Source organism: Streptomyces speibonae (assembly GCF_984686075.1).
Map to the genome: position 1 here is coordinate 5,271,564 of NZ_OZ480260.1, position 57,138 is coordinate 5,328,701.

At 70.7% G+C, this 57,138-nt stretch carries 49 protein-coding genes, 1 tRNA gene and 3 pseudogenes (1 of these 53 cut by a window edge); 26 read left to right on the plus strand and 27 right to left on the minus strand.

Features of this window, described 5'->3' with window-relative positions; all coding sequences use genetic code 11:
• Nucleotides 1-68: 68 nt before the first annotated feature.
• The 5 genes from AC5L3C_RS23800 to ehuB all read right to left on the minus strand — a co-directional run bounded on the left by AC5L3C_RS23800 (nt 69) and on the right by ehuB (nt 4,054).
• Nucleotides 69-827 (minus strand): IclR family transcriptional regulator, encoded by a 759-nt coding sequence (locus tag AC5L3C_RS23800; RefSeq protein WP_493650742.1) that lies wholly within the window; start codon nt 825-827, stop codon nt 69-71.
• A 195-nt stretch (nt 828-1,022) separates the two neighbouring features.
• Complete coding sequence (gene ehuA / locus AC5L3C_RS23805) at nt 1,023-1,817, minus strand: ectoine/hydroxyectoine ABC transporter ATP-binding protein EhuA (protein WP_411573082.1); 795 nt, start codon at nt 1,815-1,817, stop codon at nt 1,023-1,025.
• On the minus strand, nt 1,807-2,457 hold the full coding sequence (ehuD, locus tag AC5L3C_RS23810) for an ectoine/hydroxyectoine ABC transporter permease subunit EhuD (protein WP_493650743.1): 651 nt from the start codon (nt 2,455-2,457) through the stop codon (nt 1,807-1,809). Before ehuD ends, ehuA begins: the two co-directional genes overlap by 11 nt.
• Nucleotides 2,454-3,158: an ectoine/hydroxyectoine ABC transporter permease subunit EhuC gene (ehuC, locus tag AC5L3C_RS23815; protein ID WP_493650744.1), complete on the minus strand. Its 705-nt coding sequence runs from the start codon at nt 3,156-3,158 to the stop codon at nt 2,454-2,456. Before ehuC ends, ehuD begins: the two co-directional genes overlap by 4 nt.
• Nucleotides 3,155-4,054, minus strand: coding sequence for an ectoine/hydroxyectoine ABC transporter substrate-binding protein EhuB (gene ehuB, locus AC5L3C_RS23820; RefSeq protein WP_493650745.1), 900 nt, complete (start codon nt 4,052-4,054; stop codon nt 3,155-3,157). Before ehuB ends, ehuC begins: the two co-directional genes overlap by 4 nt.
• 118 nt (nt 4,055-4,172) lie before the next feature.
• Here ehuB and AC5L3C_RS23825 point away from each other — a divergent pair, with 118 nt between their 5' ends.
• On the plus strand, nt 4,173-4,667 hold the full coding sequence (locus AC5L3C_RS23825) for a DUF3830 family protein (RefSeq protein WP_493650746.1): 495 nt from the start codon (nt 4,173-4,175) through the stop codon (nt 4,665-4,667).
• Here the strand turns inward: AC5L3C_RS23825 and AC5L3C_RS23830 are convergent.
• Complete coding sequence (locus AC5L3C_RS23830; protein ID WP_493650747.1) at nt 4,648-6,039, minus strand: amidase; 1,392 nt, start codon at nt 6,037-6,039, stop codon at nt 4,648-4,650. The genes AC5L3C_RS23825 and AC5L3C_RS23830 overlap by 20 nt on opposite strands.
• Before the next feature lie 17 nt (nt 6,040-6,056).
• Complete coding sequence (locus AC5L3C_RS23835) at nt 6,057-7,004, minus strand: D-2-hydroxyacid dehydrogenase (protein ID WP_493650748.1); 948 nt, start codon at nt 7,002-7,004, stop codon at nt 6,057-6,059.
• A gap of 160 nt (nt 7,005-7,164) precedes the next feature.
• On the opposite strand from AC5L3C_RS23835, the gene AC5L3C_RS23840 reads away from it, so the two are divergent.
• From AC5L3C_RS23840 to AC5L3C_RS23860, 5 genes are all read left to right on the plus strand, one after another.
• On the plus strand, nt 7,165-7,998 hold the full coding sequence (locus AC5L3C_RS23840) for a maleate cis-trans isomerase family protein (RefSeq protein WP_493650749.1): 834 nt from the start codon (nt 7,165-7,167) through the stop codon (nt 7,996-7,998).
• Complete coding sequence (locus tag AC5L3C_RS23845; RefSeq protein WP_493650750.1) at nt 7,995-8,726, plus strand: maleate cis-trans isomerase family protein; 732 nt, start codon at nt 7,995-7,997, stop codon at nt 8,724-8,726. The genes AC5L3C_RS23840 and AC5L3C_RS23845 overlap by 4 nt, the downstream gene beginning before the upstream one ends.
• A gap of 248 nt (nt 8,727-8,974) precedes the next feature.
• On the plus strand, nt 8,975-9,340 hold the full coding sequence (locus tag AC5L3C_RS23850) for a DUF8844 domain-containing protein (RefSeq protein WP_493650751.1): 366 nt from the start codon (nt 8,975-8,977) through the stop codon (nt 9,338-9,340).
• A gap of 125 nt (nt 9,341-9,465) precedes the next feature.
• Nucleotides 9,466-10,071: a bifunctional DNA primase/polymerase gene (locus AC5L3C_RS23855; RefSeq protein WP_493650752.1), complete on the plus strand. Its 606-nt coding sequence runs from the start codon at nt 9,466-9,468 to the stop codon at nt 10,069-10,071.
• A tRNA-Lys gene (locus tag AC5L3C_RS23860) sits at nt 10,062-10,135 on the plus strand. The genes AC5L3C_RS23855 and AC5L3C_RS23860 overlap by 10 nt, the downstream gene beginning before the upstream one ends.
• A gap of 69 nt (nt 10,136-10,204) precedes the next feature.
• Here AC5L3C_RS23860 and AC5L3C_RS23865 read toward each other — a convergent pair.
• On the minus strand, nt 10,205-11,425 hold the full coding sequence (locus tag AC5L3C_RS23865) for a M6 family metalloprotease domain-containing protein (protein WP_493653992.1): 1,221 nt from the start codon (nt 11,423-11,425) through the stop codon (nt 10,205-10,207).
• A gap of 452 nt (nt 11,426-11,877) precedes the next feature.
• Between AC5L3C_RS23865 and AC5L3C_RS23870 the strand changes: the two genes are divergently transcribed.
• Nucleotides 11,878-13,725, plus strand: coding sequence for a putative bifunctional diguanylate cyclase/phosphodiesterase (locus tag AC5L3C_RS23870; protein ID WP_493650753.1), 1,848 nt, complete (start codon nt 11,878-11,880; stop codon nt 13,723-13,725).
• On the opposite strand, the gene AC5L3C_RS23875 is transcribed toward AC5L3C_RS23870, so the two are convergent.
• From AC5L3C_RS23875 to AC5L3C_RS23895, 5 genes are all read right to left on the minus strand, one after another.
• On the minus strand, nt 13,701-14,792 hold the full coding sequence (locus tag AC5L3C_RS23875; RefSeq protein ID WP_493650754.1) for an LLM class flavin-dependent oxidoreductase: 1,092 nt from the start codon (nt 14,790-14,792) through the stop codon (nt 13,701-13,703). The two genes, AC5L3C_RS23870 and AC5L3C_RS23875, sit on opposite strands and share 25 nt — an antisense overlap.
• Nucleotides 14,793-14,903: 111 nt before the next feature.
• Nucleotides 14,904-16,715: an ABC transporter ATP-binding protein gene (locus tag AC5L3C_RS23880; RefSeq protein WP_493650755.1), complete on the minus strand. Its 1,812-nt coding sequence runs from the start codon at nt 16,713-16,715 to the stop codon at nt 14,904-14,906.
• Nucleotides 16,716-16,764: 49 nt separating this feature from the next.
• Nucleotides 16,765-17,052, minus strand: a complete 288-nt coding sequence (locus AC5L3C_RS23885) for a hypothetical protein (RefSeq protein WP_493650756.1) — start codon at nt 17,050-17,052, stop codon at nt 16,765-16,767.
• Complete coding sequence (locus AC5L3C_RS23890) at nt 17,049-17,351, minus strand: hypothetical protein (RefSeq protein ID WP_493650757.1); 303 nt, start codon at nt 17,349-17,351, stop codon at nt 17,049-17,051. Before AC5L3C_RS23890 ends, AC5L3C_RS23885 begins: the two co-directional genes overlap by 4 nt.
• Before the next feature lie 145 nt (nt 17,352-17,496).
• Nucleotides 17,497-18,192, minus strand: coding sequence for a response regulator (locus AC5L3C_RS23895; protein ID WP_493650758.1), 696 nt, complete (start codon nt 18,190-18,192; stop codon nt 17,497-17,499).
• Nucleotides 18,193-18,370: 178 nt separating this feature from the next.
• Here AC5L3C_RS23895 and AC5L3C_RS23900 point away from each other — a divergent pair, with 178 nt between their 5' ends.
• The 5 genes and pseudogenes from AC5L3C_RS23900 to AC5L3C_RS23920 all read left to right on the plus strand — a co-directional run.
• Nucleotides 18,371-19,033, plus strand: coding sequence for a GNAT family N-acetyltransferase (locus tag AC5L3C_RS23900; RefSeq protein ID WP_493650759.1), 663 nt, complete (start codon nt 18,371-18,373; stop codon nt 19,031-19,033).
• A gap of 306 nt (nt 19,034-19,339) precedes the next feature.
• Nucleotides 19,340-19,744, plus strand: a complete 405-nt coding sequence (locus AC5L3C_RS23905; protein WP_493650760.1) for a hypothetical protein — start codon at nt 19,340-19,342, stop codon at nt 19,742-19,744.
• Nucleotides 19,745-19,826: 82 nt separating this feature from the next.
• Nucleotides 19,827-26,717 (plus strand): polymorphic toxin-type HINT domain-containing protein, encoded by a 6,891-nt coding sequence (locus AC5L3C_RS23910; RefSeq protein WP_493650761.1) that lies wholly within the window; start codon nt 19,827-19,829, stop codon nt 26,715-26,717.
• A 12-nt stretch (nt 26,718-26,729) separates the two neighbouring features.
• A complete protein-coding gene (locus AC5L3C_RS23915) occupies nt 26,730-27,236 on the plus strand; it encodes a hypothetical protein (RefSeq protein ID WP_493650762.1) in 507 nt (168 codons plus the stop codon).
• Nucleotides 27,237-27,572: 336 nt separating this feature from the next.
• A pseudogene (locus AC5L3C_RS23920) lies at nt 27,573-27,689 on the plus strand (transposase family protein); the annotation flags it as partial.
• Between the two features lie 968 nt (nt 27,690-28,657).
• Here AC5L3C_RS23920 and AC5L3C_RS23925 read toward each other — a convergent pair.
• Nucleotides 28,658-28,903, minus strand: a complete 246-nt coding sequence (locus tag AC5L3C_RS23925) for a hypothetical protein (protein ID WP_493654206.1) — start codon at nt 28,901-28,903, stop codon at nt 28,658-28,660.
• On the opposite strand from AC5L3C_RS23925, the gene AC5L3C_RS23930 reads away from it, so the two are divergent.
• Nucleotides 28,805-29,113 (plus strand): transposase, encoded by a 309-nt coding sequence (locus AC5L3C_RS23930; RefSeq protein ID WP_493653994.1) that lies wholly within the window; start codon nt 28,805-28,807, stop codon nt 29,111-29,113. The two genes, AC5L3C_RS23925 and AC5L3C_RS23930, sit on opposite strands and share 99 nt — an antisense overlap.
• Before the next feature lie 290 nt (nt 29,114-29,403).
• Here the strand turns inward: AC5L3C_RS23930 and AC5L3C_RS23935 are convergent.
• The 3 genes and pseudogenes from AC5L3C_RS23935 to AC5L3C_RS23945 form a co-directional block, all read right to left on the minus strand.
• Nucleotides 29,404-29,558 (minus strand): annotated as a pseudogene (locus AC5L3C_RS23935) (DUF7848 domain-containing protein); the annotation flags it as partial.
• Between the two features lie 174 nt (nt 29,559-29,732).
• A complete protein-coding gene (locus AC5L3C_RS23940) occupies nt 29,733-30,275 on the minus strand; it encodes a RidA family protein (RefSeq protein ID WP_493653995.1) in 543 nt (180 codons plus the stop codon).
• 9 nt (nt 30,276-30,284) lie between these two features.
• Nucleotides 30,285-30,698 (minus strand): annotated as a pseudogene (locus AC5L3C_RS23945) (VOC family protein); the annotation flags it as partial.
• A gap of 87 nt (nt 30,699-30,785) precedes the next feature.
• On the opposite strand from AC5L3C_RS23945, the gene AC5L3C_RS23950 reads away from it, so the two are divergent.
• On the plus strand, nt 30,786-32,204 hold the full coding sequence (locus AC5L3C_RS23950; protein ID WP_493650763.1) for an amidase: 1,419 nt from the start codon (nt 30,786-30,788) through the stop codon (nt 32,202-32,204).
• 72 nt (nt 32,205-32,276) lie between these two features.
• Here the strand turns inward: AC5L3C_RS23950 and AC5L3C_RS23955 are convergent, their stop codons facing one another.
• Entirely contained in the window at nt 32,277-33,443 is a 1,167-nt protein-coding gene (locus AC5L3C_RS23955; protein ID WP_493650764.1) for an acyl-CoA dehydrogenase family protein, read from the minus strand.
• A 28-nt stretch (nt 33,444-33,471) separates the two neighbouring features.
• Nucleotides 33,472-34,671, minus strand: coding sequence for a CaiB/BaiF CoA transferase family protein (locus AC5L3C_RS23960; protein WP_493650765.1), 1,200 nt, complete (start codon nt 34,669-34,671; stop codon nt 33,472-33,474).
• A 146-nt stretch (nt 34,672-34,817) separates the two neighbouring features.
• On the opposite strand from AC5L3C_RS23960, the gene AC5L3C_RS23965 reads away from it, so the two are divergent.
• The 3 genes from AC5L3C_RS23965 to AC5L3C_RS23975 all read left to right on the plus strand — a co-directional run bounded on the left by AC5L3C_RS23965 (nt 34,818) and on the right by AC5L3C_RS23975 (nt 37,638).
• On the plus strand, nt 34,818-35,759 hold the full coding sequence (locus tag AC5L3C_RS23965) for a LysR family transcriptional regulator (protein ID WP_493650766.1): 942 nt from the start codon (nt 34,818-34,820) through the stop codon (nt 35,757-35,759).
• A gap of 134 nt (nt 35,760-35,893) precedes the next feature.
• Nucleotides 35,894-36,757 carry an HTD2 family dehydratase gene (locus AC5L3C_RS23970; protein ID WP_493650767.1) on the plus strand — a complete coding sequence of 288 codons (864 nt, stop codon included), beginning with the start codon at nt 35,894-35,896 and terminating at the stop codon, nt 36,755-36,757.
• Nucleotides 36,754-37,638 (plus strand): HpcH/HpaI aldolase/citrate lyase family protein, encoded by an 885-nt coding sequence (locus tag AC5L3C_RS23975; protein WP_493650768.1) that lies wholly within the window; start codon nt 36,754-36,756, stop codon nt 37,636-37,638. Before AC5L3C_RS23970 ends, AC5L3C_RS23975 begins: the two co-directional genes overlap by 4 nt.
• 64 nt (nt 37,639-37,702) lie before the next feature.
• Here AC5L3C_RS23975 and AC5L3C_RS23980 read toward each other — a convergent pair whose 3' ends face one another.
• The 3 genes from AC5L3C_RS23980 to AC5L3C_RS23990 all read right to left on the minus strand — a co-directional run bounded on the left by AC5L3C_RS23980 (nt 37,703) and on the right by AC5L3C_RS23990 (nt 42,210).
• The gene (locus AC5L3C_RS23980; protein WP_493650769.1) at nt 37,703-39,946 is read right to left on the minus strand and encodes an ATP-binding SpoIIE family protein phosphatase; all 2,244 of its coding nucleotides are present in this window, start codon (nt 39,944-39,946) and stop codon (nt 37,703-37,705) included.
• A 313-nt stretch (nt 39,947-40,259) separates the two neighbouring features.
• The gene (locus AC5L3C_RS23985; protein ID WP_493650770.1) at nt 40,260-41,060 is read right to left on the minus strand and encodes an alpha/beta fold hydrolase; all 801 of its coding nucleotides are present in this window, start codon (nt 41,058-41,060) and stop codon (nt 40,260-40,262) included.
• A 61-nt stretch (nt 41,061-41,121) separates the two neighbouring features.
• Complete coding sequence (locus AC5L3C_RS23990; RefSeq protein WP_493650771.1) at nt 41,122-42,210, minus strand: NADH:flavin oxidoreductase/NADH oxidase; 1,089 nt, start codon at nt 42,208-42,210, stop codon at nt 41,122-41,124.
• Nucleotides 42,211-42,327: 117 nt separating this feature from the next.
• On the opposite strand from AC5L3C_RS23990, the gene AC5L3C_RS23995 reads away from it, so the two are divergent.
• Nucleotides 42,328-43,653 (plus strand): MFS transporter, encoded by a 1,326-nt coding sequence (locus AC5L3C_RS23995; RefSeq protein ID WP_493650772.1) that lies wholly within the window; start codon nt 42,328-42,330, stop codon nt 43,651-43,653.
• Complete coding sequence (locus AC5L3C_RS24000) at nt 43,653-44,573, plus strand: polysaccharide deacetylase family protein (protein WP_493650773.1); 921 nt, start codon at nt 43,653-43,655, stop codon at nt 44,571-44,573. The genes AC5L3C_RS23995 and AC5L3C_RS24000 overlap by 1 nt, the downstream gene beginning before the upstream one ends.
• Nucleotides 44,574-44,594: 21 nt before the next feature.
• Here AC5L3C_RS24000 and AC5L3C_RS24005 read toward each other — a convergent pair whose 3' ends face one another.
• Entirely contained in the window at nt 44,595-45,407 is an 813-nt protein-coding gene (locus tag AC5L3C_RS24005; RefSeq protein ID WP_493650774.1) for an IclR family transcriptional regulator, read from the minus strand.
• Between the two features lie 123 nt (nt 45,408-45,530).
• Between AC5L3C_RS24005 and AC5L3C_RS24010 the strand changes: the two genes are divergently transcribed.
• From AC5L3C_RS24010 to AC5L3C_RS24035, 6 genes are all read left to right on the plus strand, one after another.
• Nucleotides 45,531-46,667 (plus strand): CapA family protein, encoded by a 1,137-nt coding sequence (locus tag AC5L3C_RS24010; protein ID WP_493650775.1) that lies wholly within the window; start codon nt 45,531-45,533, stop codon nt 46,665-46,667.
• Nucleotides 46,668-46,755: 88 nt separating this feature from the next.
• On the plus strand, nt 46,756-47,964 hold the full coding sequence (locus tag AC5L3C_RS24015; protein ID WP_493650776.1) for a dipeptidase: 1,209 nt from the start codon (nt 46,756-46,758) through the stop codon (nt 47,962-47,964).
• Nucleotides 47,961-49,115 carry a M20 family metallopeptidase gene (locus tag AC5L3C_RS24020; protein WP_493650777.1) on the plus strand — a complete coding sequence of 385 codons (1,155 nt, stop codon included), beginning with the start codon at nt 47,961-47,963 and terminating at the stop codon, nt 49,113-49,115. Before AC5L3C_RS24015 ends, AC5L3C_RS24020 begins: the two co-directional genes overlap by 4 nt.
• 107 nt (nt 49,116-49,222) lie before the next feature.
• Nucleotides 49,223-49,645, plus strand: coding sequence for a carboxymuconolactone decarboxylase family protein (locus AC5L3C_RS24025; protein ID WP_493650778.1), 423 nt, complete (start codon nt 49,223-49,225; stop codon nt 49,643-49,645).
• Between the two features lie 122 nt (nt 49,646-49,767).
• Nucleotides 49,768-50,673, plus strand: coding sequence for an NAD(P)-dependent oxidoreductase (locus AC5L3C_RS24030; RefSeq protein ID WP_493650779.1), 906 nt, complete (start codon nt 49,768-49,770; stop codon nt 50,671-50,673).
• Nucleotides 50,674-50,756: 83 nt separating this feature from the next.
• Nucleotides 50,757-51,455 carry a GntR family transcriptional regulator gene (locus AC5L3C_RS24035; protein ID WP_493650780.1) on the plus strand — a complete coding sequence of 233 codons (699 nt, stop codon included), beginning with the start codon at nt 50,757-50,759 and terminating at the stop codon, nt 51,453-51,455.
• 11 nt (nt 51,456-51,466) lie between these two features.
• Here the strand turns inward: AC5L3C_RS24035 and AC5L3C_RS24040 are convergent, their stop codons facing one another.
• From AC5L3C_RS24040 to AC5L3C_RS24055, 4 genes are read right to left on the minus strand one after another with little or no spacing between them, the layout of a single operon-like run.
• Nucleotides 51,467-52,816, minus strand: a complete 1,350-nt coding sequence (locus AC5L3C_RS24040; RefSeq protein ID WP_493650781.1) for an AAA domain-containing protein — start codon at nt 52,814-52,816, stop codon at nt 51,467-51,469.
• Complete coding sequence (locus AC5L3C_RS24045; RefSeq protein WP_493650782.1) at nt 52,813-54,414, minus strand: hypothetical protein; 1,602 nt, start codon at nt 54,412-54,414, stop codon at nt 52,813-52,815. Before AC5L3C_RS24045 ends, AC5L3C_RS24040 begins: the two co-directional genes overlap by 4 nt.
• Nucleotides 54,405-55,547, minus strand: a complete 1,143-nt coding sequence (locus AC5L3C_RS24050; RefSeq protein ID WP_493653996.1) for a hypothetical protein — start codon at nt 55,545-55,547, stop codon at nt 54,405-54,407. The genes AC5L3C_RS24045 and AC5L3C_RS24050 overlap by 10 nt, the downstream gene beginning before the upstream one ends.
• Nucleotides 55,498-56,457 carry a phosphatase PAP2 family protein gene (locus tag AC5L3C_RS24055; protein WP_493650783.1) on the minus strand — a complete coding sequence of 320 codons (960 nt, stop codon included), beginning with the start codon at nt 56,455-56,457 and terminating at the stop codon, nt 55,498-55,500. The genes AC5L3C_RS24050 and AC5L3C_RS24055 overlap by 50 nt, the downstream gene beginning before the upstream one ends.
• A gap of 183 nt (nt 56,458-56,640) precedes the next feature.
• On the opposite strand from AC5L3C_RS24055, the gene AC5L3C_RS24060 reads away from it, so the two are divergent.
• A protein-coding gene (locus tag AC5L3C_RS24060) for a histidine phosphatase family protein (protein ID WP_493650784.1) crosses the window boundary here: on the plus strand, nt 56,641-57,138 show its 5' portion. Its footprint extends 99 nt past the window's final position; only the first 498 of its 597 coding nucleotides appear in the window; the start codon lies at nt 56,641-56,643; its stop codon lies beyond the right edge, outside the window.

The window sequence follows — 57,138 nt, forward strand, 5'->3', positions numbered from 1 at the left end:
CCGGCCGGCACGCCGAGAGCACGCACCGGACGCCGCTCCTTGACGGGCAAACGTTGCCTGCCGCGGCACTAGATCGTCAGCGAGAGCAGCACCGGGGCCGCGTTGCGGTTCAGGGTGTCCGCGGCCTGGCGCAGCCGGTGCGCGTGCCGGACGGGGAGGGACAGCGCCAGACAGCCCACCGAGGATCCGGCCGTGATCGGAACGGCCGCGCAGACCGTGCCGACCGCGTACTCCTGGAGGTCCAGGACCGGCACCGTGGGTGGCTGCGACGCCAGCCGGGACAGCAGCAGCCGGTCGCTGGTGATGGTGCGCGAGGTGAGCCGGGCCATCTTGTGCCGGGCCAGGTGGTCGCGCCGGCCGTCGTGGTCGAGCTGGGTGAGCAGGCTCTTGCCCACCGCCGTGGCATGCGCCGAGAAGCGGAAGTCCACCCACTCGTTGACCCTCGGGGCGGCCGGGCTGTCGGCGTACTGGGTGACCTTGACCTCGCCGTCCACGTACCGGCTGAGATAGACGGCGGCGCCCACGGAGTCGCGCAGCCGGTCCAGGGTGTGCTGGAGCTTGTCGCGCAGCGCATGGTCGCGTCCCTCGGCGGAACCGAGGCGGGTGAAGGCCGCTCCGGTGACATACGCGCCGTCGGCGATCTGCTCGACGTAGGCCTCGCGGCGCAGCATCCGCAGGAGGGTGGTCAGCCGCTCCGTGCCGAGGCCGCTCTCGCGGGCGAGTTCGATGTCGGTGACTCCTGTGGTGTGCCGCGCCACCGTCTCCAGGACGCGCAGCGCGTCCTGGACCGAGTGGTACGACGCGGTCGGCTCGTGCCTCAGCGCCACGGTTTCCCCCTGCGCTCGCTCTTGGGGCCGCAATCCGGTCAGCGAATCCCCTCCACGATAGCCGTCAAACGGCCTGGCGGAAGCGGGTGTTGACAAGATTGCGGCCCTCTCAACTGCGGCGCCGACCCCCTGGCATATGCCAGGGGGATGCCACAAGGCGTGGACCTCGGGCGTTCGCCCGGGCACCGGCCGTGCTCAGAGAACCGCGCTCAGGAATTCCCGGGTGCGGTCGTGCTCCGGCTCGCTGAAGATCTTCTCCGGCGAGCCGCTCTCGATGACCCGGCCGGAGTCGAACATCAGCACCGTGTCCGAGATGTCCCGGGCGAAGTTCATCTCGTGGGTCACGCAGAGCATGGTGATGTCCGTGCTGCGGGCGATGTCCCGCAGCAGGTCCAGGACGCCCGCGACCAGCTCCGGGTCGAGGGCCGAGGTCACCTCGTCGAGGAGCAGCACCTTGGGCTGCATCGCCAGCGCGCGGGCGATCGCCACACGCTGCTGCTGGCCGCCGGAGAGCTGGGCCGGGTGCGCGTCGCACTTGTCGGCCAGGCCCACCATGTCCAGCAGCCCCTTGGCCCGCTCCACCGCCTCGTCCTTGGACATGCCGAGGACGGTGACCGGCGCCTCGGTGATGTTCCGCAGCACCGTCATGTTCGGGAACAGGTTGAACTGCTGGAAGACCATGCCGATCTTTTTGCGGACCTCCCTGACCTCCTTGTCGGAGGCCGGGAACAGCTTCTGCCCGTCGACCGTGATCGTGCCCTCGTCGGGCTTGAGCAGGGTCATCAGCAGCCGCAGGATCGTCGTCTTGCCCGATCCGGACGGCCCGATCAGCGTGACGTGCTTCCCGGCGTCCACCGAGAAGTCGAGGTGGTCGAGGACGGTGTTGCTGCCGAACCGCTTGGTGACCTGTTCCAGCCGGATCAGCTCCGCGCCGCCGGCCGTGGTCTTCTTCTCGGGGTTGGGCAGGGTCTCGGGAGTGTCAGTGGACAAGGCGTCGCTCCAGGGCTCGCAAGGCAAGGGAGGCCAGGTAGGAAATGACGATGAAGGCCACGCCGATCACCGTCAGGGGCTCGGTGAACTGGAAGGTCTCGCGGGCGAAGAGCTGCGCCTCGCCGAGCATCTCCAGCACCGTGATCGCCATCAGGATCGGGGTGTCCTTGAGCATGGCGATGACGTAGTTGCCGAGGGCCGGGACCACACGGCGGATCGCCTGCGGCAGGATCACCGCGCTCCAGGTCCGGCGCACAGGCAGGTTGAGCGCCGTGGCGGCCTCCCACTGCCCCACCGGAACGGCCTCGATACCCGCCCGGTACACCTGCATGGTGTACGTCGAGTAGTGCAGGCCGATACCGAGCACGCCGGTGGTGAGGGCGGACATCGTCAGTCCCCACTCGGGCATCACGTAGAACAGGAAGAACAGCTGCACCAGCAGCGGTGTGTTCCGGACGAACTCGGTGATCGTGCCGACGGGCCAGGTGACCCAGCGCGAGGGCACCCGCATCAGCAGCGCCCACACCAGGCCCAGCACGAAGGAGATCACCGAGCCGAGGGCCAGGATCTGCAGGGTGACCAGCAGTCCGTCCCAGAAGTGCGGCATGAAGTCGGCCACCGCGCCCCAGTCCCACTTCACGAGACACCTCCCACACCCGTGACCTCGGGCTCTCGCACGGCTCCGGCCCGGGGTTCCTTGCCGACGCCCGCCTTCAGCTTCTTCTCGAGCCCCCGCATGCCCCGGGTGAGCACGAAGGCGATCACGAAGTAGATCAACAGGATGTACGTGTAGATCTCCGCGCTCTCCTGCAGCGCCAGGCGCACCAGGTTGCCGCTGAACGCCAGGTCGCCCATGCCCATGAGGGACACCAGCGCGGTGCCCTTGAGCAGCTCGATCAGCAGGTTGGAGAACGGCGGGATCATCTCCGGCACCGCCTGCGGCAGCAGGATCAGCCGCATTCGCTGCCACGGGGTGAAGCTGAGGGCGATGCCGCCCTCGCGCTGGGCCGGATCGACGGCCGCGATCGCGCCGCGCACGATCTCCGCGCCGTACGCCCCGTAGGTGAGGCCGAGGGCGAGCGTGCCCGCCCACATCGGCACCAGCTGCCAGCCGAAGCTCAGCGGCAGCACGAAGTAGATCCAGAAGATCATGATCAGCGCGGAGGTCCCGCGGAACACCGTCGTGTACAGGGCCGCGAGGAAGCGGACCACGCGTGACTGGTGGGTGCGGGCCACGCCGACGACGAACGCGACCGCGGCGCCCAGCAGGGCGCTGAAGACGAGCAGCTGGACGGTGGTCCAGATGCCTTGGAGGACCAGTTCCCAGAGTCCGGAAGTCATCCGCAGAGCTCCTTCGCGGTCATGTCCGTCATCTCGTTCTCGGTGAACCCGAAGGGCTTGAGAATCCGGAGCAGCTCGCCGCTGTCCTTGAGCTTGTGCAGTTCCCGGTTGAAGGCGTCACGCAGATTGCTCTCGCTCGGCCGGAAGGCGAAGGCGCCGCCGTCCACGTGCGGCTCGCCGCCGACGATCGGCTTGAACGGCTCGGTGACCTCGGCCTTGGTGGACTTCTTCACCACTTCCCGGGTGGTCAGCGCCGTACCGGCGAAGACGTCGGCGCGCCCGGTCTCGACGGCGTTCAGCCCGGCCACCTGGTCCGGCACGATCAGGATGTCGCCCCGGTCGTAACCGGCCTCCTCGGCGTACGCGATCTCCGCGTAGCCGGTGCCGGTCGCGAACTTGGCCTTCTTCTCGACGACGTCCGCGTAGTCGCGCAGGCCCAGCGGGTTGCCCTTGCGCACGATGAACGAGTCGAGCATCTGGTAGTCGGGGTCCGAGAAGATGACCTGCTCGCACCGCTCGGGGTTGATGTACATCCCCGCGGCCACGATGTCGAACTGCTGGCTGTTCAGGCCGGGGATCAGCGAGCCGAACTCGGTGGGCACCGGCTGGACCCGGTCCACACCCAGCCGCTTGAAGATGACCTTCGCCAGCTCCGGCGCCTCGCCGGTCAGCTCGCCGTTCTTGTCGATGTAGCCGAAGGGGATCTCGCCGGCGATGCCGAGCCGCGCGACGCCCTGCGCGCGCAGCCGCTCCAGCAGCTCACCCCCTTCGGTGTCCGAGGCGGTGGCCACGCGGGAGCACCCCGTCGCCGCGAGCGCGCCGAGCGCCGCGACCCCCGCGAGCAGCGACCGGCGGGAGGGCCCGGATATACGATCACGCCCGACTGCGGGCGGCATTCTGTCTGGTGGTGAAGCCATGGCGGCGCGGCTACCCGATGCGATGCGAGTTATTCCGGCCAATTCCAGCCCCGTTCGGCGGTCGGGCGGTCTTGACCCACGCGGGACCATGAGGGACATGGCAGACCGATACCTCGAAATCTCCCTGGTCAAACGAGGAGTCACCGGCACGGCCCGGCTGCTCGACGACCGGGCGCCGATCACCTGCGAAGCCGTCTGGAAATCCCTCCCGCTGTCCGGCGACGTCTACCACGCCAAGTACGCACGCAACGAGATCTACGCCCTGTTCCCGCCGTTCGCGGAGGCAGAGCCGCCCCTGGAGAACCCCACGGTCACCCCCATTCCAGGTGATTTGTGCTACTTCTCCTTCGCGGGTGCCGAGTTGGGCACCCAGGCCTACGGCTACGACCGCGAGGTCCGCCCCGGCACCACCGTCGTGGACCTGGCCCTGTTCTACGAGCGCAACAACCTGCTGCTGAACGGGGACGTCGGCTGGGTCCCCGGCATCGTCTGGGGCCAGGTCGTGGACGGCCTGGACGCCCTGGCCGAGGCGTGCAACGACCTGTGGCGCACGGGCGCTGCCGGGGAGACGCTCAGCTTCCGGCGGGCGTGACGCCCGCCTCGTACAGCGTGTGCGCCGCCCGCAGCACCAGATCGTCCCGGTGCCGGGCGGCCACCAGCTGAAGTCCGATGGGCAGCCCGTCGGCGTCGGTGCCGACGGGCACGGACGCCGCGGGCTGCTGGGTCATGTTGAACGGGTAGGTGAACGGGGTCCAGCCCGTCCACCGGCGGTAGCCGGAACCCCGGGGCACCTCCACCCCCGCCTCGAACGCGGTGAGGGGCAGGGTCGGGGTGACCAGCAGGTCGTAGGTGTCGTGGAAGGCGCCCATCCGGCGGCCCAGGTCCATCCGCACGTCCACCGCCGCCAGGTAGTCCAGCGCCGAGTACCGGGCACCGGCCCCGCAGATCTCCCGCAGCCCGGGGTCGAGCAGCGCCCGGTGCTCCCGGGGCAGATGCTGGACCACCCGCGCGGCGCCGGCGAACCACAGGGTGTGGAAGGCCTCCACCGGGTCGGTGAGGTCCGGGTCGGTCTCCTCGACGTACGCGCCGAGCCCGGCCAGCCGCTCCACCGCCCGCCGCACCCCCGCCGCGACCTGCGGATCCACCCGCACCTGCCCGCCCAGCGACGGCGAGTACGCCACCCGCAGCCCGCGCACCCCGCCCGCGAGGCCGTCCGTGAAGGACCCGGACGCCGGTGCGAGCGCCGACCAGTCACGCGAGTCCGGAGCACCGATCGCGTCCAGCATCAGCGCCGCGTCCGCCGCGTCCCGGGTCATCGGACCGACGTGTGCCAGCGTGCCGAACGCGCTCGCCGGATACAGCGGCACCCTGCCGTACGTCGGCTTCAGCGCGAAGATCCCGCAGAACGCCGCCGGGATCCGCACGCTCCCCCCGCCGTCCGTGCCCAGGGCCAGCGGTCCCGCGCCCCGCGCCACGGCCGCCGCCGCGCCCCCGCTGGAGCCGCCCGCCGTGCGGGACGGATCGTGCGGGTTGCGCGTGACGCCGTTCAGCGGGGAGTCCGTCACCCCCTTCCAGCCGAACTCGGGGGTGGTGGTCTTGCCCAGGAACACCGCGCCGTGCTCCCGCAGCCGGGCCACCGACGGCGCGTCCTCGTCCCACGGGCCGTCCGGGCCGATGGTGCGCGAGCCCTTCAGGGTCGGCACCCCGCGCAGCAGCAGGATGTCCTTCACCGTGACCGGCACCCCGTCGAGCAGCCCGCACGGCTCGCCGCGCCGCCACCGCTCCCGCGACGCCGCGGCCTGTTTCAGCGCGTCCTCGGCGAGCAGCCGGACGAACGCGTTCAGCTCCGGCTGGATCCGCTCGGCCCGCTCCAGTGCCGCGCGGGTCACCTCCACGGGATCGATCGTGCCGCTGCGGTACCCCTCGAGGAGCCGTACGGCGGTCAGCTCGGTGAGCTCGGACATCCAGCCTCCTGAAGACGTCAGTGACCGGGTACATACCCGCGCTGCTTGTCGACGACGTTCACCAGCGGCTCACCCGCCGCCCACCGCTCGAACAACTCTACGAACTGCTCCCCGAGTTCGTCCCGCCAGCCGATGGTGTCCCCGCTCATGTGCGGCGACACGATCAGCCCCGGCAGGTCCCACAGCGGGCTGTCCGGGGGAAGCGGCTCGGTCTCGAACACGTCCAGCGCGGCACCGGCGATCGACCGGTCGCGCAGCGCTCCGGCCAGCGCCTCCTCCACGACCAGCTGCCCCCGGCCGATGTTGACGAAGTGCGCGGACGGCTGCATCAGGGCGAACCGGCGGGCGTCGAACATGCCCCGCGTCCCCTCGGTCAGCGGCGCCGCGGCGATCACCCAGTCCGCGCGGGCCAGCAGCCGGTCCAGGTCGTCCGTCCCGTGGACGCCCTCCCGCGGGGAGCGCCCCACCAGCGCCGTCGTCACCCCGAGCGCCTCCAGGGTGCCGGCGATCGCCTTCCCGATCGGCCCGGAGCCGACCACACAGGCCCGGGTCCCGGCGAGCCCGCGCGTCTCGCGGTGCCGCCAGGCCCGCTCCCGCTGGAAGTCCAGCGTCCGCGGCAGGTCCTTGGCGAAGGCCAGCACGAGGGCCGCGACGTACTCGGCGATCGGCCGGTCGAAGACCCCGCGCGCGTTGGTGACGACGGTGTCCGAGGCGATCAGTTCCGGACAGAGCAGATGGTCCACGCCCGCGCTCGCCGTGTGCACCCAGCGGGGCCGGGGACCCTCGCCGGGCCACGCCCGGCGCACCGCGTGCGAGGTGAAGTCCCACACCAGCAGCACATCGGCGGACGGCAGCCGCTCGGCGAGCGTCGATTCGTCCGCGTGCTCGACCCTGACCCGGCCGGCCAGCCTGCCGAGACGAGGGGGCGGTTCGGCGTCCAGCACGAGCAGCGTGGGGGTGGTCATGTGCCGTCGTCTCTCCGGTCAGGCCCGGTCTTCTGTACCGATTGGCAAGAGTCTGACATGCGCGGATTGACCACGCTCGCACCCCGCCCCTACCGTCGTCAACACGGGCGTTCTCGCGATCCGTTGTGTGCTCGTCTCCCAGCGTGAGGCCGGTGCTGACATGGACGTCTCCTTTCTCGGCGGCCCTGGCCCGCAGCGCGGTGTCGGTGTGGTCGCCCCCTTCGACTTCGCGCTGGACCGCGAGCTGTGGCGGTGGATACCGGACGACGTGTCGCTCCATCTCACCCGCACGCCGTACGTGCCGGTCGAGGTGAGCCTCGACCTGGCCCGGCTGGTCAGCGAGCACGAGACCCTCGGCGACGCGGTGCGCACCCTCACCGCGGTCACGCCCGAGGTCGTGGCGTACGCCTGCACCTCGGGCAGCTTCGTCGGCGGGATCGTCGGCGAGCGCGCGATGTGCGAGGCGATGAGCCGGTCCGGCTCGGTCCCGGCGATCACCACCTCCGGCGCGCTGCTCGAGGCGCTGGTGGAGCTCGACGTGCGCCGGGTCGCGCTCGTCACGCCCTACACCGTGTCGGTCACCCGGGCGTTGGAGAGCTACGTCGCCGCGGCGGGCGTCACGGTCACCGGCTGCGCGTACATGGGTCTGACCCGGCACATCTGGAAGGTCACCTACCGCGAGGTGGTGGACATGGCCCGGCGGGCGGCGGTCCGCGGGCGGCTCGGCGCGGCGGACGCGCTCTTCCTGTCCTGCACCAACCTGCCGACCTACGACGTCATCCCCCAACTGGAGGCGGAACTGCGCATCCCGGTGATCTCGGCCAACCAGGTGACCATGTGGGCGGCGCTGCGCCGGCTGGGTACCCGAGCGGTGGGACCGTATCAGGCGCTGATCGACGCGTCCGCGCGCTCCGGGACCGTTCTGCCGGGCCAGACGCCCCGCTCCGTACTGCCCGACGTGCCGGAAGAGAAGCAGCAGGAAGGCTGGACATGACCGCACTGGGATTCCTCTACCCGGGCCACTCCGCAGAGGACGACTTTCCGCGTATCGAGCAGTTGCTGGGCAGCGACATCCGGGTGGACCTGGTGCACACCGACATCGGCGAGGACGCCCACCGGGTCGACGCGCTGATGCGGATGGGCGCGCCCGAGCAGCTGGCGGACGGCCTGGAGCAGCTGCGCCTCTCGGGCGCCGAGGCGGTGGTGTGGGCCTGCACCAGCGGCAGCTTCGTACGCGGCTGGGAAGGAGCCCACGAGCAGGTGCGGGGCCTCGCCCTCGCGGCCGGGATGCCCGCCTCCTCCACGTCCTTCGCCTTCGTCAACGCGCTCCGCGAGATCGAGGCGCGCCGGGTCGCGGTCGGCGCCACGTACCCGGACGACATCGCGGATCTCTTCGCCGCGTTCCTGCGGGCCGGCGGGGCCGAGGTCACCGGCGTGCGCAGCTCCGGGATCATCACCGCCGCGGAGGTCGGCACCTGGGGCGAGAAGGAGCTGTTCGCCCTGGCCCGCGCGGCCGACACCCCCGACGCGGAAGCCCTGCTCCTGCCCGACACCGCCCTGCACACCGTCGCCCACATCCCCGCCCTGGAGAAGGAGCTGGGCAAGCCCGTCCTCACCGCCAACCAGGTCAGCGCCTGGGAGTGCCTGCGCCTGACGGACCGCCGGGTGAACGCACCGGAGCTGGGCGCGCTGTTCACCCGGGAACCGATCGTGCAGGCGTGAGGAGGCACGGATGAGGCGGCGGATGTGAGAAAGGGCGCATCCGGGCGTACGGCGATGCCGCGCGCCCGCGCCGTGCCCCGGTTGCCGTCCTTGTACGCCCCGCCGCCTGGGTAGTCACCGGACGGCACCGACGCGCGCAGGGCCTCCGGCCGGAGAAGTCGGCCGGAGGCCCTCTTGCGTGGGCGCGGGACAATGGACGGTGGCCCGCTTTCCGGGGGGCCGACCGAGACGTACGTGAAGGAGACGTCATGGCGGAGCACACGCCGCGTCGGGACCAGCCGCGGCTACGCCCCGCGCCCCTGCTGTTCGAGCCCGCGGAGGCGGCCGCGGATCCCGAGCACTTCTTCGACCTGGAGTCGATGGAGGATCCGCGCGCGCTGCTGGAGCGGGCGACCGAGCTGACGCTCGCGTTCCGTGCCGCCGCGGACCGGGCGATGGAGTTCCAGGCGATGGCGGCGGCCCAGCTCGCCGACCCCCGGCGCTTCGACCGGCTGACGCCCGCGGACATCGCGGAGCGCGCCGAGTGGACCGAGGACTACGCCAAGAAGATGGTCGAGTTCGGCCGGGGCCTGATGCGGGGCGGGGAAGGTCCGGGGCACGTCGACCCCGTGTGAGCCCAAGCCCCTCGAACACGTGGGGCATATGCCGGGCGGGCACGATACTCGCTCGGCCGCCTCGGTGTCATCGATTCGGACAACTCTGCGGAACCGTTCCCTCACGGCGGGTAGACCTGTCCGTCATGAGCAGCACACGGAATGCCTCCGACGCCCGCGGTGTCACCCCGGACGGCGCCGCCTGGCTCGCCTCGGCAGGAACGTATCCGCGCAGCACGCTCGCGCACTGGGAGGAGGCGCCGGACGCCCCGGTGGTGCTGCCGTGCGGGGTGGTCTTCGACGTGGTGAGCGCCCCCGCGCTCTTCGGGCGCCGGATGCTGGACCGGATGTGGCAGGAGGGTCCCGGCTCGGGCCCGGTCGCGGAGTTCCGCGGCCGGATGCTGCTCTTCGCCGCGCCGGGCACCGCCCAGCGGCTCCCGGCGCTCATGGAGTGGGAGGAGTGGGGCGCCCGCGGCGCGCGCACGGACGGGGTCCCGCCGCTGCTGTGCCATGGCCCCGGCGACGCGGTGACCGTCCCGGCGGCCATCCCCGCGGACGCCTGGGGGCGGGCCGGCGCGTACCCGCCCGCCGTCCGCTGGCTGGTCGCCCCGGACACCCGTCGTCCCTGGCTGCCGGGCCCGGAGGTGCTGCTCTGGGCGGCGGTCCGGGCGGCCCGCGAGGCCGTGCGGATATCGATTTTTCCTCCCGCGGATCGTGATGCTAATGTCTACGACGTCAGCAGGCGCCGCTAGCTCAGTTGGTTAGAGCAGCTGACTCTTAATCAGCGGGTCCGGGGTTCGAGTCCCTGGCGGCGCACGACATGAACAAGGCCCTTCGCTTCGGCGGGGGCCTTCTTCATGTCCCCTCTCACGCCCCTGTCGTGTCTCACGCCCCCGTCGTGATCTTCACCGTCCAGGCCCCCGACGCCGTACGCCCCTCCACCTCGACCCGTACGCCCTCCCCGGGCACCGTGAAGCTCTCGCCCAGGGCGACCGGCGCGTCGGCGAGCGGCGGATAGACGGAGTCCTCCCAGCAGGCCCCGGTGCGCGGATGGGCGTCGATCACCTCGATGGGCCCGCGCCCGGAGCGGGTGTCGCTGCTCACCCGGTAGACCAGCACGCCCTGCCGGCAGGCCGCCGCGTCGTTGCCGACCGGCCCGCGCGCCTCGAAGGCGAGCGCGCTGTCGGGACCGGTGCGCACCACCGCGAGCTTGGTGCCCCGCCCCAGACCGAAGGACGGCGCCCCCGCCGCCCCGGTCACCGGCGTCCCCGGCCCCGCCCCCAGCGGCTCCAGCGTCAGCCGCACCTGCCCCGCCTCCCGCACGCACCGCACCTGCCGGGGCTCCAGCCAGCCCAGCTTCCACTTGTGCCAGCCGAAGAGATCCGGCGCGAGGGCGAACTGGCTGCCCATCAGGTCCCAGTCGCCGACGTGCGTGTCCCAGTCGCCCTTGCCGTCCACGGGCCGGTGGTAGAGGTCGGGCAGGTCGAAGACGTGCCCCGTCTCGTGGGCCAGGACGAGCCGGTCCGGGGGATGGTTCTCGAACACGGTGACGACCCGGCGGATGTCGGTGCCGTCGGCGCGCAGTGGCCGGTCGAGATTGACGACCTTGGTGGCGTCGGAGTCCACGCCCGGCGCGTACGGGTCGGCGACGAAGTACACGACGTCGTAGCGCGAGAAGTCGACGTGCCGGTCGGCCACGGAGAGCGCGTCGCGCAGATAGGCCGCGCGGTGGGCGACGGTCCAGTCCCGCTCTATGGCGTACGCCGTGGAGGGGCGCGGCATGCGGATCCACCGCCGCAGCGGGTGCGCCCGCAGGGTGAACTTGCCGTAGGAGGCCCGCTGGAAGAAGCGGCTGGTCGCCGGGAAGTGGTCGGCGGCGAGCTCGGCGGGCGTGACCAGGGGGCGGGAGTCGGGGAAGGACAGGAACACCATCACCGCCTCCAGCCGGCGGGCGGGGCGGGGGTAGGCGGCGTTCCAGGTGTCCACGCCCTCGGAGTGGTGGGTGTCGGTGCGCGGGAGGGCGCACGGCGCCGCGGAGAACGGCTCGGCGACGGAGGGGACGCTCACCAGCGAGGTCGCCGCGAGCGCCGACATGGTGGCGCACATCGCCGCCGTGCTGCGCATCCGCGGCCGTACACCCGATCGGCTCAACCGGTCCCGCAGTGCCTCACGGCCGAGTCCCCTCGGGGTGAGCTGACGCGGCACGAGGACCTCCTGGAGACGGTTCGCGGGACACCGCACCCCAGACTGTGGTGATTTGTAGTACTACGCCCTGTTCAACTGCACCGGACGGGTGAGAACGGAGGAAAGCCGCGCGGGGCCGGACGGAGTCGACACCCCGTCCACTCACGGAACGTCACAACTGGTCGGAGGCCCGCATAAGCCGTCCACACGCGGGCAGAAACGATCGGGCGGGGATGCGCGACCGTCCTGGAGGCCGGACAGTGGCTGGAAGGCCCCGCCGCGGGCCTCTATGATCGGCACACTTTCCTGGTACTGAGAGACTTTCTCGCACGGACAGCGGCGGACAGCGATCGAGTGCACTGCGGGAGCGAGTGGTGAGCGGAACGTCCGAAGGGCCGGCGCCCGCGACGGAACTCGACCGGCCGACCGTCACGGAGAGTGAGATCATCACGTCTGCCGGTACCGAACCACCTGTGCTGTACTCCCCGTCGCCCCCGTCCTACCGCTCCGTCTTCACGGCCGCGCCGCTCGCCATGGCCGTGGTCGACCGCGAGGGCACGGTGACCGGAGCCAACGCCGCCCTCGCCGCGCTGCTGGGCCGCGACCAGGACACCCTGACCGGGGTCGCCGCCGCCGACCTGGTGGACCTGGCCTCCGACGCCCGCACCTGGCACGCCTACCGGGAGATGCTCCACGGACGGCGCGCCCGGCTGCGCTGCACACGCCGGCTGAAGCACCCCGAGGGCCATGTGCTGTGGGTGCGGGTCACCGTCGCCCCGCTGCCCGCCGAGGACGGGGGAGTGCTGCTGTCGGTCGCCGACATCACCGACCACCGCGAACTGCAGGAGCGCCTGCGGCACCTGCGCATGCACGACCCGGTGACCCGGCTGCCCAACCGCACCCTGTTCTTCGAACGGCTGACCGCCGCCCTGGACGCGGAGTCGTACGAGGAGAGCGGCACCGGCCGCATCGGCCTGTGCTACCTCGACCTGGACGGGTTCAAGGCCGTCAACGACACCCTCGGCCACCGCGTCGGCGACCAGCTCCTCGCCGCCGTCGCGGAACGGCTCAGGCAGTGCGCCGAGAACGCCGCCAGGACCGGCACCCCGCTGGTCGCCCGGCTCGGCGGGGACGAGTTCGCCCTCCTCGTCGAGGACTCCACCGGCACCGAACAGCTGGCCGACCTCGCCGAGTCACTGCTCGACGCGATCCAGGCGCCCTTCGACCTCTCCGGCCGCAGGCTCTCGGTCTCCGCCTCGATCGGCGTGGTCGAGCGGCACGCGGCCGGCACCACGCCCACCGCGCTGATGCAGGCCGCCGACACGACGCTCTACTGGGCGAAGGCCGACGGCAAGTCCCGCTGGACGCTGTTCGACCCCGAGCGCAACGCCCACCGTGTCACCCGCCAGGCCCTCGCCTCCACACTCCGCCCGGCCATCGACCGGGGGGAGTTCGCACTGGAGTACCAGCCGCTGGTGGGCATGGAGGACGACCGCGTGCACGGCGTCGAGGCGCTGATCCGCTGGCACCACCCGCGGTTCGGCACGCTCACGCCGAATCGGTTCATCTCCCTCGCCGAGGAGGACGGCTCCATCGTGCCGCTCGGCCGCTGGGTGCTGCGCACCGCCTGCCGGCAGGCGCGCGACTGGCAGGTGCAGCACCCCGACGGTCCGCCGATCTTCGTCAGCGTGAACGTCGCGGTCCGCCAGGTCTGGGACTCCGACCTGGTCGCGGACGTCGCCGCCACCCTCGAGGAGACCGGCCTGTCCGCGGAACTGCTCCAGCTGGAGCTGACCGAGTCGGCCGTGATGGGCTCCTCCGGCCGCCCCATCCAGGCGCTCAAGGCCCTCAGCGACATGGGCGTACGCATCGCCATCGACGACTTCGGCACCGGCTACTCGAACCTCGCCTACCTCAGCCGCCTCCCGGTGTCCGTGCTCAAACTCGACGGCTCCTTCGTCCGCGGCTTCCAGCTCGAGGACCGCGCCGCCAAGGCGAGCCCCGCGGACGAGGTCATCGTCGAGGCGATGGTCCAGCTCGCCCACCGCCTCGGCCTGACCGTCACCGCCGAGTGCGTGGAAACCTCCGCCCAGGCCACCCGCCTGCGCCGCATCGGCTGCGACACCGGCCAGGGCTGGCTGTACTCCCGCCCGGTCTCCCCCGACCGCATCTCCGAACTGCTGGGAACCCCGGGGGTTCAGGCGGGCGTGGGCAAGCCGTAGACGTCCGCGATGAGTTCGTAGGAGCGCAGGCGTACGTCGCCGCTGTGGGCGTTGGCGGTGATCATCAGCTCGTCGGCGCCGGTGCGCTTGTGCAACTCGTCCAGTCCGGCGCGGACCTCGTCGGCGGTGCCGTGGACGACGTTGGCGTTCCAGGAGTCGATGAACTCCCGCTCCATCGGGCTGAAGTCGTACGCCTCCGCCTCCTCCGGCGTGGGCACCAGGCCCGGGCGGCCGGTGCGCAGCCGCACCATGTTCAGCGCCGCGGCGAGCACCTGGCGGCGGGCCTCCTTCTCGTCGTCCGTCGCGAGCGCGGAGACGCCGATGAGCGCGTACGGCGCGTCGAGGACCTCGCTGGGGCGGAAGGTCTCCCGGTACAAATCGAGCGCCGGGATGGTGTTCTGCGCCGAGAAGTGGTGGGCGAAGGCGAAGGGCAGGCCGAGCATGCCGGCCAGCCGGGCGCTGAAACCGGAGGAGCCGAGCAGCCAGACGGGCGGACGGTGCGGCGACTGCACGCCGCCGGGCGAGGTCGCCTGCACCGGGCCGGGCACGGCGTGGATCCGGCGGTAGGGATGCCCGTCGGGGAAGTCGTCGTCCAGGAAGCGGGTGAGCTCGGCCAGCTGCTGCGGGAAGTCGTCGGCGCCCTCGTTCAGCCGCTCGGTGCGGCGCAGGGCCGCCGCCGTGGCGCCGTCGGTGCCGGGCGCGCGCCCCAGCCCCAGGTCGATCCGCCCCGGCGCCAGGGCCTCCAGCGTGCCGAACTGCTCCGCGATCACCAGCGGCGCGTGGTTGGGCAGCATCACCCCGCCGGAGCCCAGCCGGATGCGCTCGGTGTGCGCGGCCAGGTGCGCCAGGATCACCGCGGGCGAGGAGGAGGCCACGCCCGGCATGGAGTGGTGCTCGGCGACCCAGTGGCGGTGGAAACCGCGGGACTCGGCGAGACGGGCCAGCTCCACGCTGGTGCGCAGGGCGTCGCTCGCGGTCCGGCCCGCACCGACGGTCACGAGATCCAGTACGGAGAGGGGAACGGGTGCGCTGCCGTGGGCGGTGCCCCGTATCTCGTCTGTGGCCACGGTGAGGTGCCTCCTGGTGCTGTGTGACGCTCCGCTTCGGTGGCACAACGGGAGACGGCCTGCGGGTATTCCCTTGGCGGGCTCGCGGGCTCGCGGGCTCGCGGGGGCGGGTCAGCTCGTGCGGGCGTCCTCCTCCCGCGCGGCCGGCAGCAGCTGCGTACGGGCCAGGTGGGCGTAGAGCCCGCCCTCGCCCATCAGCCGGGCGTGGGTGCCGCTCGCGGTGACGCGGCCGCCGTCCAGGACCAGGATCTGGTCGGCGTCCCGGATCGTGGACAGCCGGTGCGCCACCACCAGCACCGTGCAGGTGGCCGCGGCCTCCTTGAGCGTGGCGTTCAGCAGCCGCTCGTTCTCCGCGTCCATCTGCGAGGTGACCTCGTCCAGGAGAAGGATGCGGGGGCGCTTCAGCAGCATGCGGGCGATGGGGATCCGCTGGCGCTGGCCGCCGGAGACGAGGATGCCGCCGTCGCCCACCTCGGTGTCCAGACCGTCCGGGAGCGACTCGGCGAACGCCGTGAGGTTCGTGCGCTCCAGTACGTCCGCGATCTCCGCGTCGGTGGCGTCCGGCCGGGCGTACACCAGGTTCGACCGCAGCGTGCCCGCCAGCACCGGGGACTCCTGCTCGACCTGCCCGATGAGGTCGCGCACCTCCTTCAGCGGCATGTCCGCCACGTCCCGGCCGAGGAGGCGCACCGCACCCCGGTCCGCGTCGTACATCCGGCTGATGAGGGAGAGCACGGTGGACTTCCCTGCCCCGGACGGGCCGACCAGCGCGGTGCGGGAGAACTCGGGGACGGTGAAGGACAGGTCGCGCAGCGCGGGGTGCCCCTCGCGGCCGGGGTAGGCGAAGGTCACGCCGTCGAGGGCCATCGCGGGGGCGGCGGACGAGGTGGTCCCGGTGGCCGCGGGCGCTGTCGCCTCGTTGGTCCGTTCCAGGGGCTCGTCGAGGAGTTCCTGGACCCGGGACAGGGCCGCGCGCCCCGCCTGGAGGTCGGTGACGGAGGAGAACAGCGTGGCCATCGGCACGGCGAGGTAGAGCAGGTAGAGCAGGAAGGCGATCAGCTCGCCCAGCGCCATGGTGCCGTCCGCGACCCTGGCCCCGCCGATGCCGAGCACGAGCATCAGCGCGCCCTGCACGGAGACCGCCGTCACCGGGTGGACCAGCGCCTCCAGCTTCGCCTGCCGCATCCCGGCCCGGTGGGCGGCCCGTACGTCGGCGACCAGGGCCTTCTCCTCGCGGTCCTCGGCGCCGCTGAGCTTGACCGTGCGGATCGCCCGCAGCACCCGTTCCAGCCCGGCCCCGATCCGGCCCACACTGCGCTGGGCCTCCACGGTGGCCGCCATGATCCGCAGGGAGACGGCGAACACCGCGAGGAACGACACCAGCAGACAGCCCAGTGTCAGCCCGAGCATCAGCGGATCGAGCACCAGCATGAGCACGAGCGACCCGGTGAAGGTCAGCACACCGGCGAGCGTCTCGGTCAGGCTGGAGGCCAGCGCCCCGCGCACCGCGGTGGTGTCCGCGCTCACCCGGGAGATGAGGTCACCGGAGCGGTGCCGCGCGTAGGTGGCGGCCGGCCACCGCAGCAGCCGCCCGACCAGCGTCGTGCGCAGGTTCATCACGACGCCCTCGCCGATCCGGCCGAGCAGATAGCTCTGCACCGAGCCCAGCAGCGCCTCCGCCAGGAACAGCCCGACGATCACCAGCACCGTGGCGGTCACCGGCCGGGAGTCCGACAGATCGGTGAACACCTTCTTCACGACCAGCGGCTGCACCAGCGCCACCACGGCCGCCACACAGCTCAGCAGCGAGGCCGTGACCAGGGCCGGCGCCTGCGGCCTGGCGTGGGCGAGCAGCTGACGCAGGGGGACCTTGGCGACCTCCGCCGCGTCCGCCTCCTGGCCCTGCTCCGTGTGTGTCTTCACCGGGTGCCCTCCCCTTGTCGGTGCCTGTGGTTCGTGGGTGTGGTCCGCGTCAGCCGAGCGCGGAGGTGCCCGCCGCGAGGGCGGCGATCGTCAGTACCGGCGCGACGGTTCTCGCGGCGCCCCACCTGCCGTCACGGAGCAGGGAGACGGTCAGTACGGCGTAGAGCACCGCGTTGCTCAAGCTGAGGAACCCGAGCGCGGGAACGTCCGTCCACCGGGCGGGCGACGTCGCCAGGACCACCGGGGCGTCCCCCGTCACCGCCGACTCCACGAGGAGGGAGCCCGCTTCGGCGAGGGCGGAGCACAGCAGCGCGGCGGACACCGCGGCCAGGGTCACCGGCCCCAGGGGGCACCGACCAGCCCCAGCTCGTACGTCCACCACTCGAACTCCGACGGCCGCCAGGCCAGCAGGGCCGCGCCCCACAGCAGGACCGCACAGCCGCCGACCAACCGGCCGTCGCGTATGTCGCGCGCCACCTGGTACATCGCGGCCATCGGCGGGAACAGCAGATATCCGGTGGTGGCCACCGGCAGCGTCGCCAGCAGCACCGCCACCGGCCGGCGGCGCCGCACGAGAAGAGTCAGGACGGAGGCCACGTAGAGAAACCGCTCGTAGCCCGAGGAGTCGCCCCACACCGCGAGGACCTCGACGAGGGAGGCGCCGAGGAGGACGGGGGTGGCGAACCGCTCGAACCTCCCGAGCGACGGGGCACTTCATCAGCCGAGGCCTCCGCAACCGCCGGCGACGCCTGTTCCGCAGGCACCCGATCCCCCCGGGGCATCAGCCGCGCCGGGGAACCGGTGCCAGCCCGAGCCGCCAGGCCATGACGGCCGCCTGCACCCGGTTGTCGACCCCCAGTTTCGCCAGGATCATGCTGACGTGGTCCCGGACGGTGTGCGTGCTGACGCACAGTTCCCGGGCGATGTCCGCGTTCGGCAGGCCCTCCGCCAGCCGCCCGAGCACCTCCCGCTCCCGGTCGGTGAGCAGCGCGGCCCCGGGACCGTCCGCCACGCCGCCCGCCGCCGCTGCCCCGGGCCTGCTCCGCGCCGCGCCGTCCAGGAAGCCGCCGATCACCGACCGGGCGACGGCGGGCGCGAGGACGGTGCCGCCGTCGGCCAGCACCTTGACGGAGTGGATCAGCTGCTCCGGCGCGGAGTCCTTGAGCAGGAAACCGTCCGCGCCCGCTTCGAGGGCGTCGAGCACGTCCTCGTCCTCCGAGAACGTCGTCAGCATCGCGGTCGCGGGCCGGTGCCCGTCCGACCCGCGCCCCGGCAGCCGTCGCAGTACGGACAGGCCGTCCACATCCGGCATCTTCAGCTCGAGGAGCATCACATCGGGCCGGTGCTGTGCGACGGCACGGACGGCCTGGGCGCCGTCGCAGGTGGAGGGGACGGTGATGTCAGGATCGGACTCCAGGATCTGCTGCATACAGCTGCGCAGCAGGAGTTCGTCGTCCACGATCAGCACACGGATCATCGTGACTCCCCCCGGTGGCCACCGATCGTCTCTTCCCACGCCGGACGCCCGCGAGGTGGTCCAGCCTCGTGAGCCGTCCGCTCCAACGGGTCAGCATACGCAACGGCATCTGCGCTGCTCGGCAACGCCGTCTGGCATGCTCGAACACATCCACCCAAGTCGGAGGAAGCCCGCGGCCATGGAAGCGAAGACGCCCACCCCGAAGAACCTTGTCATCGACCTGGTAACCGAGTTGAACCAGGACGCGGCCTTCACCTTTCACCGCGCACACCTGGGCGACTTCATCCTGCCCCTCCCACGGAACTCGTTCGAAGAGATCACCAAGCACCGTCAGGCGTTCGTCGTCGAAGCCGACGGACAGATAGCAGGTTTCTGCTACGTGAAGCCGGACGGCAAGGAACTCGACGACGTCGCGCGCTGGGAGTTCGGCGGCCTGTACCTCGAGCCGGCCCTGCGCGGCCAGGGCATTGCCAAGGTGCTCAGTGCCGTGGCGATCGCCCAGGTGACCCGCGCGGACCCCAAGCCGGTCATGGCGTATGTGCACCGGGAAAACACTGAAGGGCTGGACCTGCTCGTCCAGCGTCTGGGCTTCGTAACGCAGGATCAGGTCGTACGCATCGGCCCCGACGAGCTCAAGGGCCATCTCCGCCGCGACGGTTCAGGCTTCGCGACGGCGCACGTCCTCCATCTCCCCGACACGTCGCAGACCCGCGTAGCCGACATCCTGGAACGCTTCGCCAACGACCCGGCCAGCCCATCTCAGCCGACCACGTTGACACTCGCCGAAGGCTTGTTCCCCTCACCATTGCCCCAAGGAATCGCCGACGCATGCCAGTCGTGAGTCGGGCTGGTGCGCACACCCACTCAAAGTGGGAACAAGCGTCGCATCATCATCACCAAACGTAACAATGATCACGCGCGCTAAGTGGATCTTGTGCCGTCATTACCCGTTTACTCCCCGTTGACCTGACGTGCCATCAGGCGATTACTTGCGGATGGCGACTGTGTGGACACTGTGGGTGGGGTGTGACGGGAATGTGGACCCGAAAGCGAGGCGGTGTCAGGACGCTTGGCGTCCTGCTGGGCCTGGTGTTAGCCGTGGGATCGGCTCCCGGCGCTCACCGGTGAGGCCGCAGCCGGTGTCCAGGTGTCGCCGCCCAGGAAGGCGGCCGGGGCAGCCGACGAGGACACCTCTGTGCTGACGGAGGCGGAAGCGCTGGCCAAGGCCAAGAAGACCGGCGAGTTGGTGGAGATCGCGTCGTTGCGCCGGGAGTCGAGCGAGGTCTTCGCCACCCCGGAAGGCCAGTTGCAGGCGCGTGAGTACCTGCGTCCCGTCTGGACACGGACGAACGGAAGCTGGCGCCGGATCGACACCGATCTGACGGCCACGGACAAGGGCACCGTCGCGCCAAAGGCGTCGGCCATGGACCTCGAGTTCTCCGGCGGCGGTGAGAGTCCGCTCGTACGCATGCAGCGCGCCGGGCGCACGCTCAGCCTGACCTGGCCCACGCCGCTGCCGAAGCCCGAGGTCGAGGGGCCGGTCGGCCGCTGACCCGACGCCCACCCACGGCACCGGCTGACCGGCCCTGCGTACACGAACTCCATCGAAACGCCCCGTATGACGAAGGACGAGGATGAACGGTAGATCCCGGACGCGAGTCCGTGCACTGCGCCGCCGTGTCGCCCTGGCCTCGGCCACGGTCCTGATCGGCACCTTGCTCCAGGCGGCGGCCCTGCCCGCTTCGATGGCCGACAGCGGTACCGGCCGGCCGGACCTGCCGGCGTCGGAGAAGCCGGTCGCGGTCACGGAAGTGCCGGTGACACCGCGAACCCTGACGAAGGGCCCACGCACGCCTGTTAAGGCACCGAGAGCGGCCTGGCCCCTGGCGGGAGTGGTGACCGTCGAGCCGCCCGACGGCTCCTCGTCCGTCGTTCGGGCGAAGGGACTGCCTCTGGCAGTGGGCGGCAAACAGTCCCCGGGGAAAGTACGGACCCGTCTGTTCGACCGCGAGACCGCTGAACGGCTGGGCGCGGACGGTCCGGTCTTCAGCCTCGAGGGTGCCGAGCCGTCCACGGCCGCGACGAAGAAGGACGTGGTGCGCGCGCGACTCGACTACTCCGCCTTCGCCGAGGCGTTCGGCGGTGGTTACGCCGACCGCCTTCGGTTGGTCGAGCTGCCGCCCTGCGCGCTCACCACCCCCGACAAGGACGCCTGCCGGGAGACCACGCCTGTCGATTCCGTCAACGACACCGAGTCGAAGACCCTCACCGCGCAGAGCATCCCTCTGAAGACCTCCGCAGCCACTGTCCTCGCGGCCGTCGCCGACGACGAAAGCATGGGCGGCGACTACAAGGCCACCCCGCTGGCACCGTCCGCCCAGTGGGACACCAATCTCAACTCCGGTGACTTCTCCTGGTCATATGCGATGAACGTGCCGGACGTGCCCGGCGGGCTGCTGCCCAGTGTCGGGATCTCCTACTCCTCGGGGTCCGTCGACGGCCGTTCCGGCAACTCCAACAACCAGGGCTCCTGGGTCGGTGACGGCTTCGACATGTGGCCGGGGTTCATCGAGCGGCGTTACAAATCCTGCGACGACGACGGCGTGAAGCACTCCGACGGGGGCAAGCCGGCCGACCTGTGCTGGGGGTACGACAACGCCTTCATCTCCTTCAACGGCAAGGGCGGCGAACTCGTACCGGACGGCACCGACACCTTCCGGCTGCGTGATGATGACGGCACCAAGGTCCAGCGGTTGCGTGGCTCCTCCTCCGACGTACGGTCCAACGGCGCCAGGGACGACGAGTACTGGAGGGTCACCACTCCGGACGGGGTGCAGTACTACTTCGGATACAACCGGCTGCCCGGCTGGGCCACGGGCAAGGAGACCACCGACTCCACCTGGACCGCGCCGGTATTCGGTGACGACGCCAACGAGCCCTGCCACGCCTCTTCGTTCGCCGAATCCTGGTGTCGGCAGGGGTGGCGCTGGAACCTCGACTACGTCGTCGACCCGCACGGCAACGCGATCGCGTACTACTACAACAAGGAGTGGAACTCCTACGGACGGAACCTGGACGAGAAGGCCAACACAAGGTACGTGCGCGGCGGCTTCCTCGACCGCATCGAGTACGGCCTGCGTTCGTCCGACATGTACGCGCAGCCGCTGGCGAAGGTCGACTTCACCAGCGGCGAGCGGTGTCTGCCCGACGCGAACACCACCTGTGCGGACATCGGCAAAGAGGCCTTCTACTGGTACGACACGCCTTGGGACCTGAACTGCGACAAGGACGCCACCTGTGATGAGGGCCGGCTCTCTCCGGTGTTCTTCACCCGCAAGCGGCTCACCTCCGTCACCACCCAGGTCCTGAAGTCCGGCAGTTACGCGAACGTCGACTCCTGGAAACTGGTCCACCGCTGGGGCATGGCCGACACCGACTATCAACTGCTGCTGGACTCCGTGCAGCGGACCGGCCACACTGCCACCCCCGCGATCACCCTCCCCAAGACGACCTTCGGGTACCAGCAGCTGGCCAACCGGCTCGACCGCACCGGAGACGGTTTCGCCCCGTTCGTCAAGGACCGTCTGGACAACATCACCGACGAGGCGGGCGGCCAGATCGACGTCGGATACTCGGCGCCGGTCTGCGACGCGGACGACCTGCCCACCCCGCAGACCAACACCAGCCGCTGCTTCCCGCAGTACATCGGCGGCAGCTCCTCCGACGACCCGGACCTGCATTGGTTCAACAAGTACGTCACCTCCACCGTCACCCTTACCGACCGCACCGGCGGATCCCCGGACCAGGTCACCTCATACGAGTACCTGGACGGCGCCGCCTGGCACTACGACGACGATGACGGACTGACGAAGGAGAAGGCGAAGACCTGGTCGCAGTGGCGCGGCTACGGCCATGTGAGGGTGAAGACCGGTGGGCAGGGCGGCGCGGCGGCAATGAAGTCGCAGTCCGACACCTACTTCCTGCGCGGTATGGACGGCGATCGCCGTGCCCCCAGCGGCGGCACCAAATCCGTCGACGTGACACTCGGCAGTGGAGAGGGCGACCCGATCCCCGACCACGAGTCGGCAGCCGGGTTCGCCTACAAGACCGTGCAGTACTCCGGCCCCGGCGGACGAGTGCTCGCGAAGACCGTGAACTGGCCGTGGCATCACGAGACCGCGAAGAAGGTCCGCTCCTGGGGCACGGTGACTGCCAACCTCACCGGGACAGCGCAGACCCGCACATGGACCTCGCTGGACAACGGCGCGGGAGCCAAGTGGCGCACGACCACGGTGAACAACTCCTTCGACACCGTCGCCGGACGCCTCACCCGCACCGATGACCGCGGCGACGACGCGACCACCGCCGACGACCGGTGCACACGCACCTCTTATCCGGCGAGCGGCACGATCCTCGTCCTGCCCGCCCGCGTGGAGACAGTCGCCACGCAGTGCACCGGCACACCGGACCGAACCAAGGACGTCATCTCCGACCTGCGCACGGCCTACGACGGCCGGGCCTATGACGCCGCGCCGACCAAGGGCGATGCCACGGCCACCGCGGTCCTCAAGTCCCACGACGGGACCACGGCCACCTACACGGAGAGCGGCGCCACCTACGACGCCTACGGCCGCGAACTCACGCGCACCGACCTCACCGGGGCCCTCACCGTCGTCTCCGGTGCCGTGACACGCACCGCTCGTACCGACGGCCGTACCACGACCACCGCCTACACCCCGACCACCGGCTTCCCCACGTCCGCGAAGGTCACGACGCCGCCCGCGAAGCCCGGTGACGGCACCACCGCGCTGTCCACGACCACGACGCACGATCCGGCGCGTGGAGTGCCGCTGACCCAGACCGACATCAACGGCAAGGTCACCAACTTCGCCTACGACGCGCTGGGCCGTACCACCAAGGTCTGGCTCGCCGACCGGCGTACGAGTGATGTTCCCACGTACGAGTACACCTACAGAGTGACGGGGAATGCCCCGGTCGCCGTGGGCACCAAGATCATCGGCAACGACAATGCCCAGATCACCTCGTACGTCCTCTACGACGGCCTTCTGCGGCCCCGTCAGTCGCAATCCCCGGGCCCCGACGGCGGACGGCTGCTGGCCGACACCTTCTACGACGATCGCGGGCTGACGGTCAAGGAGTTCCTTCCCTACTACGCCACCTCCAGGCCCTCCACGACTCTGGTCGCGCCGGAGGACGCGCTCAGTGTGGAGACCCAGAACCGCTACACCCACGACGGCCTCGGTCGGCAGACGGAGCACCGACAGATCTTCGGCAACGGCGACGGCGGAAAGGTTCTCAACACCACCCGTACCCTCTACGGCGGCGACCGCACCACCGTGATTCCACCCGAGGGCGGTACTGCCACCACCACCCTCACCGATGCCCGAGGGCAGACCACGGAGCTGCGCCAGCACCACCAGCCCGCCGCGGAGGCCTCGTACGACTCCACCACCTACTCCTTCAACCAGGCGGGCGCGCTGTCCGAGGTGACCGATCCGGCGGGCAACCAATGGCGCTTCGCGTACGACCTTCTCGGCCGGATGACGCGGTCCGACGACCCGGACAAGGGCACCACTCGCTACCACTACGACGACCGGGGCCAGCTCACCTCCACGGTCGACGCACGCGACACCACGCTCGTCAATGTCTACGACGGGCTCGGCCGTAAAACCGAAGTGCGCTCCGGCTCCAGCACCGGCCCGCTGCGTGCCGAGTGGACCTACGACACGCTCAGCGGAGCCAAAGGCCACCTCGCCGAGTCCTCCCGATATGCCGACGACGGACTGACCTACACCTTCAAGGTGGTCGCCTACGACCGGCTCTACCGGCCGCTGCGTACCTCGATGACTATCCCGGAGTCCGCTGCCAACGCGGGCCTGGCGGGCACGTACATGTCGGGCACCTCCTACAAGGGGTCCGGACTGGTCGCCGCCGTAGGACTGCCCAAGGCCGGCTCCTTGGCCGCGTCCACCATGGCGTTCGACTACGAGGACGAGACGCTGCGCCCCATCGCGGTGGAAGGCCTGACAGACCTGAGGGCCACCACCTCCTACAGCCTGACCGGCAAGCCGCAGATGTACGAACTGTCCGACGTGGGTGGCAAGAGCACTCAGGTCACCAACACCTACGAGCCCGGCACCCAGCGGCTGGCGTCCACCCGCGTCGACCGCCAGGACGTCGCGGGGGTCGATCAGGCCTCCGCCTTCCGCTATGACGAGGCGGGCAACGTCCTGTCCGTTTCGGACACCTCCCGCTCCGGCACGGACACCCAGTGCTTCACCTACGATCACCTGCGCCGTCTGAAGGAGGCCTGGACCCAGTCCAGCACCGCCTGTGCGAGTGCGCCCAGTGAACCGGTGCTCGGCGGCCCGGCCCCGTACTGGACGTCCTACGGCTATGACAAGACAGGGAACCGCAGTACCGAGATCCAGCACGACATCACTGGTGACACCACGAAGGACGTCACGAGCACCTATGAATACCCGGCACCGGGGCCGGCCGCGGTCCGTCCGCACGGACTGAAGACGGTCACGCGCACCGGGTCCGGCGTCACGTCCGGTGACTTCTACACCTACGACGCGACCGGCAACACCAAGACCCGCACCTTGGGCAACGGAACCACGCAGGATCTCGAATGGAACGCCGAGGGTCGGCTCGCCAAGCTCACCGAGCCCGTCGAAGGCGGATCGCCGAAGGTGACGGAGTACGTCTACGACGCCGACGGCAACCGTCTGATCGCGCGGACGCCCACCGAGACCACGCTCTACCTGGGCAGCACCGAGATCACGGTCGCCAAGGGCAGCAACAAGCCCCGGGGCACCCGGTACATCGACCTCGGGGGTGGCCACACCGCCGTCCAGGACGACGACGGAAGCGTTTCCTTCACCATCGCCGACCACCACGGCACGGCGCTGCTCGCCATCGACGGGGCCACCCAGAAGCTGACCCAGCGCCGTGCGCTGCCCTTCGGCGGCATCCGTGGAGAGGAACCGGAGGACTGGCCCGGCACCAAGGGATTCGTCGGCGGTACACGGGACGCGTCCACAGGCCTCACCCACTTGGGCGCCCGCGAGTACGACCCGTCCACGGGCCGCTTCCTCTCGGTCGACCCGATCATGGACCTGACCGACCCGCAACAGATCAACGGCTACACGTACAGCAACAACAACCCGCTGACCTTCTCCGACCCGTCTGGCCTGTACTGCGACGGATGCAGTGCCAACAACCCGGACTCCGTCTGGGCCCCCAGCAAGCACAACGGGCCGGGCTGCACGACGTACAACTGCTACGACCGGTCCGGCAACGTCGACTATCGAGTGGGCAGGTCCGGCAAGACCAAGCAGTCCAAGAGCTCGCCGACGGTGACGGTCAACGTCACTGAGAAGAGGGGCGAGGTCTTCATCGAGAACATCCGCGTGCCGGCCGCACGGGAACTGGCAGCGATGTTCCCGCAGTACGAAAAGCGGGAGGACCTGCTGGAGGCGTGGGCGGAACGCAAGTGCTCCCAGATGGACGCCGGCCTTGATGCATTCTGCAGCGAGGCCCAAGCACTCGGCATCATCCACCACGAACAGACTCTGTTCCAGCAGGTTGTCGTGGCTCTGGTCGCACCCGACTTCGACGCGTGGAAGAGCTGCCTGAGTGGAGACAGCCTCACGGCCTGCGGCTGGGCGATGACGGACCTGCCCTGGGGCCGGGTGTTCAAGGGCGCGAAGGTCCTCAAGGCGAAAAAGTCGTGCAACAGCTTCGTCCCCGGCACCGAGGTCCTGATGGCGGACGGCACGACGAAACCTATCGAGGACGTCGAGATCGGCGACAAGATCCTGGCGACGGACCCGGAGACAGGGAAGACCGAGGCCACGACGGTCACCGCTGAGATTACCGGCGTTGGCCCGAAGAACCTGGTGACGATCACCGTCTCCGTGGACGGAAAGCAGGTGAGGATCACTGCGACGGACGGCCACCCGTTCTGGGTTCCGGGCCTCGACAAATGGATCGACGCCGCCCAGCTGACCGTCGGTCAGGACCTGCGTACCGCCACTGGAAAGACGGTACGCATCCGTGCGATGGCCCGTGTGCAGCGCCCGGCCACGGTCCACAACCTGACCGTTGCGGACCTGCACACGTACTATGTGCTGGCGGGCGAGACCCCGGTCCTGGTTCACAACAGCAATGGATGTATCAACTGGGCCTCCAACAGCGTCAAAACGTGGGGTCACACATTCAAGACTCATGGTGCTGGAGCGAAGAACACGAAGGCTCTGACCGATCGCGCTCGCAGCACCGGGAATCAGCAAGGTCAGTGGCTGAATAATGACGCCGCTGCGGAGTTCTTGAAGGGGCTCCATGTCGAAGGAGCCGGGCCCAGGTCGGTGCGCATTCCGGACGGGTTGGGGCAGGTGATTATGCCGGATGGGAGTATCGTCCAAGCGCGGGCGGCTACCATCGTCCCGAGTCCAAATGGGCTGTACAAGACGGGATTCCCGATCATTGGTCCGAACTAGGAGGCTGGAGAGATGAGCTTCTCTGTGTCGTTCAATCCGGCCGTGCCGTCAGGCGCTGTGGCTCCTGCTTCAGCGAGTCTGGAGCCGGGTGACGATTACGAGACCCTTGTCATGGAGGCGTGTAGCGCCCTCTCTGATGCTGGAGGCGGCAGATTCCACATTGGCGGCTTCGGCAGTGATGAGTGGCCACTCGATGTCGCGTATGACCTGTCTGCCTTCATGGAGCAGCTCCCGTCGCTTCTGGCGGGTGTGCGCGACCTTCGCGAAGTCGAGGTGGATCTCTACTCGCAGGGTATCGAGAGGACTTTGACCTTCCGTCCAAGCGGGGATCTCGTGATGATTCACTGCGATTCGCGGACCAATTGGGTTCCGAATCCAGAGCACGAGACCATTGCGCAGAGTGGGCTAGTCGCGATGCTCTCGAAATTGGCCGAAGACTTCGCCGCGGGGTTGAAGGCGATCAATTCCGAACTGTCGGAGGTCGCACCATTCGATCGTTGGCTGGAGGGTGAGGTGTAGCCTCGCTGCCCGAGCCTGCAACCCTCGCCCTGGATAGCAGCAGCAAAGTTGAAGCCCTGTCAGGTGAGTGCTGACGCTGACTCTGTCGGGGATCTTGAGGATCCCCGGCGGGGCAGCATGATCAACGGGCATGCTCGGCTCTGTTCAAGGTCCGATGCAGTTGTTGAGGTGCCCGTTGTCGCTCCACGCCCGTTCCGGTGAGCAGTTCCTTCTCTGACCGTGAGGATGGCGCGGGCGAGCAACCCAGGCGGTACGACGGCGATGTGGGTGAGAGATCACCTGGGCGGGCTGTGGCGTGACGAGGACTTCGCCGACTGGTATCCGCGCGACGGCCGTATGGGTCTCTCGCCCGCTCAGCTGGCCACCGTCTGTGTGCTCCAGTTCCTGCTCGGTCTGTCGGACCGGCAGGCGGCCGAGGCGGTTCGCTGCCGCATCGATTTCAAGTACGCGCTGGCCATGGAGCTGGACGATCCTGGCTTCCACCACAGCGTGCTGTCCGACTTCCGCGACCGTCTCGCCGAGGACGGCCGAGCCGACCGTCTCCTCGACCTCGCGCTTGTGCGCCTCAAGGAAGCTGGTCTCGTCCGCGAGCGCACCACCCAGCGCACGGACTCCACCCACGTCCTGGCCGCGGTGCGCGACCTGACCCGGCTGGAACTGGTCACCGAGGCGGTCCGCGCCGCGCTGGAAGAACTGGCCGGCGCAGCTCCGCACCTGCTGGCCGACCTGGTTGACGAGGAGTGGGGGCGCCGCTACGGCCGCCCGGTCCGTCTGGGCAAGAACCCCACCCGCCCCAAGACCAGGATCCTCGCCACCGGAGGCGATGCTGTCCGGCTAATCGAACACCTCGGGCAGCACGGGCCGGAACGCCTGTCCGGTCCCCGCGCCCAGGCTCTGCGGCAGATCATGGTGCAGAACTATTACCGCGACGAGGCAGGCCGCCTGCGCTGGCGCACCGCCGAGGACAGCGGGCTGCCGCCCTCGGCCGTCGCAGTCGTCTCGCCCTACGATCCGACGGCCCGCTACGCGCGCCGCGGACACGTCACCCGCTGGAAAGGGTTGGTCGCACATCTCACCGAGACCCGTGATCCCGACGGCATCAACGTGATCACGGATGTGGCCACCACCGACGCACCGGCTACGACGCGAAGGCTCTGCCTGGCATCCACACCCGGCTCAAGCGCCGCGGGCTGCTGCCCACCAGCACCTGGTCGACGGCGGCTACACCTCCCTGGTTCACCTGGAGCAGGCGGCCCGCGAACACCAGGTCACGGTCACCGGACCACCGGACCGCTGCCGGTCAGCACCACCCGCCAGAACCGCAGGAACAACGGCTTCGGCCGCGACGACTTCCACATCGACTTCGACCGCCGGCAGGTCACCTGCCCGCAGGGCGAGACCAGCGCGGGATGGCACGGCCCCTACCCGACATCCTCGCCCACCGCGGCACCTCTGATCATCGCGCGGTTCACCAAGAGCCAGTGCCGTCCCTGCCCGGTCCGTACCCGCTGTACGACCACCGCCGACAGCGCCCGGAGCGTGGGCTTTCCCCGCGAGAACTCCGTGACCTGCAACTCCGCGTCCGTGTCGAGCAGCAGACATCCGAATGGCAGGCCCGCTACGCGGTCCGCTCCGGCGTGGAAGGCACCATCAACGAGCTTGCCCACGGACACGGCATGCGTCGCTGCCGCTACCGGGGACAGCACAAAGCCCACTTACAGCACGTGTTCACAGCCATCGCCGCAAACATCGAGCGCCTCAGCCGACGGCCGCCGACTGGAGCAGCACCTCCGTCCCGGCTGCCGACAGCCTTCCAGAACTACCTGGACCAGCACGGAATCACCCGGCCGAGGTCTTGGCGGTCCGCCAGAGACTGAGCAGACCTCCAAGATCCCCGACAGAGTCAGCGTCAGGTTCATCCTGGCGGGGCTTCTGCGTGGGGTGACGGCAGTAGTTGACGGCAACGTCAGCGGACGAGTGAGGCGCAGGGTGGCGGTTCGTCGCCGTCGGAGCGTGCCGTCTCGGTGGTCTCCCGCCCCGCTGGCGACGCCCACCGGCCACTCGGCGCGTGGATCCGGGGAGCACGGGTCGGACTATCAGGGAGAAGCCCTTTCGGTCCGACCGTTCAGCAGCAGGCCGGGCGTGCGCCCGAGAGGCCGTCCGGCGGGTTCTGCGGTTCGGCGAAGTCCTCGCTTGTCGGCGAGGTCTCTCCGTCCACGGCGCACTGCATCGCGTACAGGACCGGCTCCGCATCCGGCTCGCGGTCGGCTGGAGAGTCCAGGTCTCGTAGCGCAGGACCGAGCGAGGGGTCACCGTCCCCACCTCCGGTTGGCCACGGCCACCTTCGCGCTCAACTCCTCCGTCGGAGTGGGCGCACGTACGTACTCAGGAGGCACGTCCCACTCCCGGCCACCGCGCGGTGGCTGAAGCCTCCCCGACACGTCGCAGACCCGCGTAGCCGACATCCTGGAACGCTTCGCCCCTTCCTCGTTCCCCTCAGGGCTGCGCCAAGGAATCGCCGCGTTCCGGAGCGGCGGTACCGCAGGGGTGTGAGGGCATCTCTCGCACCTCGACCTGCATCTCGATTTCCACGGGGGCGTCGAGGGGCAGCGCGGCCACACCGACCGCGGACCGGGCGTGCACGCCGCGGTCGCCCAGCACCTTCCCGAGCAGCTCGCTCGCGCCGTTGACGACGCCGGGCTGGCCGGTGAAGTCCGGAGCGGACGCGACGAACCCGACCACCTTCACCACCCGCACGATGCTGTCGAGGTCGCCGACCACGGACTTCACGGCGGCAAGGGCGTTGAGCGCACTGACCGTTGCCAGCTCCTTGGCCTTCTCCGCGCCGACCTCGCTCCCGACCTTGCCCGTGACGGACAGCTCGCCTTGGATCAGCGGCAGCTGACCCGACGTGAAGACATGGGCGCCCGAGCGCACGGCGGGTTGGTAGGTGGCCAACGGCGGTACCACCTCTGGCAGCTTCAGGCCCAGCGCCGCGATGCGCTCCTCCACCACGCCACTCGTGTGGTAGCTGCTCAGCTCCACCAGATTTCCGTCGGGATCGCGGACGTAGACGCTGGTCATGGGGCCGAGAGCGCCCGTTCTCGGTACGGGCCCCTCCTCGACGGCGACGCCCAGGCGCCCGAGTTCCGCCATCACGTCGCCCACCGGCTGATGCACGGTCAGGCAGATGTCGGCGGAGCCCGGCGTGGGCCGGTGGGCCCCGGGCTCGAACTCCTTCCCCGCCCGATGCAGGTTGATCTTGCTGGAGCCGAAGGTGAGCGCCCGCCGCCCGCCGCCGAAGGTCACGGCCCGCATACCGAGGACGCGGGTGTAGAAGTCCGTCGTGGCGTCAAGGTCACGCACGACCAGGACGATGTGATCAAAGTGGTCCACGCGCATGGATGCCTCCTGTGGGTGGCTTCGGTTCTCGGATGCGACGGGCTCGGCGGAGCGCGGCATTGACGCATCATCGGGTCGTACCGTACAAAGATACACCGTGCTGCAAAATGGCACGGACTCACTCCGGCACGTCAACGTAGGGGTAACGTGACTTCTTCAGCCGGCGCCTCCACCGGCGCCTACGATCCGGGCACGTACCGGGGATCGCGGTTCCACACATCGGTGGAGCACTTCCGCACCGGCTCCGACACGCCGCGCGACTACCTGGAGCGTTGCCTCGCGAGGATCGCCGAACTCGAGCCGAGCCTGCGGGCATGGGTCGTGATCAACGAGGCGGGCGCCCGCGAGCAGGCCGACGCGAGCACGCGTCGTTACCGCAGGGGCGAGCCGCTCTCGCCCGTCGACGGGATGCCGATCGGCATCAAGGACGTGCTCGAGACGAAGGACATGCCCACCCAGTACGGGTGTGCCGCGTATGCGGGGAACTTCCCGAAGCGCGACAACGCCGCGGTGTGGGCGCTGCGGCAGGCGGGCGCCGTCCTGGTCGGCAAGACCGTCACCACCGAGCTGGCGGGCCCGGAACCGGGCCCGACGGCCAACCCGTTCCACTCCGGGCGCACGCCCGGCGGATCATCGTCCGGCTCGTCGGCCGCGGTCGGAGCGGGGATGGTGCCCGCCGCGATCTCCACACAGTCCGGCGGATCGCTGCTGCGGCCGGCGAGCTATTGTGGCAACTGGGGTCTGAAGCCGTCACGCGGGGCCATCAACCGCGGTGAACGGCAGACCGCGAGCACCACGGCCCACGGCGTGGTGGCGGCATGCCCCGAGGACATGTGGCGCGTGGCGATCGAGGTCGCCCGCCGAGCGGGGGGCGACCCCGGGTGGCCGGCGCTGCGCGGCCCCTCCGCGCCACCGGCGCCGCAGCAGCCCCTGACCCTCGCCGTCATGGAGACCGACGGCTGGAGCCGTCTGGACGATCGGAGCCGGGAAGCGTTCGAGCGGGTCGTACGACAGGTCGAGGCCCGCGGAGTGACGGTGCTGCGGCGCGGTGACGAGCATCTGCTCGAACGATTCGAGCAGGCCCTGACCGGGGCGGCCGAACTGACCAACCTGATCCTCGCCCGCGAGCACCTCTGGGCCCTGCGCGACCTGATCGAGACTCACCCGGACCGTGTCACCGCGCGCAGCAGGCGCTTCTTCGTCGAGGCGCCGGAGAGACTGGGGGCCGAGGGCTACGAGCGCGCGCTGCAGGACCGCGAGATCGCGCAGGCGGCGTTCGGGCGTCTCGCCACGGTCGTGGACGCCGTGGTCGCCCCGACGTCCACCGGGCCTGCCCCGGAGCGCTCCGGTGGCGCCGGCGCGGAACCGGCGGATCGGTGGCCGACGGGAGACCCGGTGTTCAGTACCCCGAGCTCGCTTCTGGGAGCCCCGGCGGTGAACGTTCCGCTCATGGCGGTGGACGGGCTGCCGTTCGGGCTGCAGGTCATGGGGCAACCGGGCACCGATGCCCGTCTGGTGGCCCTCGCGCGCTGGCTGGACGGAGCGGTCGAGCCGGTGACGGTGTGACGCGGGCGGCCGCCCGCCCCGGCCACCCGCGTCACCACACCGCACCAGGGGCGGGCGTGGCTCCCCGCCCGCTCATATCTCCAAGCCCCCTCGCTCGACCAGCTGGCGCGCGACGATGGTGCGCTGGATCTCGTTGGTGCCCTCGCCGACGATCATCAACGGGGCATCGCGGAAGTAGCGTTCGACGTCGAACTCGGTCGAGTAGCCGTATCCGCCGTGGATGCGGACGGCGTTGAGGGCGATCTGCATGGCCGTCTCGGAGGAGAACAGCTTCGCCATCCCCGCCTCCATGTCCACGCGGCGCCCGGCGTCCGCCTCCCGCGCCGCGTACAGGGTCAGCTGCCGGGCAGCGGTCAAGGACGTCGCCATGTCGGCCAGGTAGTTGCCGATCGACTGGTGCTTCCAGATCGGTTTGCCGAAGGACTCACGTTCCTGGGCGTAGGCCAGCGCGTCCTCCAGCGCCGCCCGGCCGACCCCGAGCGCGCGGGCGGCGACCTGCAGCCGGCCGGTCTCCAGGCCCTTCATCATCTGCGGGAAGCCCTGGCCTTCCGTACCGCCGAGCAGAGCGTCCGCCGGTGCCCGGTAGTCCTCGAAGGACAGCTCGCAGCTCTCCACTCCCTTGTAGCCGAGTTTGGGCAGGTCCCGGGAGACCGTCAGCCCCGGCCCGTGCTCGGCCAGGAGGACGGAGATGCCCCGGTGGGCGGGTACGGCCTCGGGGTCCGTCCTGCAGAGCAGGGCGATCAGCTGCGAGCGGCGGGAGTTGGTGATCCAGGTCTTGGTCCCGTTGACGGTATAACCGTCGCCGTCCCTGCGGGCGGTCGTGCGCATCGCCTGGAGGTCCGAGCCGCCGCCGGGCTCCGTCAGGGCCATGGTCGCCCGGATCTCCCCCGTGGCCATCCCGGGCAGGTAGCGGCGCTTCTGCTCCTCGGTGCCGAAGCGGACCAGGAGTTTGGCCACGACCGTGTGGCCGCCCATCGCACCGGCCAGGCTCATCCACCCGCGGGCCAGCTCTTCGGTGACCAGCACATAGCAGGGGAGGGAGACGGGGGAGCCGCCGTACTGCTCGGGGACCGCGAGGCCGAAGATGCCGAGCTGCTTCATCTGCTCGATCAGGGCTTCGGGGTAGGCGTTGGCGTGCTCCAGCTCGCGCACCACCGGTCTGACCTCTTTGTCCACGAAGTCATGCACGGTGCGGACGATGAACCGCTCGTCCTCGGACAGGGCGTCAAGACTGCTCATGGTGTGTGCTCCTGGCGGTGAGGCGTGGTCAGAGGATGCGGTCGGCCCTGAGGCCCTGGATGTCGGCCGGGCCGTATCCGAGTTCGGCGAGGAGGGCGTCGTTGTGCTCGCCGAGGGCGGGGACGGCACCCATGCGCGGTGTCACGCCCGCCAGGTCGGCGGGGGGCAGCAGGGCGGGCACCAGAGTCCCACCGGGCAGCGGCACGTCCCGCCAGCGTCCTCGTGCGGCGAGCACGGGGTGGGCGAGGAAGTCCGCGACGGTGTTGACCGAGGCATGGGCGATGGCGGCCTCGTCCAGCAGCCGCATGGCCTCGGCGCTGTCCGTCCGCGCGAACCGCCGGGCCAGCACCGCGTTCAGTTCCTCGCGGTGGGTGACGCGTGCCGGGACGGTGGCGAAGCGCGGATCGTCGACCAGGCCAGGGGCGTCCAGGAAGCGTGTGCACAGCGCGTCCCACTCGTGTTCGCTCTGCACGGCGAGCAGGACGTCCTTGCCGTCGGCGCAGGTGTAGGCGCCGTAGGGGGCGATGGTGGCGTGCTGGGTGCCGACCCGCGGGGGCTGGATGCCGCCGAAGCGGGTGTAGTACGCGGGCTGCCCCACCCACTCCGCCAGCGCCTCGAAGAGCGACACCTCCACCGGCCGTACGGCGCCGCTGGTCGCCCTGGCGAACAGCGCGGTGAGGACGCCCGAGTAGGCGTACATCCCGCAGGCGATGTCGGCGATGGAGATGCCCACCCGTGCGGGCTCGTCGGGGCTTCCGGTGAGGGAGACGAGCCCGGTCTCGCACTGCACCAGCAGGTCGTACGCCTTGCGGTCCGCCCAGGGGCCGGTGCTGCCGTAGCCGGTGATGGAGCAGGGGATCAGCGACGGGAAGCGCTCGCCCAGCGCGTCCGACCCCAGGCCCATCCTCGCGGCCGCTCCCGGTGCCAGGTTCTGCACGAACACATCGGCCCGGCCGAGCAGCCGTTCCAGGACGCGGCGTCCCCGCCGGGTCTTCAGGTCGAGCGTCAGTGATTCCTTCGAGCGGTTGAGCCAGACGAAGTAGCTGGACTCACCGTGCACGCTCGCGTCGTAGCGACGGGCGAAGTCGCCGCCCTGCGGGCGCTCCACCTTGATCACACGGGCACCGAGGTCGGCGAGCTGCCGCGTGGCGAAGGGAGCCGCCACCGCGTGCTCGAGGCTGACGACCGTGATGCCGGACAGGGGGAGAGGTGCTGTGTGCTCGGGCATGCGCTGGCCTCCAGGCGGGTCCGGCGGAATGGGTACGAAGGAACCCGGCACCATCATGAGCACTTATGGCACCCTGAGTGAAATACCAAATGCTGATGAAGTCATGCCGGGTACAGATGGTGCGGAGCGAGGGGAGAGCCGTGGACGTGAAACAGCTCAAGGCGGTCGTCACCGTCGCCGAGGTGGGGAGCGTGACCCGGGCCGCGGAGCTGCTGCACCTGGTGCAGCCCGCCGTGACACGGCAGATCCGCACCCTTGAACAGGAGCTCGGCGTGCCGCTGTTCGAGCGGACCCGGCTGGGCATGCGCCCCACCAGGGCCGGCTCGATCATGGTGGACCGGGCCCGGCGGGCGCTGGACGAGCTGGAGCGGGCCCGTATCGAGGTACGGCCGGAACCCGGGGCCGTCACGGGCATCGTCACCGTCGGCCTGCTCGAGAGCACCACCGATCTGCTGGCCGAACCCCTCGTCTCCGCCCTCGCCGAGGAGCACCCCGGTATCGAGCTGCGCCTGATGACCGGCTACTCCGGCCACCTCCAGCGGTGGCTCGACGAGGGGGACCTCGACCTGACGCTGCTGTACAACCTGGACGGGACCCCGTCGCTCAACACCCGGCCGCTGGTGCGCGAGCGCCTGTGGGTGGTCGCGCCGCCCGCCGCCGGCCTGACGGCGGATCACCCCGTGACCTTCGCCGAGGCGGCCGGCCATCCGCTGGTCCTCCCCGCCTCGGGGCATGCCCTGCGCGTCCTCATCGACGGTGCCGCGGCGCGCGCGCAGGCGGACATGACGGTTGCCGTCCGGACCAACTCCCTGCGGCTGCAGAAACAGCTCGTACGGGCGGGACACGGCTGGACCGTCCTGCCGGGAGTGGGAATCGCCGAGGACGTCGCGAACGGCACACTGAGCGCCGCGCCGCTCACCGGGCCGGAGGTGTGGCGTTCGGTCGTCCTCGCGACCCCGAGGGCCCGCCGGACGCCGCCCGCCGTGGAGGTCGTCGTCCGGGAACTCGTACGGCAGACCGGTGCGGTCGTCCATGGGGACGGATGGCCGTCCGCGGAGCCTCAGTGGGAGACCGACGACGCCGCGTGACCCCGGATCCGGCATGCGGATGACCTATATAGGTATCACATATTGGCATTATTCACTCTCATTCATCACGGCACATGATGTAGGGAGGAGCGAGCCGCCGCTCGCCAGGTCACCCTGATGAGAGGAAGACGCAGATGTCCGCATCCCTCGTCTCCTACGTGGAGTCGTGGCATCCCGAACCGGTCACCGACCGCGACGCCCTGTCGCCCGTCCCGGTGGCGGCCCTGTCGGCTCTGCTGGACCTCCCTCACCCCGCCGCCGGGGCCGGAGAGCCGCTGCCCCCTCTGTGGCAGTGGCTCTACTTCCTCGACTGGGCCCCGCAACAGGACCTCGGCCCCGACGGACACCTCCGTGAGGGCCGCAGCCTGCCGCCCGTCCCCAGCAGGCGGCGCATGTTCGCCGGCGGACGGTGCGAGATCATCGAGCCCCTGCGGCTCGGCGAGGCGGCCGAGCGCACCGGAACCGTGGCCGCCGTCACCCCCAAGCTGGGCCGCAGCGGTGAGCTGCTGTTCGTCACCGAACGTCAGGAGTTCCGGCAGCGCGGCCGCCTCTGCGTCGTGGAGGAGCAGGACATCGTCTACCGGTCCGGCGACGGCGACGCGGCCCGTCACACCGCCGCACCCGACGTCTCGGCCGTACCGGAGCCGCGGGGATCCTGGCAGCTGCGTCTCCGGCCGGTCGAGACACTGCTGTTCCGGTTCAGCGCCCTTACCGCGAACGCCCACCGCATCCACTACGACGCCCCGTACGCGCGGGAGGTGGAGGGATACCCGGGTCTCGTGGTCCACGGTCCGCTGCTGGCGCTGCTCATGCTGGACCTGGTCCGCGTCAGCGCCCCGGAGCGGCGGGTACGGTCGCTGTCCTACCGGCTCCACCGGCCGGCGTTCACCGGCGAGCACCTCCTCGCCCACGGCACGGCCACCGCGGACGGGGCCCGGCTGCACATCGCCACCCACCGTGAGGCCCGGCACGCCACGGCGGAGGTGACCTTCGCGTGAGCCGCCCGCACGGGAAGCGCGTCGGCGCCGCACGAACCCTGCTCTTCGTCCCCGGCGACCGGCCCGACCGCTTCGCCAAGGCCGCCTCCTCCGGCGCCGACCTCGTCGTCGTGGACCTGGAGGACGCCGTCGCCCCGGGCGGCAAGGACACCGCCCGCGGCCATGCCGCTGCCTGGCTGGCCCGCGGACGCACGGCCGTCGTCCGGATCAATCCGCCCGGCACACCCTGGTTCGAGGAGGACCTGGCGACCGTGGCCGAGCACGGCTGCCCGGTCATGGTGCCCAAGGCGGAGGACCCGGCGGTGCTGGCGGAGATCACCTGCCGTCTGGCCGGCCGCTCCTCGCTGATCCCGCTGATCGAGACGGCGCTCGGCATCGAGCGGGCCCTCGAGGTGTGCTCCGTCCCCGGGGTCGTGCGCGCCGCCTTCGGCAACGTCGATCTGGCAGCTCAGCTGGGCGTCGCGCCGGACGACCGGGACGCTCTCGCCCATGCCCGTTCGCGGTTGGTGCTCGCCTCGGCGGCGGCCGGTATCCACCCGCCCCTCGAGGGTGTCACCACCGCCGTGCGCGATGCAGGCGCCCTCGACGCCGACACCGCGCACGCCCGGCGCCTGGGCTTCACCGGAAAACTGTGCATCCACCCCGCCCAGGTGCGGCCCGTCGCCGACCGTTTCGCGCCCACCGCCGACGAACTCCGCTGGGCGCGCCGCGTCCTCGGCGCCGGCGAGTCGGTCACGGCGGTCGACGGGGAGATGATCGACCAGCCGGTTCTCACCCGCGCGAGCGGCATCCTGGCCCGAGCGGCGTCGGCGCACACGGAGCCCGAGGTCCTTCGTACGGCTCAGTACCGGGACGACTGCTCGGACCTCGGCCCGATGTAGCCGTCGGGCAGCCAAAGCCTCGGGCAGCCATAGCCGTCGGGCAGCCATAGCCGTCGGGCAGCCGTCAGACGGAGGCGCGCGCCAGGGCTTCGTCGGCGGAGACCGGAAGCTCGAACCACACGGTCTTGCCACGTCCGCTGGGCGAGTTGCCCCATGCGGACGCGAGCGCGGAGACGATGAGCAGACCCCGGCCGCCCTCGGCCTGGTCCTCCAACCGGGGCAGGGTCACCGGCTCGGCCGGACGGGGGTCGCTGTCGCGCACCTCCACCCGCAGAAAGGTGTCGTACCGCCGCACGTGGACATGGACGTCGCTGTCCCCGTGCACCAGGGCGTTGGTGACGACCTCCGAGGCGAGCAGCTCAGCGGTGTCGGCCAGGTCGGACAGATGCCACGCGGCCAGCCAGGACCGCAGCCGCTCCCGTACACGGTGGACGCCGCGAAGGTCGCGGCGCTGGATGGCGTACTGGCGCACATTGGCCCGTGCTTCGTGCCGGGGGCCTTCGTAGCGCAGGAGCAACAGGGCGGCATCGTCACGGCGGGAACGCGGTCCCAGGGTGGTGCCGATGATCCGGTCGGCGAGTGTCTCCAGTTCCCCGTACGCCGTGCCGGCGGTGGGGTGGTCCAGCGCGTGGGCGAGGTCGGTGTCGGTGTGCGCCAGCCCGTCGGTGTAGAGGGCGATCAGGGTACCGGGCCGCAGGGGGACGTCGGTGGCCCGGTAGTCGGGGTTGTCCTGGACGCCGAGGGGGACCCCGATGTCGACCGCCGCCCGCAGGGGGTGGCCGTCGGCGGTGCGCAGGGAGGGCGGAGGACCGCCGGCGGCCGCGATGCGGATCGTTTTCCCTGCGGGGTCGAGCAGCACGCAGCAGCACCTGGCGAACAGGCCCGTCTCCAGGTCGAGGAGGAGCCGGTTGGCGCGGCACAGCACCGTGACGGGATCGTGCCCCTCCGTGGCGTAGGCACGTACCGCGCTGCGCAACTGGCCCATCACCACGGCCGCCGTCGTGTTGTGGCCCTGGACGTCCCCGACCACCGCGGCCACGCTGCCGTCGGCCAGGCTGACCAGGTCGTACCAGTCGCCGCCGAGATCGGTCCCGTCCACGGCCGGTACATACCTGCTGGTGGCGAGGACCCCAGGGGGCTGGGGCAGCATGCGTGGCAGCAGAGTCTGCTGCAGCTTCTGGGCGAGCTCGTACTGCGCGTCGTACAGCCGGGTGCGTTCGTAGGTCTCACCCAGGAGGGTCGACAGGGCCATGAGCACCGCCTGGGCGTCGGTGACGTCCGGGCTGCCGGCGCCGAGCCCCAGCGCACCCACGCCCACGACGCGATCGCTGGTCATCAGCGGCAGCACCACCCAGGTGCAGTCGCCGTCACCGGTGTCGGTCCGCCGCGTCTCCAGCAGCCTGCCGCGTGCGGCCTCGCTCGTCCCGGGCAGGACGAGACGGCGCCGCTGAGCGATGGCGTCGGTCTCCGGGGCGCTTCTGCTCAGGGGCAGGCCGTCGAGCGAGCGCAGATACTCCCGTGAGCAGCCCGACGCACCCACGAGCCGCAGCCGGTCCGATTCGATGAGGCACATGGAGACCGCCCGCGCCCGGAAAGCGGCCGTGACGTGTGCGAGCACCCGGGTGGTGGCCTCCCTCGTGTGCGTCGCCGCGGTCAGGACAAGGGCGAGTTTGTGCAGGTGGTAGACGAGCGGGGCGGTGCGCGGGGCGAACAGGCCGAAGGGCGGCGCGTCCGTGTCGGCCCGCGGCGGTTCGGCGGAGACGACCAGGGGCAGCGGGGCCGGCGCCATCGACACGCCCTTGGCCTCGAAGTCGTGCAGCCGGCGCGCGAGCAGATCCGCCGTACGGAGCAGATAGGCCCTGTCCTCGTCGGGCAGGGCGCGGTGGGGCTCGGGCCAGAAGGCGGTGAGGGTTCCGAACCGGCGTGACCCGTGGTGCAGTGGCACGGCCGTGATCGTGGAGGGGAAGGAGATGGAGATCGCCAGCGAGACCGCCACTTCCGGGTGCTTGGCCTGGATGTCGAGAGAACGGCGGGTGGTCACGTCGCCGGACCGGTAGGCGGCCGCGGAGGCGTAGATGTCGTCGTCGAGCGCGACGCGCTCGAGAGCGGCCACGCCGAGCGGTGACACGGCCAGCACGGCGGCGTCCAGTGTCGGTGTGGTCTCCGCGGGCAGGTAGACGGCGACCGACGACGCCTTCAGGTCATGCAGGCACCGCCGGACGATTTCGGCCAGTGCTTCGTCCCGCTCCGCCAGACCGGAGGGGCGAAGCGGCGAGCTCAGGGCCTCGGGGGGATCCGTGGCATCCATGCGCCGACGAACCGCGCGGCGGACGCCACCGCGGTTCTCCTTTCTCCTTCAGGTCAGCGTAGCGCCGGGGGCGCGTCCTCCGCGCTCCCGCGACGGCCGTCCCGCTGCTTACCGGGGCCGTCGTGCGACCGGGTGGCGAGCGGCACCCGGCCGGGCGGGCGGACCGTGCGCGAGCCGGCCGCGGTCCACGGGAAGCGTCCCGTCCGCAGCGACGCCGGATGCCCATGCGGCGGGTGCGTCGCATGGGCATCGCGCGGAGGCGACCGCGCGTCGGTGAACCCGGCTCACCGCGGTCGAGGGGAGCGGGCGGAGCTCAGCCGAGTCCGGCCATCAGATCCGTCAGCAGGGTGGCGACGCCTTCGGGCGCCTCGACGTGGTAGTGGTGGCTTCCCAGGTCGACGGGCACCATGCGGATCCGCCCGCCGTATCGGTCGACGGCTTCCTGGGAGAGGATGGAACGCACCGCGAACACCGTGATCGGCTGCTTGGCCTCGGCCAGGGCGGCGTCCATGTCCCAGTGCACCAGGCCCTCGATCGAGCGCAGGCCCGCGGGCTGGCGCACGGCCACCATCTTCTCGAAGTAGGCGTCCTTCAGTGCCTCGTCGGTGCCGGCCGGCGACCCGGCTTCGACCAGGCCGCGTACCGCGGAGCCGAAGTCCTCGTGGAAGGGCCGCAGGAGCGCCTCGGTCGTCTTCTCGTCCTGGGCGGGGAAGAGCGCGAGGTAGTGCAGGGCGTCGAGGGCGACCACCTGCGTGACCGTCTCGGGGAGTATCCGGCCGGCCTCGACGGCCACCGCGCCGCCGAGGGAGTGCCCGATCACGACGCAGCCGGTCACCGACTCGGCCGCCAGCACGGCCTCGACGTCGTGGGCGAACTCTCTGATCGTCCAGACCTCGCGGGTGGAGCGGGACTCGCCGTGCTCGGCGAGGTCGATCGCGAGGACGCGGATGTGCTCCGGAAGGTGTCGCGCGATCGCTCCGAAGTCGGTGCGGTTGCAGCCCCAGCCGTGGACGAAGGCCATGGTGGGGCCGGTGTCCGGACCGCTGACCGTGTACCGGATCGTCGTGTCGTTCCCGCGCCGGACCTCACGGTCGGCGCTCTTTCTGTTCGTCATCGGGTTTCCTCTCGGCTTCGTGCGGGCGGGAGGTCTGGCTTCGCGGCTGGAGAATTCGGTGTCACAGGGCCCGGTGGTACTGGACCGGCCAGGCCGCCGGGTCGCCGGCGCGGTCGCGCAGGGCGAAGTAGGGGTCACGGAGCAACGCGCGGCCCACCAGGACGGCGTCCGCCCGGCCGTCGGCCACGACCTTTCTGGCGAGGGTGAGGTCGGCGATCTGCCCGACCGGGGCCACGGGGAGGCCCGACGCCTTCTTCAGGGTGTGGGCAGACCCTACGTTGACTCCGTCCTCCTGTGGAGGGCGGGCTTCCAAGTCCCGGACCAGCACGCCGGACGAGACGTCGAGGAGGTCGATGTCCGCTGCCGCCAGCTCCTTGGCGAAGGCCGCCGCCTCGTCGACGGTAATGCCGTTCTCCATCCAGTCCGTCGCGGTGATGCGGACGAAGACGGGCTTGCCGTCCGGGAATGCCTCGCGGACGGCGCGGGCCACGCGCAGCGGAAGACGCATGCGGTTCTGCAGGCTTCCGCCGTACTCGTCCGTGCGGTGGTTGGACAGCGGGGAGAGGAACTGGTGCAACAGGTATCCGTGCGCCGCGTGGAGCTCGACGATCTTGTATCCCGCCAGATGGGCCATCCGGGCCGACTGTGCGAACGCCTCGACCACTTCGTCCAGGTCGGCGTGGGTGGCTTCCCGTGGAGTGCTCAGGTCGCCGAAGGGAATCGGCGACGGCGCGATGAGGTCCCAGCCGCCGTCGTCCGCACGCACCGGGCCGTTCTGCCCCTCGCCCACCCAGGGCACCCGGTGTGACCCTTTCCTGCCCGCGGCCAGCAGCTGAACCGCGGGGACGGCACCGCGCCCGGCGATGAACGAGGTCAGGCGCCGGTGCGCGGCGGCCTGGTCCTCGTTCCAGATCCCCAGGTCGGAGGCTGTCGTCCGGTGCAGCGGACCGACGGCATTGGACTCGACCATGACCAGGCCCACCCCGCCCACGGCACGGGAGCCGTAGTGCACGAGGTGCCAGTCGGTCGGCTTCCCGTCGGTTCCCGCGGCGTATTGGGCCATGGGGGACATCCACACGCGGTTGGGGATCGTGACGTCCCGGATCCGCAACGGGGTCGTTTCCGGGCCCGCAAGTTCTGTGCTGGACACGCTGGACTCACTTTCTCACGCAGTGCGTATGACCGTAGTACGGCATATTGACAGCACCGTACCGCAGCATGATACTCCGTGCCAATCCGCGGTCCACTACGAAGGAAAGAGGCCGACGTGTCAATCGACAAGCACACCGTCACGGCCGAGCAGGCCCAGGACGGCGCCCGCCCGGCCGCGATGGGCCGTCAACAGAAGAAGGCGATCTTCGCCGGCGCGCTGGGGAACGCCGTCGAGTACCTGGACTGGGGGATCTACGCATCGCTGGCCCCGGTCTTCGCCGGCCAGTTCTTCCCCAAGGGCAATCCCGCCACGGCCTTCCTGTCCACGCTGGCGATCTTCGCCGTGGGATTCTTCATGCGTCCGCTCGGCGGCCTCGTCCTGGGCGCCTATGCCGACCGGTACGGCCGCAAGAAGGCCCTCACGGTGACCATCAGCCTGATGTCGTTCGGCGGACTCGCCATCGCCCTCTCACCCACCTATGAACAGGTCGGCGTGTTCGCCCCCTTGCTGCTCCTGGTGGCCCGGCTCGTCCAGGCCTTCTCGGCAGGCGGGGAGTGGCCCAGTTCCGTGTCGTACATCGTCGAGAACGCGGGTCCGGGACGGCGGGCGTTCGCCGGGTCCTTCCAGCAGGTGTCGACGGCGACCGGCATCCTGCTGGCCTCGCTGCTCGCCCTCGCCATGACCTCCGTGCTGAACGGCGAGCAGATGGAGACGTTCGGCTGGCGGATCGCCTTCGCGATCGCCGCTGCCCTGGGCCTGGTCGTCCTGTGGCTGCGAGTCCGCACGGAGGAGAGTCAGCACTTCGACGACGCGGCGCGGCGCGGCGCGACGCACCGGCCGGTCGCCACGCTGTTCGCCCAGCACAAGCTGAGCATGCTCCGCGTGGTGGGGATCACCGTTCCCGGCACGGTCACCTATTACCTGTGGATCACCAACATGCCGGGCTACGCCAGCACCACCAACGGCCTCGACCTGGAGAAGGCGCTCCTCGCGAACTCCCTCGCGGTCATCCTGTTCATCGTCCTGCTGCCCTTCGGCGGGATCATCTCCGACCGTCGCGGCAGACGCCCCACCTTCATGTTCTTCCTGGTCGGTTTCGCGCTCTTCGCATGGCCCGCCTATGCCCTGCTCGACGGCGGCGGCTTCTGGACGCTGCTGCTGGTGGAAGCGGTCGGCGTCGTCCTGCTCGTCGGCAGCTCGGCGAACCTGGCCGCCGTCTACGCCGAACTCTTCCCCACCTCGGTGCGCACGACCGGAACCGGACTTCCCTACGCGACGGCCGTCGCGCTGTTCGGCGGCACCGCACCGTACTTCACCTCCTGGCTGGCCGGCATGGGACACCAGGACAAGATCTGGATCTACATCGTCGCCTCGGCCCTGATCGGCATGGTCACGATCATGACGATGCCGGACGGCGCCAAGAAGGGATCACTCGACTGATGCATGCGACACACGAGGCGCCCACCGGGCAGCAGCCGTGGCAGTGGGACGAGGCCACATGGCGGGGACACGCCGAGCGCGTCCGTGCCGGGCGTGACCTCACACCGCCGAGGTGGCCCCACGGAGCCCGGGCGGCCGTGGCGCTCTCCTTCGACGCCGACCACGAAACGATCCCGCTGCGCGACGGGGAAACCTCCCCCGGCGCCCTGGCCGCGGGAGAGTTCGGGTCGCGTGTGGGATCGCGCCGGATCCTCCGGCTTCTCGACGAATTCCGGATCCCGGCCACGTTCTTCATCCCCGCGGTGTCCGCGCTGCTCCACCCGCGGGAGGCCAAGGACTACGCCGCGGCGGGTCACGAGATCGGTGCGCACGGCTGGATCCACGAGCGGAACGCGCTGTTGAGCCCCGAGGACGAGCGCCTCCTGACCCGGCGCAGTCTGGACGTCCTGGAGAACCTCGTCGGTCAGCGGCCGACCGGGATCAGAACGCCGAGTGCCGACTTCTCCGACGCCACGGTGGAGATCCTGCGGGACCTGGGATTCAGGTACGACTCGTCACTCATGGCCGACGACATGCCCTACGAGATCCTCTTCCGGGGCCGGCCCACGGGGCTCGTGGAAGTGCCCATGGAGTGGATACGTGACGACGCGCCGTACTTCATGATGACGCGGTACGGCCCCTACCGGCCCTACATGGCACCCCGTGACTGGGTCGAGATCATGAAGGACGAGTTCGACTCGGCCTACGCCGACGGGGCCGTCTTCCAGCTGGTGTGCCATCCGCACATCATCGGCCACCGTTCGAGGATGCTCATGCTGCGCGAGCTGGTCGAGCACATGAAGGCGCACGACGGCGTGTGGTACGCCACGCACGGTGAGATCGCCGACCATGTACGGCTCTCGGCGGGCCTGGACGGCTAGGCGAGGGCGCCCCCGCAGCGGTCAGGCGGATGAGATCAGTGAGCTGACCTCATCCGCGGCCTCGACGACCCGCCGTGCCAGGGCTTCCTCCTGCGTGTCGTCGTAGCGCATCTGCGGGATGGAGAGGGTGATTCCCGCGACGGGGTTTCCGGGTGAGTCGGTGATGGCGGCGGCGATGGACGCGACGTGCGGACGGAACCACCCCGACACGTGGGCGGCGTACCCGCGCCCGGCCGCCCGCGCGACCTCCTCGCGGATCTCCTCGGGGCCCGGAACGGGAGCGTTGGCGAACTCCTTGAGCTCTCGCTTCAGCAGTTCGTCCACGTCACCGGGCTCCAGGTGCGACATGATCGCGACACCCGCCGACGTGGCCCGCAGCGGCACCCGCGTACCGACATCGAGGGAGACGCGGACCACCTGTGTGCTCTCCTGGGTCGCGACGATGACGTAGTCCTCCCCGTCGCGCAGGCCCAGGTGGACGGTTTCGTCGGTGTCCTCGGCCAGGCGCTGGACGACGGGCATCGCCAGATCGCGAAGGTCCTGCTCTCCGGCGGCTCGCAGACCGATGGCCAGGGCCTTCATCGTCACGCCCCAGCGCGCTTGCTGCCGGTCGACGATGCGCAGCCATCCCGCCTGCTGGAGGGTGACCAGGCACCGCTGGACCGAGCTCTTCGGTATCTGCGTCACGCGTGCCAGCTCCGAGACACCGATCGGCTGGCGCATGGACACCTCTTCGAGGACGCGCAGTGTGCTGAGAACGCTGTTCATCGACCTGATGCCGCTGCTCGACCTGTCCTGCGCGGTCACGTCTCCCCCGCCTCTTCGCCTGGTCACGAGTGGACTGTGATCCTAACACTCATAGCACGGGCATCTCGCATGGCGGCACAGGTGCTGGCCACAGCGCTCTCAAGTGGACTACAATTCGGCACGTCGTGCCATATTACAGAACGGAGTGTCATGGACCTGACTATCGTGGGAGACGTCGTCGTGTCCGGGCTGCCAAGGCGTCCGACGGTGGAGCCGGCTCGACCGGGCGACTCGACCTTCGGACTCCTGAAAGCCGGTGATCTGACGATCGGCAACCTGGAAGTACCCCTGACGCAGTCCGGCGTGCGGGCGGAGAAGCTGGTCGCGATGCGGGCGCCGGCGTCGGGCGCGGCCGAACTGGCGGAGCTCGGCTTCGATCTCGTCTCGCTCGCCACGAACCACGCTCTGGACTGGGGGGTCGCCGGCATGCGCGACACCGTGCGTGCGCTGGACTCCGCGGGAGTCATGCACGCCGGGTTCGGGGAGTCGGCCGCGGAGGCGAGCCGGCCGCGTGTGGTGTCCGTCGGCGACAGCACGCTGGCCTTCTTCAGCTTCTGCTCGGCCCTTCCGCTCGGCTACAACGCCACCACGGACCGGGCGGGAATCGGTGCGATCCGTGTGCGCCAGAGCTTCGAGTTCGACAGCACCTTCCTGGACGAGACGCCCGGCACGCCGCCCTTCGTGCACTCCAGCGCCCATGAGCCGGACGTCAGGGCCGCGGAGACCGTGATCCGCGAGGCCAAGGAGCGCCATGACGTCGTCGCCGTCGCCCTGCACTGGGGCGTGCCCTTCTGCTATCTGCCCGATGTCCAGGGGCCGCTGGCGCAGTACCAGCGTCCGCTGGCACGGCGGCTGGTCGAGGCGGGTGCGGACCTGATCATCGGCAGCCATCCGCACTGCCTGCACCCGGTCGAGTACTACCGCAACGGACTCATCCTGTATTCGACCGGCAACTTCGTCTTCGACTGGTGTGACGGCTGGGGTCCGGATTCCATGGCCGTGAAGGAGGACGCCCACCCCGCACCGCCCTACCGGCCGGCGTTGCTGCGGGGCCCGTGGTACGAGAGCGCGGTGTTCCATGTGCGGCTGGACGGGACCGGGGAGCCGGGTCTGCGTCTCGAACCGATCGAACTCGACGCGGACAGCCAGCCGGTCATCCCCCGGCCCGAGGTCGCGCGGTCGATCCTCACCCGGTTCGCGGAGGCGTCGAAGGAACTCGATCCCTCGGTCACGGTGGACGCCGACGGATCGGTCCGGCGTCGGGCGGCGGGCGCATCTGTGCCGTAATGCAGAACGCCGTGCTATTGTGCAGAACGATAAGGGGTACGCCAGCCCAGATCGCGTCGATACGCGCCCGGAAGAGGGGTCGTCGCAGATGCCCAGCCCTGTCGCCAAGCCGTCCGACTACGAGTCGTTCCCCTATGCGGAACGCGGGGTCGACTTTCCGGCCGTCGAGTTGTGTGACCCCGGCCACCGGCGCAGCACCTTCGCCGCCGCCCTGGACGAGGCGCAGACGGCACGGGTCGATCGGCTGCTCGCGGACAACGTGATCATCAGTTTTCACGAGCATCCGCAGATGCTTCCCGCCGACCCGGCGGAGACCTTCCCGTATCTGCGGACCAAACGGGAGTTCACGGCCTTCGGTGAACTGCGCACGTCCGGCCTGACGGCTCTCTTCGACAACCTGTTCGGTGCCATCGGGTCCACGACACCGTCGGGCTGGAAGTGGGACGACCTGACCACGGCGCTCGGCATGCGCCTGGCGGACCTGGCACACCAGGACGGTGTGGTGGTCGCCCGGACGGTCCAGGACATCCTCGACGCCGAACGCGGCGGCGACCTCGCCTTCGTCCTGGGCACCGAGTCCGCCGGCGCCATCGAGAACGAGCTCGACCGCATCGACGTGCTCTACGGATTCGGCATCCGGCAGATGGGCCTGGTCTACGCCGACTCCAACACGCTGGGCGGCGGACAGAAGGAGCCGCGTGACGCGGGTCTGACGACGTTCGGCCGCCGGGCCGTGCGGCGCATGAACGCCCTCGGCATCCTGATCGACGTGTCCCACGCCGGTGACCGGACCTCCTTGGACGCGATCGAGGCGTCGTCCAAGCCGGTCGCCATCACCCACGCCGGCGCCCGCGCGGTCTGGCCCACCCCGCGGATGAAGTCCGACGACGTTCTGAAGGCATGCGCCGAACGAGGAGGCGTCCTCGGTATCGAGGCGGCCCCGCACACCACGGTCTCCAGGAGCCATCCGCGGCACACGATCGAGTCCGTGATGGACCACTTCCAGTACGCCGTCGACCTGATGGGTATCGAACACGTCGCCTTCGGACCGGACAGCTTCTACGGCGATCACGTGGGCTTCCACCACGCGACGGGTGCGAACCTCGGCCTCACGGCCATGACGGACCCCGGCGACGTCAGCTACGAGCGGGTTGCCCATGTCGACGGCATGGAGAACCCGAGCGAGACCTTCCGCAACGTCGCCGGGTGGCTCGTCGAGCACGGCTACAGCGACAGCGACATCAAGGCCGTCCTGGGCGGCAATATTCTCCGACTGCTGAATGAGGTGTGGCGATGACCGATATCACCGAGCGCATCAAGGACGAGTACGACAGAAACCTGACCCTGGTCACGGACCTCTCGCACACCATCCACGCCACGCCCGAACTGGCCTTCGAGGAACACCGGACGGCGGCGTCGCTCATCACGGTTCTCCAGGACAACGGCTTCACGGTGGAGATGGGCGTGGCCGACCTGCCGACGGCGTTCGTGGCCTCGGCGGGCTCCGGTGACCTGGCGTTCGGCCTGTGCGCGGAGATGGACGCGCTCCCCGACATCGGTCACGGCTGCGGCCACAACGTCATCGCCGCGGCCTCCGTGGGCGCCGCGCTGGCGCTGGCCCCGTTCGCCGACGAACTGGGGCTGACGGTGCGGGTCTTCGGCACCCCGGCCGAAGAGAGCGGGACGGGCAAGGAAATCATGGTGAACCGGGGCGTCTTCGACCGGACCCACGCGGCCATGATGGCGCATCCGCAGCTGAAGGACGTGGTCACGCCGCACCTGCGCGCCTCGCTGTCCTGGCGGATCACCTACACGGGACGCGGAGGCCATGCGTCGCGGCCGTGGAAGGCGCTCAACGCAGCCGATGCGACAGTGGTCGCCCAGACCGCCATCGGACTGCTGCGCCAGCAGTTGCAGGACGGTATCCGGGTGCATCACCTCGTCCGGGACGCCGGGGCGGCTGTCAATGTCATCGCCGACCGTGCCGTGGTCGACTGCATGATCCGCTGTGACACGATCGCCGAGGTCGAGGAGGTCTGGGAGCGCGTACGACGGTGCTTCGACGCCGGGGCCGTCGCCACCGGGACCGAAGTGGAGTACGAACTGCTCCCCTCCGTCTACCGCGAGTTCCGCCACGACCAGGATCTGGCCGCCCTCTTCGAGGAGAACGCCCGGGCCCTCGGCAGGACCTTCCCGGACTACCCGGACGGCAAGATGTTCGGCTCGACCGACATGGGCAACGTCTCGCTGCGGATCCCCGCACTGCACCCCATGCTGTCCTTCGCGGACCTCCCGGCCGAGTCCGGGAACCACACCGCCGCCTTCGCGGCGGCCGCCGGCGGCCCGCAGGGCGACCGGTTCGTCCGTGACGCGGGCCTGGCCATGGCGCTCACCATCGCGGACGCCGCACAGTCCGAGCCCGTCCGCGCCCGGCTGCTGGGCTCCTGACGCCGCCCGGAGCCCACGGACGTGATCAAAAGACCCGGTGCCGGACATCGCAAGCCTGCACCGTATTACGGTATTACCGTAATCTACCCAACGATGGAGGAGTCCCCATGACCAAGGCCGAGGGCGCACAGCAGTACATCGACGAGATGGTGCGGAAGCGGGGCTATGTCCTCGACTACCACAAGGTGATGGCCCAGCACGACTTTCCCGTGCTGCAGGCCGCCAATGGCCTCGTCGGCGCCGCCTATCTCGATCAGCGCACGCTGGACCGCCGGACGAAGGAGCTCATCTTCATCGTCAGCCTCACGGTGATGCGTGCCGCGAAGGGGCACATCCAGAGCCACATCAGGGTCGCTCTCGACCTGGGGGTCACTCCCCAGGAAATCCTCGAAGCGATCGAGATCAGCCTGCCCGAAGCCGGAATCGTGGCCTTCCAGGCCGGGTTCGACGCCTGGTGCGAGGTCGTGGGCGCGGACGGGCTCGAGCCGACCGTGAAGGCGCACGAAGGGGGTTCGGGCGCCGCCGCCTGACGCCCTTCCGGAAACCGGCGGCACCCGCGCCGATCACCACGCCGACGGCGCCCCCGAAGACTCCGCGCCGGGGCCGCCGGTTTCCCCTCCTATCCGGGACCGACAACGAAACGAGACCTGACATGACGGACACAGTTGCCTTCATCGGCCTGGGCGCCATGGGCCGACCGATGGTCCGCAATCTGGCACGTTCCGTGCCGGTGGCGGTGTACGACGCGGACCCCGCGGCGCTCGACGCGGCCGCCCGATTCGACGGCGTGGCGGCGCTGGGCAGTCCGAACGATGCCGCCGGCGCCGGTGTCGTGGTCCTGATGCTCCCCAACAGCACGATCGTGGAACGTGTGCTCGGGGACCCGAAGGACCCCGACAGCCTCGCCGGCCGTCTGGATCCGGGCACGCTCGTCGTCGACATGGGCTCTTCGGCACCCCGCGTCACGCAGCAGCTGGCCGAGCAGCTGCGGGAACGCGGGGTGGGGATGGTCGACGCGCCGGTCTCCGGTGGTCCGCGCAAGGCCGCCACGGCGGAGCTGACGATCATGGCGGGTGGTCCCGCCGACGACTACGAGCGTGCGCTTCCGCTCCTGCGCGCGATGGGCACGTCGGTGACGCACGTCGGCCCTGCCGGGTCCGCGCACGCCTTGAAGGCACTCAACAACCTGCTGTCGGCCATCGGTCTGGTCGGTGCGCTCGAAGTCCTCACCGCCGGAGCCAAGTTCGGACTGGATCCCCGGACCATGCTCGACGTCATCAACCGGTCCACCGGACGCAACCAGTCGACCGAGGTCAAGATCGGACCGGAGGTGCTGGACGGACGGTTCCGGGTGGGGTTCTCGCTCCCGCTGACCGTCAAGGACATCACCACCGCCCTGGACCTGGCGACGTCACTGGACCTGTCCCCCGAGGTGTCACAGGCCTGCGTCGAGGTCTGCCGGGCCGCACTCGCCGGCCTCGACGGCGAGAACCCGGACCAGTCCGAGATCGCCCGCCATCTGGCGCAGGTGACGGGTGTCGACCTGACCCGGCGGTGAGACCGCTGCGGTGACCTGCCCGCCGGAGGTGCCGTATGACCGTATGATGGCCCGGTATCGGCAAAGCGGACGGGAGGTGTCGCATGGCACGGCAACGGGTGGAGCGTGTGGCCGCGCCACTGCGTACCCAGGTGCTGGAAGTGCTCCGTCAGGACATTCTCGCCGCGGAGTTCGCGCCGGGGGAACGGCTCGTCGAGGCGCGGCTGTGCGCCCGGTACGAGGTCTCCCGAACCGTGATCCGTGAGGTCCTGCGGCAGTTGGAGTCCGAAGGACTCGTGACCATGGTGCCCCACCGCGGCCCGGTCATCACCGAACTGACGGCCTCCGACGCCGAGGCGCTCTACGAGGTGAGATGCGCGTTGGAGGGCCTGGCCGGGGCCCTGTTCGCCGAGCGGGCCACGCCGGAACAGCGGCAGCGGATGGGCGCGGTGGTCGACCGGTTCTCCCGCACCTACCGCGAGGCCGACCTGAGGCAACGGCTCGCGATGAAGGACGAGTTCTACGACATCCTCATCGCCGGAGCGGGCAACCCGATCGTCGAATCGACCCTGCGCGGCATCCATGCCCGCGTGCAGATGCTCCGCGGGCTGTCCCTGCAGGCGGAAGGGCGGGAGCCGGAGACGGTCCGCGAACTCACCGCCATCCACCGAGCCGCCGCCGTGCGCGGTGATGCCGACGCCGCGCGTGCGGCGTGCGAGACCCATGTCCGCAAGGCCGCTGCCACCGCGCTGGCCCAGCTCGCCGCACAGCTCTCCGGGGACGAAGGAACCGACGTCGGCTGAGCCGGGGGCCGTCAGGGCTGCCAGCGCACCCGGTGTTTCGACAAGTGGGCCAGGACGGCGTGGTTCGCTTCCCAGCCGTCCGGGAATTTGACCAGGGTGCCGAGCTGGACCGGTTCCGTGGAGGGGTAGTCGTCCAGGAGGGCGGTGACTCCCTCGCGGCAGATGACGATGCAGGCGTGGCGGTGGCGGGAGGTCAGGACGCACAGGCGGCCTGTTTCCAGGTGGAAGGCGGTGGCGTCGGGGCGGCCGGAGAGGGGGTGCAGGATGACGGTGACGTCGTACTCGCGGCCCTGGAGGCGGTTGGCCGTGTCGACCGTCACGTCCGTTGCGCCGAGGTCCGCCAGTGCCGCGCGGACCGCTGCCGCCTGGTCGCGGTGGGCCGTGCCGACGGCGATGCGGTCCGCGGTGAGGGAGGTGGGGTCGGGGGAGCGTTCGGAGGTGGTGGCGCCGCCGCGGTCCAGGAGGCGGCGGACGGTCAGGGCCACCGCGCCGATGGCCTCCGGGTCCGTGCGGGGGGTGTGGCGGGCGGGGAGTTCCAGGAGGCCCCAGCCGGATGCGGCCGCTTCGTCGATGACGCGGTCGGGGCCCGTGCCGTCGGAGGGGACGGAGAGGGTGAGGCCGCGGTCGGTGTGGGCCGTGCCGCTGCGGAACGGGGTGTAGGGGTAGAAGGCGTCGGAGACCAGGGGCGCGGCGGAGGCGGGCAGGCGCCAGGAGACCGGCAGGCGGTGCTGGGGGAGGTCGGGGTTGTGGGCGAGGAGGGTGGTCACCGCGGAGCCCGAGGGGTCGTAGGACAGGCCCGCCCACTGTTCCGCGCCCACGATGGAGAACGGGTCCAGCTGGCCCGGGTCGCCCACGAACAGCGCCCGTTCGAACAGGCCCGCCACCGCCAGGAGTGAGTCCGAGCGCATCTGGTAGGCCTCGTCCACGATCGCGTGGCCCCACGGCTCGACGCCCTTGACGTGCGCCCACTTCGCCGCCGTGGAGATCACGACCGGCAGTCCGGCCAGGTCGGCCGCCTTCGCCGACGTACGGACCTGGTCCAGTGAATCCAGCGCCTTGTCGTACGGGTCGCTGTCGCTGCTGTGCAGGCGGCCGACCGGCAGGTCGGGGCTCTTCTCGGCCAGGCGCAGGACCAGGTCGTCGACCTGCGCGTTCGTCTGCGCCACCACCATCAGCGGGCGGCCCGCCTCCGCCAGTTCCAGCGCCGCGCGTACGACGAGGGTGGACTTGCCGGCGCCGGGCGGGGAGTCGACGACGACACCGCGCGCGGTGCCGTGCAGCGTGTCGTGGAGGATCGCGTCGGTGGCGCGGGTCGCCGCCGCTCCGGGGTGGGGCGCCGTCTCCTCGGCAGGGGCGGTCACAGTACGTCCTCCTCGGTCACCGGGTCGGCGGGCTCCGGCGCGGCCTCCTCACCGGGCGGGCCGCCATGGGTCCACGGGGTCTCCTCCGGGTCGGGCAGTTTCGCCCCGCCGCGCGGTTCGTGTTCGAAGAGGGTGAAGCAGACGTGGTCGCCCTTCTCGGGGACCGATCCCCCCTCCGGCTCCTTGCCCCGGCCCATCTTGTCCAGGACGCGCAGGATCAGCAGTCCGCCCTCCGGCCCGTCCTCGTAGCCGACGAACTCCGCCGTCTGCGGCTTGCCGCCCAGCGAGCGGTACACCTTCACGCGCTCGCCGGCATACGGGCTGTCGTCCGTGCGCACGGTGACCAGCGGGCGCGGGCTCGGGCGCTTGCTCTCGCTGTACGCCATCACCACGTCCACCACCTCGCCCGCGAACGCCTCCCCGGACAGCCGCCGCGCCGCCATCACCAGCGGGTCGTCGAGCGCCTCCTGGGCCTCCAGCCGGGCCTGCTCGCGCTCCCTCGTGGCGAGCTTGTTCGCCGCCGTGACCGCGTCGTCGCGGCGCGGCTGCGGCGGCTCGCCCGCCACGACCCGGTCCCGGTGACCGGTGAACGACCAGCGGTCGCGCGTCCAGCGCTCCTCGACGCGCGCGCCCTCCGGCAGCCCGCGGAGCAGGTCGACGCCGCGCCACACCGCGTCCCAGGTGGGCCGGGTGCGGCTCTCCACCAGCGCGCGGATCTCCCGCTCGGCCGCGGTCAGGGCGCCGAGGCGGTCGTCGGCCTCCAGGCCGTCCTCCGCCGCCGCGAGCGCCGTACGGGCGCGGTCGTAGCGCTCGATCGCCGGGGCGAGGAGCTTGTTGTCGAAGGCCGGGTCGGTCGCCGGGCCCGCGGGCGGGCACCGCAGCTGGCCGTCGGCGTCCCGCGCGAGCTCCGCCTCCTGCGCGGCCTCCGCGCCCGAACGGCCCTCGGGCGGGGAGATCCACGCGAGCAGCGCGCCCAGGTGCTGGTCCTCCAGCGTGGACTGGCCCGTCGCCCAGTGCCGGGCCAGGACGTCCGTCATGGCCAGCAGGAGCGAGGAGCCGGGGACGCGGGCCCGCTCGCCGAAGTGCGTCAGCCACCGGCCGAGCAGCGGCACCCGGGGCGGCGCCGGGAACGGGGCCTCCGGGTCCTGCTCCGCCGTACGCCGGAACCGCGTGGAGCGCCCGAGCAGCCGTACGAGGTCGACGCCGGCCCGGCTCGGCACGATCAGCTGGGGCGCGTCCGCGCACAGCTCGACCTCGACCTTGACCCGCTTGCCGGTCTCCGGGTCGGTCTCGCTGCGCTCGGCGGGCTCCACGGCGTCCGCGAAGGAGTCCACGTACGGCAGCACCACGTCGGCCAGCTCGGCCAGGAACGCGAACCGCAGGTCACGGTCGCGCGGCTGCGGCACGACCAGGAGGCGGGGGGCGTCCCGGTCGGTGCCCACCAGCGCGCCGAGCGGGGCGCCCGCCTCGCCCGCGGTGGTGAGCGGGACGAACACCAGGGGGCGCGCGGAGAGGTGCCGGTGGCGGACGGTGGCGGCGGGCTGGGCGCGGCCGGTGCTGACGGCCTCGAGGCGGGCGAGGGTGGCGATCAGGGACAAGGAGCCACCTCCGGGGCGTGGGCCGTGCCCAGTGCCTCCGCGCGCAGGGCCGCCGCTCTGCGCAGCGCGGCCACCGCCGGGTCGTCGGGGTCACCGGACTCTCCGCGGGCCGCCGCCAGCACGTCGTCGACCGTCGTCAGACCGCCCAGCTCCGCGCGGACCGGACGGCCCAGGGAGGTCACCGCGCCGGCCGCGCGGGACCGGTCGCGGCAGTGGAAGGCCAGCTCGCAGGCGGACAGGCACTCGGGTGCGTAGGTCGCCGGGACCGACTCGACGGCCTCCGTCAGCCGCTCGGCCGGCAGCTCCGGCGAGAAGCACGTGCCCTCGGGGAGCGTGTCGGCGATCTCCTCGATCCGGGTCAGCCGCTCCAGCTGGCGGGCGGTCACCGCGCGCTGCTTGCGCACGTCCACCGCGGACGCGGCCGGCAGGTTGGAGAAGTCCTTCGGGCACACCAGCAGGACGCGGTGCCGCACGCGCGGGGCGGGGTCGAGCCGCGCGGCGACCTGCTCCAGGGCCAGGACGTACACCGCCGCCTGGCGGGCCGCGGCGCCGACCTTCGCCGGGTCCGCGGCGCCGTCCAGCATCGGGAACGACTTGATCTCCACGACCGTCCAGCTGCCGTCCGGGTGCACCACCACCGCGTCGGGCTCCAGGAAGGCGGGGGAGCCCGCGACGTCCAGGGTCAGCATCGGGTGGTCGAGCAGTGTCCAGGCGCCGGGTGACTCGGCGGCCTCGCGCAGGGCCAGCTCCGTACGGGCGGTGCGGCCCCGGGGGCCCTGCGCGGCCAGGTCGGGCACGCGCGCGTCGGCGGGCGGCTCGGCCGCGCGGTCCAGCTTCTCGTGGGCGAGGCGCAGCAGCTCCGTACCGCCGTCGGCCTTGACCTTCGCCTCGAACGCGTTGCCCCGGACGAACGCGAACTGCGACTGGCCGAAGACCGAGGGGGAGCCCAGCGCGCTCGCCAGCGCCGCCTTGTTCACCCCTGCGCCGTCGAGGATGGCGCGCCGTCTGCAGCCCGGGTTGGCGGCGAGGGCGGCCAGGGCGCGCGCGTCCAGCGCCTTGGCCGGGATCTCCGGGCCGCGCAGCTCAGCGAGCCGGTGCCGGAGCGCTTTCTCCCGCGTCCGAGGGGGAGGCACCCGGTTCGGCCGCTGGTCCGTACCGCGGCTCGGGGTGTCGCTGCCGTGGAATTCGCTCACCCGCGGAAGTCTTCCATCCGCCACTGACAATCGGGGAACGGGTGCCGGAGGAGTCCCCGGAGACGCGGGCGAAGCGGGGCAGGGCGCGGGTCTTGGCCAGGTCGGCGTGCCGCATCACGAGGGGGGCCAGCAGCAGGCCCGCGCCCATGACGGCGACGCCCGCGGCCGCGTCGAGGAAGTAGTGGTTCGCGGTGCCCATCACCACGATCGTGGTCACCAGCGGGTAGACCACCGCGGCCGTCTTCGCCCAGCGGGTGCGGCCGTACTTCCACAGCATCACGCCGCACCACAGCGACCAGCCCACGTGCAGGCTCGGCATCGCCGCGTACTGGTTGGTCATGCCGCCGAGCCCGCGCGGGGCGCTGGCCTCGCCGCCCCACCAGCCCCACGAGCTGTAGTGCGCCATCGTGTCCACGAAGCCGTGGCTCGCGTCGAGCAGCCGGGGCGGGCAGGTGGGCAGCAGGGTGAAACCGATCAGGCCGATGAACGTCGACGTCATCAGCCAGGTGCGGGCAGCGCGGTAGTGCACCGCGCGGGAGCGGAACAGCCAGATGAGGATCGCCGGGGTCACCAGGTAGTGCAGTGACGCGTACCAGAAGTCGGCGGGTATGCCTATCCAGGGTTCCCGGGTGAAGAGACGGTTCAGCGGGTGCTCGGCGTTGAGGAACAGCGCCTTCTCTATGCGCAGGATCGCCAGGCCGTGGTCCACGGCGTCGGCGACGTCACCCCGGACGACCAGCCGTCCCGCCGAGTAGCAGGCGTATACGAGGAGGATGAGCGGCAGCTCCGTCCACCAGCGCAGCCGGGTCGCCGGGACCGCCTCGGTGCCCGGTGTCTCGGTGTGCGGCATCCGATCGCTCCCCCTTCGTCCTCGCGCGCCGCTTGTCGGCGGCCAGCCACTCTACGGTGTGTGCGCGTTCCCCGTGAGACGCCCTTGGCTCAGGTAGACGCAAAGATCTCCCCCCGGGTTGCCCATGACCAGGGTGAGCGATGATGGGGGCCTCCCGCCTGCGAATTTCACGGAAGGTGTCCCATGGCATCGCGCATCCTGCTGGCCCGGCACGGACAGACGGCCTGGTCGCTGTCCGGCAAGCACACCGGCAGGACGGACGTGCCGCTCCTGGAGGAGGGACGGCGGGGTGCCAAGCTGCTGGGCGAGCGGCTGCACCGGGCGCCGTACGACGGGCTGGCCGGCGTCGAGGTGCGCACCAGCCCTCTGGTGCGGGCGCGGGAGACCTGTGAGCTGGCGGGGTTCGGTGAGCGGGCTGTGAGCTGGGACATGCTCATGGAGTGGGACTACGGGGCGTACGAGGGGATGACGACGGGGGAGATACAGGCGGCCCGGCCGGGGTGGCTGATCTGGCGGGACGGGGTGCCCGGGGGTGAGTCCCTGGCGGAGGTCGCGGCGCGGGCGGATGAGGTGGTGGCCTGGGCGCGGGGGGCGGAGCGGGATGTGCTGGTGTTCGCGCACGGGCACATCCTGCGGTCGATCGGGGCGCGGTGGTTGGGGCTGCCGCTGTCGTTCGCGGGG

Excerpts from the sequence above, each read along its gene's own strand:
- AC5L3C_RS23830 (WP_493650747.1), bottom strand. The coding sequence starts at position 6,039 with ATGTCCGAGCTCACCGAGCTGACCGCCGTACGGCTCCTCGAGGGGTAC.
- AC5L3C_RS24055 (WP_493650783.1), bottom strand. The coding sequence starts at position 56,457 with ATGCCGCACACCGAGACACCGGGCACCGAGGCGGTCCCGGCGACCCGG.
- AC5L3C_RS24010 (WP_493650775.1), top strand. The coding sequence starts at position 45,531 with ATGGACCTGACTATCGTGGGAGACGTCGTCGTGTCCGGGCTGCCAAGG.
- ehuB (WP_493650745.1), bottom strand. The coding sequence starts at position 4,054 with ATGCCGCCCGCAGTCGGGCGTGATCGTATATCCGGGCCCTCCCGCCGG.
- AC5L3C_RS23915 (WP_493650762.1), top strand. The coding sequence starts at position 26,730 with ATGAGCTTCTCTGTGTCGTTCAATCCGGCCGTGCCGTCAGGCGCTGTG.
- AC5L3C_RS23850 (WP_493650751.1), top strand. The coding sequence starts at position 8,975 with ATGGCGGAGCACACGCCGCGTCGGGACCAGCCGCGGCTACGCCCCGCG.
- AC5L3C_RS23955 (WP_493650764.1), bottom strand. The coding sequence starts at position 33,443 with ATGAGCAGTCTTGACGCCCTGTCCGAGGACGAGCGGTTCATCGTCCGC.
- AC5L3C_RS23845 (WP_493650750.1), top strand. The coding sequence starts at position 7,995 with ATGACCGCACTGGGATTCCTCTACCCGGGCCACTCCGCAGAGGACGAC.
- AC5L3C_RS24025 (WP_493650778.1), top strand. The coding sequence starts at position 49,223 with ATGACCAAGGCCGAGGGCGCACAGCAGTACATCGACGAGATGGTGCGG.
- AC5L3C_RS23895 (WP_493650758.1), bottom strand. The coding sequence starts at position 18,192 with ATGATCCGTGTGCTGATCGTGGACGACGAACTCCTGCTGCGCAGCTGT.
- AC5L3C_RS23985 (WP_493650770.1), bottom strand. The coding sequence starts at position 41,060 with ATGACGAACAGAAAGAGCGCCGACCGTGAGGTCCGGCGCGGGAACGAC.
- AC5L3C_RS24030 (WP_493650779.1), top strand. The coding sequence starts at position 49,768 with ATGACGGACACAGTTGCCTTCATCGGCCTGGGCGCCATGGGCCGACCG.
- AC5L3C_RS23825 (WP_493650746.1), top strand. The coding sequence starts at position 4,173 with ATGGCAGACCGATACCTCGAAATCTCCCTGGTCAAACGAGGAGTCACC.
- AC5L3C_RS23835 (WP_493650748.1), bottom strand. The coding sequence starts at position 7,004 with ATGACCACCCCCACGCTGCTCGTGCTGGACGCCGAACCGCCCCCTCGT.
- AC5L3C_RS23900 (WP_493650759.1), top strand. The coding sequence starts at position 18,371 with ATGGAAGCGAAGACGCCCACCCCGAAGAACCTTGTCATCGACCTGGTA.
- AC5L3C_RS23960 (WP_493650765.1), bottom strand. The coding sequence starts at position 34,671 with ATGCCCGAGCACACAGCACCTCTCCCCCTGTCCGGCATCACGGTCGTC.
- ehuC (WP_493650744.1), bottom strand. The coding sequence starts at position 3,158 with ATGACTTCCGGACTCTGGGAACTGGTCCTCCAAGGCATCTGGACCACC.
- AC5L3C_RS24015 (WP_493650776.1), top strand. The coding sequence starts at position 46,756 with ATGCCCAGCCCTGTCGCCAAGCCGTCCGACTACGAGTCGTTCCCCTAT.
- AC5L3C_RS23865 (WP_493653992.1), bottom strand. The coding sequence starts at position 11,425 with ATGTGCGCCACCATGTCGGCGCTCGCGGCGACCTCGCTGGTGAGCGTC.
- AC5L3C_RS24020 (WP_493650777.1), top strand. The coding sequence starts at position 47,961 with ATGACCGATATCACCGAGCGCATCAAGGACGAGTACGACAGAAACCTG.
- AC5L3C_RS23980 (WP_493650769.1), bottom strand. The coding sequence starts at position 39,946 with ATGGATGCCACGGATCCCCCCGAGGCCCTGAGCTCGCCGCTTCGCCCC.
- AC5L3C_RS24000 (WP_493650773.1), top strand. The coding sequence starts at position 43,653 with ATGCATGCGACACACGAGGCGCCCACCGGGCAGCAGCCGTGGCAGTGG.
- AC5L3C_RS23910 (WP_493650761.1), top strand. The coding sequence starts at position 19,827 with ATGAACGGTAGATCCCGGACGCGAGTCCGTGCACTGCGCCGCCGTGTC.
- AC5L3C_RS23855 (WP_493650752.1), top strand. The coding sequence starts at position 9,466 with ATGAGCAGCACACGGAATGCCTCCGACGCCCGCGGTGTCACCCCGGAC.
- AC5L3C_RS24035 (WP_493650780.1), top strand. The coding sequence starts at position 50,757 with ATGGCACGGCAACGGGTGGAGCGTGTGGCCGCGCCACTGCGTACCCAG.
- AC5L3C_RS23840 (WP_493650749.1), top strand. The coding sequence starts at position 7,165 with ATGGACGTCTCCTTTCTCGGCGGCCCTGGCCCGCAGCGCGGTGTCGGT.
- AC5L3C_RS23970 (WP_493650767.1), top strand. The coding sequence starts at position 35,894 with ATGTCCGCATCCCTCGTCTCCTACGTGGAGTCGTGGCATCCCGAACCG.